The following is a 57,671-nucleotide window of genomic DNA, read 5'->3' as shown; positions in this document are numbered from 1 at the left end:
TCTGGCTTCTGCGATGACCATTCAGATAATCCAGCAAATGCTATTGGCACAGACAAAATAAAAACAACAGTGTCAGTAATAAACCGGGCATAATCGAGTCCGGACACTACATCAATACTGATTAATGATGCTAGTGCCCTTTCCAGAGTAATATTACCTTGCAATATTAGAGGTAGTATAAGCAAGGGCCGAAGCGTTATCCAAAAACTCTTCATTACCAATTTGACTTCGGCCGCATCAAAACGACCAGGGAGGGCTAGAATAGTGCCCTTTCTTGCACGGATAAGCGCCCAGATACTAAAAATTATATAGCTACCTGTAAAACCCCATGCAAGTAATAGATAATTATTATAATAATATGCAGCAACCACTCCCAACAGCATGCCGACATTCTGAATGGAGGCCCGCATAGATATGGGTTTATAATCTCCATGTGCCATCGACAAATAATTTATCAACGCTGAAAAAAGATAGAAAGGACAACAAATTGCCATTATCTTAAGTAACTCAGTCGACATCTCACGCGCATTCCCGCCAATTCCGGGAGCCATGATACCGACCCAATAGTCTGATAAAAAAAACAGCACAATAAATATAAATACAGATATCAGAGCGAAAAAAATAAACATACAGAGCTTGAAAGTCGATGCACGAAATTCATTCTCGGTGAGATATTTTTTATATAATGGGATGAATGCTGAATTAAGGCTGTCACTGGTCATAAAGTTTATTGGTACTAGGGTTCCCGTTTGCGCAATACGGTAAGCCCCGTTGATATCTCCTGTACCAAAAAATTTTGCCATCAAAACTTCCCTGACCAAACCAAGGACCTTCGAAAGCATATTGCCGCCAAGCAGCTGGCTAATGGCTTTTTTCATTGTGATTTGTTACTCATCATTCTATCGAGCAATGTTTGATATTTATTAGCCATTGTACTTAAGCTATAATCGTTAGTAACAAAAGAGCTCCTTTTTTCAAGCCCCTCTTGAATTTTACAATCTATTTCATTTACATTAGTTGAAAAAATCAAGTTATTTAAAGCACCAGGATTATCAATCGTGGTTTTAAAATTATTACCAACGACAATAGGTAAGCCTGAAGTCAACGCCTCAAGCATATTCAAGGTTAGACCGACTTCAATACGATCGCTTAAGAATAAAAGACAATCTGAAGCCGAAAGGTACTCGCTTATTTGCACTCTTGTTTTATTACCTACTAATAAAACCGAATCAGCTATACCCAGAGAGTGTACATACTCTTGTATTTGTTTTCGATGAGGCCCATCACCAACAATTATTAGAAACGAGTGTTTGTTTAAGTTTCTATATTCATTAAATAGTTTAATAGCACTTAGAACGCCCTTTTGCTTATGTAAACGTGAAACTGAAAGGAAAACCTTTATGTTGGTTTCGATATCATGCTCACTTCTTTTCAAAAGACGTCGATTTTCGTCATATCCAAATAGGGCATTATCCACACCATTATTGATGCACACACATTTATTTTTTTCAAAAAAATGTGACAAAATACCTGATGTTAGCTGCTTATATACATGACCTCCAACAGCTACAATTTTGTCGAATCGGTTATAACTCAGGATATCTTTTACAATCCAGGAGAAGTTTCTGACACTACCTATTATTGATTTAATATTTTTCGATCTAAACTTCGATACTATTTCGCCTAACGAAGTTCCGTGAGCCTGGAAAATAAATTTAACATTTGGAAACTCTTTTTTGAGCTTAACAATCTCGTAAGCTCCAGAGCTCACACTAATTACCGAATCAATATTTTTCTCAAGAATTATTTTTCGTGCTTCTAAAGAACTTCGACTCCACCAATAACGACTATATTTACCTGAGGGACTGCCAGCGACATAGCTAACAGCGAAGTTTTCATTCTGTTGTTTTTTTTCTGGTTCAATATCAGTTGTTAGAACAGTAACGTCGTTATTTGAATTTTTGGCCAACTCTGATACTAAATCTAATGTAATAAGCTCCATACCACCAAGTGTATGAATGGGTAACGAGCGGCAAACAATAAGAATATTATGTTTCATGCGCAGCCTATTATAAAAGTTTTTGATATATATCTTCTAGTTTTGTTGTTTGTTGAGATAAGTTAAACTTTTGATTAACAAATTCACGCGCATTAGTCCCCATAATAAATCTTATATTTTCATTATTAGATAAGTATGAGATACGATCTGCAAGCTGCTTGTCATCTCGCTCTTTAACTAAAAATCCAGTTTGCTCATCTATAATCGCCTCTGGTATCCCACCATGCTGAGTACCGATGACAGGAACACCGGTCACTGCCGCTTCAAGAAGAACCATACCCAACCCTTCAGCATCACCGGTTTTCGCTGTAATGCTCGGTAAAACCAACATGCTAGCTTTACGCATCCATGCCATAACATCGACGTGGGGCAACGCGCCTGTAAAAGTAACGGTTTGATCCAGACCAAGGGATGTGACCTGAGCCTTCAGCCCATCCAATAACGGCCCTTCTCCTATAATCACAAGCTTAACATCAGGATTTAATAACTTTACCTGCTTGACTGCATTGATTAAAACGGCTGTCCCTTTTTTCTCTACCAGCCTTGCAACATGAAGGATAATGCCTTGATCGTCCTCTTTTGCACGCGGCTGATATTTATTCACATCAATACCAATATAGTGCTGAATGATTTTGCTTTCCGGGAAACCGTGTTGCAGAGCCTGGCGGGCAATGAAATCTGAAACACAAATAAACTTATCACCCTGACTTTTTACTTTATGTTGATGAAGAAGATAATTAATCCAGGCGGGTGACCGTGACGCCAGTAAATCCTTATTACTGACCGTCACATCAAATCCATGAAGTGTTGTCACCAAAGGAATACCTTTCTTCTGCGCCAGCTTTAAAGCATAAAGTCCATCGATCGCAAAGTGTGCATGAATGAGGTCTAAGGGCTGTGATTTTAAAACAGACTGATAAGGCAGCTGCGACGTGGTGATCGCATTCACCATTTCTGCGAGTTTACCGTAAACATTTCCATGTTCATTCAATACACATGCGACTGAGCCTTCTGGTTTCGTCCCGATAAGGCGTCTGCCGATATAGCATTTATCAAAACACTGTAATGCTTCAGCCTGCTGCTGAATAAAAACTTCCGAACCCTTAAAAAGCTGGTTTCTGAAAATACCGACCGTCTTCATTCCTGTACCCTATTATGCCGATTAATTGGTAAATTTGCTGCCAGGCAAAGCCCAAGCATTACGGCTAACACGATCATCTGGTGTTGCTCACCTATTAAGCCAAAGTTTTCGCCAAATCCGTGAGCAAAAAGCCAGGAAAGCACCATCAGGAAGGAAAAGCCGATGTTTTTTTGTTCATTATTTGTACTTCGTATTGCTCTCAAAGCAACCCCAATGCTGCAAAGGATAAAACCTAGCCCCAGCATTGAAGCAATAATTCCTGACTTAGACCAAAGATAAATAAGCGTGTTGTGTGGCGGAAGGAAATAATCAGTGTGCTTACTGTAATCGGCTTCCCAACCACCGTAGCCCTGCCCCATCAGTGGATTATTTAAAAATGCGTCAAATGCATAGTTCCATATCTCGTAACGTGTTTCAGCCGTATCCGTGGATTCTTTTAAAAAAACGCTTTGTTCGGTAATGCTGAAAACAACGCTTATAGCGATTAATACTATGGCAAACGAGGCGCCTACTGAACTCAAAATGACGCGTGTCGAACGCTGAAGTTTCAGATAGAAAATAAATGCCGGGATAAGTATCGCGAAAAGGACGCCCGCTTTGGAGCCGGTAAAAAATACGGTTGCCCAGAGCAGAATAGCCATCATAAGCGTGATTTTTGATTTCAACGCCTTGTAAATGCCCCAAGCCATAAAGGATGAGATTCCTGCATAACAGGCAGCAGCATTAGCATTAACGAACAAAACCCCACCCGCTTTAACCGGATCGTAGAAGTTATTCCTGGCTCCATCTAATAAGCTCTGAAGCGTATTCATTCCCATCGTATATTTACTTATAGGGGACAACACTACCGCCAATTCGAGTGACTCATTAAATCTAAAGGTGATGACCGTAATCGCCTGCAAGCAAACAAAAAACAACATAACGTTGATAGTTTTATACAATGCAACTCGATCTTTCACCGCTAAAACGTAGACGGCGTTTGAGATGACGATAAATTCACACAAATAGGCAATATCACGAATACCCATCGATTTCTCAACCGACCACGCAAGGCTCAGGGTGCTGATGAGTATCAGGCCAAGAAGCATAATATTCGTTGCTTTTGCTAAGAACCGGTTTGCATTAATAATAAATTCAGGCAGGAGCAATGCCGGAAGCAGAAATGCCATTGGAACATCGGCTCCACCTAATTGCACCAGATAGAGCTGCGGAATGCTACATACCAGCACCATTAACAACCTGATGCGTAGGTGCAGAGCGAGGAAAACAAAAAAGAAAATTAAACCTACGATTGCCGCTAATAAGACTTCTAACATTAATATTTTCCCACGCGATTAGGCAACTTAGAAATTAGCTTTTTATCAGCCCTAACAGCTCATCTCGTTTCGCTTCCATTAAACCCAGATCGGCATCTGCTTCCACATTTAGACGCAGCAGCGGTTCGGTATTGGAGGTGCGAATGTTAAAGCGCCAGCCCGGGAAAGACATGCTCAGTCCATCCGTGTAGTCAATATCCACAGCCAGGGAGGAGTAGCGGTTTTCAATCTCATCAATTAACGCAGAAGCATGGACCACTTTGCGATTAATTTCACCAGATACAGGGAAGCGTGCGATACGTGATTCCACCAGCGAGCCAAGAGAGCGTCCGGATGTTATTACCAGTTCAGCAACCAGCAACCATGGAATCATGCCGCTGTCACAATAAGCAAACTCACGGAAATAATGGTGAGCGCTCATTTCACCGCCGTATACCGCATTCTCTTTGCGCATACGCTCTTTAATAAAAGCATGACCGGTTTTAGACATCACAGGGATCCCGCCCGCGCGCTCGACAATATCAACCGTATTCCAGGTCAGTCGCGGGTCGTGGATGATTTTCGCGCCACGCTCTTTATTCAGGAAGGCTTCTGCTAAGAGTCCAACGATATAGTAACCTTCGATAAAATTGGCTTTCTCGTCAAACAGGAAGCAGCGATCAAAATCTCCGTCAAACGCGATACCCATATCAGCTTCAGCTGTAACAACCGCATTGGCGGTATCCTGGCGTGCTTCTGGCAGAAGTGGATTTGGAATACCGTGCGGGAAAGTACCATCCGGATCGTTATGAACTTTTATAAAATCGACAGGAATGCCGGCCGTTTTGAAACGCTTTTCAATTTCATCAATAACGTGCCCCGCGGTACCATTACCGGAGTTGATGACTAACTTAATCGGTTTAATGCGGAAATTGTCGAGATTGATATAGCCCAGTAAATGATCAACATACTCATTAAGAACGTTAATCTTTTTATAGCTTCCCATACGCTGAGATGGGGCGAAATCATTTATTTCCGCGAGGAGCTGGATCTCTTTCAAACCCGTGTCACCGCTGATCGGCCGGGCACCGCTGCGAACCAGCTTCATCCCGTTATAGTCAATCGGATTATGGCTGGCCGTTACTTCTATACCGCCATCAACGCCCAGATGGAAGGTGGCGAAGTAAATCTCTTCTGTGCCAGAAAGTCCAATATCAAGCACATCACAGCCGCCCGCCATCAAGCCTTCCGCGAGAGCCAGCTTCAGAGACTCACTTGTCAGACGAACGTCGCCGCCGACAACAACCTGTTTTGGTTCCAGACATTGCGCATAAGCGCGACCAATACGCCAGGCAATATCCTCATTAAGCTCTTCACCTAATTTCCCCCGAATATCATAGGCCTTAAAACAACTTAATTTATTATTGTTATTTTCCATTATGAAATCCTTAGTACGTCATCTTCACCCAAATAACTACCAAACTGAATTTCCAGAATTTCCAGATTTATTTTTCCTGGATTCGAGAGCTTATGTTTTTTTCCCACAGGGATTGTCGTTGATTCATTTTCAGTGAGATAAATTTCGTTCCCTTCGACACCAATTAGCGCCGTTCCGGTCAGCACAACCCAGTGCTCAATACGATGATGATGCAGCTGAAGCGAGAGCTCACCACCAGGAATAATGGTTACACGGTTAACCCGGTAACGCGTATCCCGAACAAGCGTTTCGACATGGCCCCAGGGCATATAACGCGTGGTATGTTCGCGACATTCAGCACGTGAATGGGCTTTTAGATGCTCAACAACAACTTTCACATCCTGGACATTATCCTTATGGGAAACCAGCAGCGCATCTTTGGTATTAACAATAATAAGGTCGTCCAACCCTAACGCTGCGGTTAATTTCCCTTCGCTGCGGATATAACAATCGCGGGTCTGATGGGTGAAAACATCGCCAATCAGCGCGTTGCCATTAGCATCATGCGACGAGGTTTCCCATAGCGCTGACCACGAGCCCACGTCGTTCCACCCTGCATCCATCGCCGTCACAATGCCCAGGTCTGTATGTTCCATCACCGCATAGTCGATGGAATCAGACGGACAACAGGTGAATGTCTCTTTATCGAGTTTGATAAAATCGAGATCGCTGACGGGCTGCTGCATGGCATTTTTGCATGCATCAAGGATCGACGGACAAAATTTCGCAACTTCGTTCAGATAGGAAGAGGCCCGGAACATAAACATACCGCTGTTCCAGAGATACTCTTTACTTTCGAGGTAAGAGATAGCGGTCGCCTGATCCGGTTTTTCAACAAAGCGCTTGATTTTCCAGGCGGTAGACTGATCGGCATGTTGTTCTTCACCACGCTGAATGTAGCCGTAGCCAGTTTCTGGCTGCGTAGGCACGATACCGAAGGTAACCAATTTGCCTTGTTCTGCAAAAGGAATGGCGTTGGTAATGACGGAATGGAATGTGGCTGTGTCGGCAATCAAGTGATCGGCAGCCAGAATGAGCATGACAGGATCTTCACCAGTTTCCAGTGCATGGAGGGCAGCCAGAGTAATAGCCGGTGCCGTATTGCGCCCAACAGGTTCAAGAATGATATTCCCGGCGAGCTTATGCATTTGTCTCAACTGCTCGGCCACCAGAAAACGGTGATCTTCATTGCAGATAACAATCGGATCGGTCACATCCAGACCGTCGAGGCGTGAAATCGTATTTTGCAGCATCGATCCGCCCTGATGGAATGAAAGGAATTGCTTAGGCTGCAACTCGCGAGACATCGGCCATAGTCGACTCCCTGTTCCTCCTGCGATCACCACTGGAAGTAACATCCTGCTTCTCCTGCTTTGCTCAATACTAGATTGTGTGTAAAAAAGGCACGCTACCGCCCCTGGCTTAACAGCTACCAGTGCACTGAGCGAATGTTGAATAAAGGATTTTGAGGTCTGATTACAGACAAAAAACTGGCGTTAATTGTCGTCCTAAATGGACTCGGAAACAAGCACAAATCGTTACAAATCAGTCCAGATTTGAAGCAGGTAACTCTCTGTTATCACAGGAATTAATAACAAAAAGCGGCAGCCATCATTTTGTTTATGTAACAACATAACAAAATGATGGCTGCCGCGCATAAAGTCTTTCAGACTGCGGAAGGACTATCAGTCGTTAGCCAGCAACTTCTCAATCCGGCTTCTGAACTTCGCCCCTTCCTTCAGGTTACGCAGGCCATAGTTCACAAACGCCTGCATATACCCCATTTTCTTACCGCAGTCATAGCTGTCACCGGTCATCAGCATGGCATCAACGGATTGCTTTTTCCCCAGCTCGGCAATCGCATCGGTCAGCTGGATACGGTCCCAGGCGCCCGGCTCGGTTTTTTCCAGCTCAGCCCAGATATCGGCATTCAGCACATAACGGCCGACTGCCATCAGGTCGGAGTCCAGGGTCTGCGGCTGATCGGGTTTTTCAATAAACTCAACAATACGGCTCACCTGCCCTTCCGACTCCAGCGGCTCTTTAGTCTGAATAACAGAGTACTCAGAGAGATCACCCTTCATACGTTTCGCCAGCACCTGGCTGCGACCCGTTTCGTTAAAGCGTGCCACCATTGCCGCCAGGTTGTAACGCAGCGGATCGGCAGAAGCGGTATCAATGATGATATCGGGCAGTACCACGATAAACGGGTTATCGCCTACGACCGGACGCGCGCACAGGATCGAGTGGCCCAGACCCAGCGGCTGCGCCTGACGCACGTTCATGATGGTCACGCCAGGAGGGCAGATAGACTGAACTTCCGCCAGAAGCTGACGCTTAACGCGCTGCTCAAGCAACGCTTCGAGTTCATAAGAGGTGTCGAAGTGGTTCTCTACCGCATTCTTCGAAGAGTGCGTCACCAGAACGATTTCTTTGATCCCTGCAGCAACAATCTCGTCGACGATGTACTGAATCATCGGCTTGTCAACGATCGGCAGCATCTCTTTAGGAATTGCCTTCGTGGCTGGCAACATATGCATGCCCAGACCCGCTACCGGTATGACTGCTTTCAAATTAATCATTATATCTTCCACCTTAAAATGGTTGACGAATTATAGCTTTTAAACCTGTTTTCGCCAGCATGTTTTGCCGTAAATATGAAGTAATCCTAGGTCACCCCACCACAAATTACAGTAGTTGTAATCTGAATAGATCGCGATTTCGTTCCAGGAATTGTCGCAAAATAGTCTGGATGATTACCTGTGCGGCAGCGCAAAATTCAACCGTTCCGTATTCACCACGTGTTGATCAACGCGATCAATATCCACCGAGCTCTGCCCCTTTTCATTAACCGCTTTTATGTTCGCAAGCGACAGCAACGTCTCGTTTTTAGCCATAAACTTCCCGCGCACGTCTTTGCGCAAATCGAAGTTCATCTTCAGAGCCGGTCCCGTCGTTGACTCCTGCATCACGTTGATATTACGTAAGAAAAGGTGCTGAGGTTTGTTATGCAGCTCAAGCGTTGCTCGCTGCATGTTGACATTGGTGATGGCAACAAACGACGTGGCATTGCCGGAGGAAATCTGTATCCCGCGCAGCTTATAGGCAAGCTGTTGGTTATCCAGGCGTATATCGTTAAGTTTGAAGTTCTGCGGTATCGACAGATAATCGCCCTTGATCACGCCATAGCCAATTAGCATTCCGGCGCTGTTGACCATATCGACATTATCAATAACGAAATTATCACAGCCATAAATAGCTACTGTCGCGTTATCAATTCCGGCCTTTTTACTGAAGTCAGGGGTAATATTGCTGGCCTTGATATTACGGATCACAAAGTGTTTACCGTTTTCAACATGCACCAGCTGCCGACAGTTGCTGCCGGTGATATTTGCCACCACGAAGTTTTTAACGGTCTGCTGTTCCGGATATTCATTGTCGTACGTACTGCCGGCCAGCCCAATGCCTATGCCCCAGTTGATCTTGCCGTTGGTGCAGTTGATGTTATCGATCACGTGGTCAGAGATCAGGATGTTGCGGTCGTTAATCGCCACGTTCCACTCAATCGCGTCACCCTGCAAGCGGCTGAATTTACTGTTGGTAATGCGCGCACCGTCCACCTGATTGTGGAACCCCTGACGCAGGATCGCGTAGTTGGCCTGCGTCACGGTGATGTTATCGATGAGCAGGTTGCGCATCACTCGCCGCTTTTTACCGCCGATGTAGATCTGGGTGACGGGGCCGAAGCCGCTCATCGCCAGCCCTTTAATGACACAGTCGGAGCCACGCACGTCCAGCGTGATGTTATGCGTGCGCCCTTCTCCTTCCCCAATGACCTTGCAGCCCTCCTGAAGCACAAACCGCCCGCGGCCGTTGCCCTTCAGCGCACCGCGGATCAGCAGGGTTTTGCCATCAGGAATGAAAATGCCGGTATTGATGTTTTCACAGGTTAACCCGGCGGGAACAACAACGGTATCGCCCTCGGCAAATGCCTGCCTGAAGGCGGCGATCCAGTCGTTATTGTTGTAACGATCGACAGAAACCGTCTTCCCGGTTGCCGCCCGCACAGCGCGGGGTGACAGCAGCGGCATAGCAGCCAGGACGGATAAAGAAGAGACAAATCGGCGTCGGGTAATCTTTTTCAGCATACAACCTCAGCGTTACAGCGTTTGCAGCAGGCTCGCTAACTGGCGATTAATCACCTGCTGATTGAATTCTGCTTCAACTTTTTGCCGCGCATTTTGCAGCACAGGGATCAGCGTCTGCTGATCGATATCGCTGAACGCGGCCAGACGGTCCGCCAGCGCCAGCGCATTGTTTTCAGGGACCAGCCAGCCGGAATGCTCCGAGGTGATCAGCTCCGGGATGCCGCTGTGTAACGTCGAGACCACCGGAATGCCGACGGCCATCGCCTCCATCAGCGCCACGGGAATGCCTTCCATATCGCCGTCAGCGCCGGTTACGGAAGGCAGCAGGAACACATCCGCCTCATCGAGCATGGCTTTCACTTCGTGGCTCGGCTTGAAGCCCGGCATCTCGACCACGTCTTCCAGCTGATACTGTTCAATCAGCGTGCGCAGGCGACGCTCCCACGGCCCGATGCCCAGGATGCGGTAGTGGAAGTCCACGCCGCGCGCCTTCAGCTGGCGACAGGCTTCGATGGCTACGTGCAGCCCTTTCTTTTCGGTCAGGCGGGCAACAGAGATAATTTGCAGCGGCTTGCCCGGCACCTTGACCGGTCGCTGGGTGAAGCGTTCCATGTCCACGCCCATGCGTGAAACGGCGATTTTCTCGCTCGGGCACCCCATGGTTTTCAGGCGTCCGGCCCACAGGTTGCTTATCGGCAGCATCATGTCACCACGGCGAAACAGCTGCTGATATTCCGGGGTGTAGTGGTTCAGCACTTCACGACTGGAGATATCGATACCGTGGAAAATGGTGGCGATTTTGCCGTCAATCACCCCCAGCTCACGCAGTTTTGCCGCCGTGACGCCAGCCGGGCCAAAGTGAGCGATAAAGACATCGGCCCGGTACGGCTGGGCCGTTTGCCCGCAAATGGCGGATAAGATCAGGTTGCGGGCCTCCGCCCCATAGCGCGACATATTCAGCGCCCGCCACGTCGAGGCGCGATGAAGGCCGCGCAGCGTCTGGCCAGCGCGATGGCGCAGTTTGTTCATCCGTCCGGCGGGTTCGTCCTGCAACCAGCGGGTTTTCGCCTCCAGCCCATACTGGGTATACGCCGCATGGGTGTTTTGCGTATCGCCCTTTTGCAGGGCGATAATCTCCACGTCATACCCCATATCGATAAACGCGGTGATTTGGTTCAGCACAAAGGTTTCAGACGACAGCGGAAATTTCAGTAAGAAGAAACCAACCTTCATTTCCCCTCCCGGACGCGGTCGAGGACGGATTTCACCATGCCAATACCTTTTTCGCGTTCGGCTTTCACCGCCACCGCCAGACGTTCGTTGATCGCAGGCAGCTGGCCGAGCGTGTCGCCCACCATCGCACCCAGCGAACCGTCCAGCAGATGACGAATATCGACGGCCATTTCCGGCATACCGAGCTGCTGCATAATGCCCGCGGACTTGTGTTCGTAGTTGATGGCGATGGCTGGCGTGCCGAAGTTCATCGAGATAATGGCCGAGTGCAGACGCGTGCCCACGGTCAGGTCGCAGGCGGAGAGCAGCTTGCCCATCTCCAGGTCGTTCAGCTCGTCCATCACCACGTGGTAGCGGGACGGGTCGTTTACCAGGTTGCGCAGGTTGAGCGCCACCATGCGGTCATCTTTGTTGTAGCTGTCGATACCGGTACAGGTGGAGAGCGCCAGCACCTGGTAACCGCTGTCCAGCACGCGGTTCACCACCTCGGCAAAGGCTTTTTCATACGCCGCCTGAGTCGTGCCGAGGCGTTTATCGAACGGCGCAAGTTCACGCAGGGTAATGGCGACGGTTTTCTGTTTTGCCGCCACGTCCAGCCAGTGCTGTACCGCGTAGCTGGCCTGGAAGCTGTCATCCTGATGATCCACCAGCCAGGCGGTGTCTACGCCGTGCTCCACTTTGGTGGTGTCGATTTCGCTACGCTTCATCATGTCGAGGCTGACCGATTCGCGCAGGATCAGCGCGTCACAGTGGCCGAAGACATAGTTCGCCAGCTGGTTGAACTGCGGATCCTGGAACGGCCCGACGCTGTGGCCGATCATAAACAGCGGTTTTTTCGCCATGAAGGTGCAGAGTGCATGCTCAAACTGCGGCACGCCGTACAGGTCGACGAAGAACGAGCCGCCCACCTGAATAATGGCGTCATAGCCGGACAGCAGACGCACGAAATCGGTAAAGCCCTGCGCGATGGCGATGTTGCGCAGCTTGCCGGTGTCGGTTACGCGAGAAAGCAGCACCTGATGCTGGTAGCGGCGACGCAGTACTTTCTTCACGCGCCCCATCACGCCCGCAGCGTTGTTGTGCTGTTTCATCTGGCTGTAGAGCGGGTCGCCCATCACCGGGCGGTTCAGTAACCAGGATGAGCTGACCGGATAACGGCTCATCACATCCACTTCTGTCTCAGGCTTAAGGGTGTTAATTGCATCCAATAAACCGCGCAGGATGGCGCTGTCGCCACGGTTGCCGCAGGTATGGTTGCCAAGAATAAGTAATTTCATAATGGCCTCGTAAAATTAGCCTGCGCGAAGCAGCGTTTTCATTTTTTCGTTACGGCAAAACTGGCGCTTTATCTCAACCACCAGCGCATTGCGTGACAGCACAATCATCACGCCGAATGCCAGCGCGCCTGTCGCGACCTGCACCGCAAGCAGCGCCGCCAGCGGCAGATGCCCGTTGAGCACCACGCCCAGGCCGTAGCTCACCGCCAGAGTCGGTAAGGAGAGATAAAACGGCAGCCACAGGCTGAGAATGTACTGACGGTAGCTGGAGCCCAGCACCGGTTTGATCATCACGAAGTAGCTCAGCACGGTATTGACGATCTGCACCAGCAGGAAGCCGAGCGTCACGCCAATGGCACCCGCCATGTGCCCGCCCACAATAATTGCCGGAATAAACAGGAAGGTTTTAAACACGTTGAACTTGAAGCTGATATCCACGCGCGCCTTCGCCATCAGCAGAGAACCAATCGGGTTCCCCACCGAGCGCAGCAGCCCCACAACGCACAGCAGTTGCAGGATCGGGATGATGCTGTTCCACTTCCCGCCAAACACCAGCGGTACGAAATTGCTGGCGACCACCATCAGCCCCAGCAGTACCGGGAAGTTGATGATCCCCACCACGGAGAGCAGCTTGTAAAAGTTCACGCGCAGCTTCTCGGTATCGTCCTGAATTTTGGCGAACGCCGGGAACAGCACGCGGGTAATGATTGGGTTGAGCTTCATCGGTGGGACAACCGCGACGTTATACGCCAGGTTGTAGCCGCCCGCGACGCTCGCGCCCAGAATGCGCGCCAACACCAGCGTAGAGAGGTTAGTATTCACATAGTTGATAATGCTGTCTGCCGTCAGCCACGCGCCGAAGCGCAGGTTGGATGAAACAGACGCCAGCGAAAAATGCAGTCCCGGGCGATAAATCTTGCGGCCAAAGAAGCCAAACAGCAGCGTGCGCACGGCAGAGTTAACGAGGTAGCCGAGAATGGCGGTCATCGCCAGTGGCCAGAAATGGGCGCTGACAACGGTGAAGGTAAAGCCCGCCAGCACGGCGCTGGTTTCAATCATGCCGATCTTGTTGAACTCCAGCTCTTTCTGCATCAGCGCGCGGAACTGCTGCCCGTGCGGGATCACCACGAAAGCAAACGACAGGGTGCGCATCAGCGGCGCCAGGTCCGGGTTATGCAGCACGCCGGCAATCACATCGCTCAGCAGGAACACCAGCACAAAGACGAAGATACCCAGCCCAACGTTCAGCCAGTAGAGGGTGGTCAGCTCCAGATGGCTGATCTCTTTGCGCTGGATAATGGAGTTGGCGATACCAAAGTCCGACAGCGTATCGGCCAGGGCGATAATCACCAGCGAGACGGTCAGCAGACCAAACTGGTGGTTATCGATAATGCGCGCCAGCACCGTCATCTGCACCAGGCCGAGGCCAATGATGACGATGGTGGCCATGGCTGACCATTTTGCGCCGCTGATGGTTTTTTCTCGTAAGCTCATCTTAGTACGCCGCTTTGTTCACGAAGCCTTTGAAAATGGTCAGAAAAACAATCTTGATATCGAACCAGAGGCTCCACTCACGGATGTACTCCAGATCGAACTCGATGCGTTTTTCCATTTTTTCCAGTGTGTCGGTCTCGCCGCGCCAGCCGTTGATCTGCGCCCAGCCGGTGATGCCTGGCTTCACCTTATGGCGCAGCATGTAGCCTTCAATCAGGGTACGGTACTGCTCGTTATGGGCCACGGCGTGAGGACGAGGCCCGACGATGGACATCCCGCCGGTGAACACGTTGATGAACTGCGGCAGCTCATCGAGCGAGGTACGGCGCAGGAAGTTACCCACGCGGGTGACGCGCGGATCGTTCTGCGTCGCCTGGGTCACCACCTTGTCGTTCTCCATCACCTTCATGGAGCGGAATTTCCACACCATGATCGGCTTACCGTCCATGCCGTAGCGGGTCTGACGGAAGATGATCGGCCCCGGAGAGCTGAGCTTCACCGCCAGCGCAATGCAGCACAGCACCGGGGAGATGAGCAGCAGGATCAGGGACGAAAGTACGATATCTTCCACGCGCTTCAGCACGCGGTTAATCCCCGACAGCGGCGTGTCATACAACGGAACAACCGGTACCCCGTTCACCTCTTCAATACGGGAGTGAAGAATATTGAAGGTAAACACGTCAGGGATGAGGATCACCGAGCAGGTGGTATCGGCCAGCTCGCGCATCAGTGTCTTGATGCGGGATTCATCTTTCATCTGCATGGCGATATAGACGTTATGAATTTTGCCGGCCTTCGCGTCGTCGATAAGCTGTTCGTAGTTGCCCGCCCAGTCAGATGGTACGCCGCCGGGCTTCGCGTCGTGATAAATACCGACCACTTCAAAGCCTAACCACGGCTCTTTGCGGAAGCCGTCGAGCAACACCCGGCCGACCGGCAGATCGCCCGCCACGGCAACGAAGCGGCGGTTATAGCCGCGGTTGCGCAGCCAGCCCGCGCCAAAGCGGATCAGCGAGCGGCAAACCACCATGCCAACGCTGGTTAACAGATACCAGCAGAGATAGGTCACAAGCCGATTATCAAAATCATGGCTGAACGCCACCAGGCCTGCGCTGAAAATCAGGCTTAAGGTCCAGTTCTGGAGCAGCAGCATCAGTTCGGTGGTCATTTTGACGCCGCGCCATGAACGATAGAAATCGGTCATGCCGCCGATCATCTGAAACACCACCAGCGCAATCAACGCCATCAGCAAGTGCATGTATAAGAACGGCTGCCCGCTGACCCAACACACCGCCCACAGTCCGCCGACCATGATGGTGATATCAGAAAAACGCTGCACCATAGAGATTAACGATGCATTCGTTCTCGCTCGCTCGCGCTTTTTTAGATTTGTCATCGTTGTTCCTTTAGTTCTAAACCTTTCCCCTCGCCCCTCACCCCGGCCCTCTCCCCAAAGGGGAGAGGGTGTTCAAGTTCCCTCTCCCCTTTGGGGAGAGGGTTAGGGTGAGGGGTAAGGTTTTCTTTTTACTGATTCAACAGCGCCAGAATGTCCTTCGTTCGGGCTTCCATCAGCGCGGTATCGGCGCGGGACTCAACGTTCAGGCGCACCACCGGCTCAGTGTTGGAGGAGCGCAGGTTGAAGCGCCACTGCGGGAACGCCATGCTGATACCGTCGGTACGGTCAATCTCCAGCGCATGAATGGCAAAGTGCTGTTCGACGCGGGCGATGGCCTCGGCTGGCTGTGCCAGTTTGCTGTTGATCTCCCCGCTCGCCGGGAAGGCCGCCATGCGGTCGCGCACCAGTTCGCCCAGGCTCTGTCCTTTCAGGCACAGCAGCTCAGTCACCAGCAGCCACGGGATCATCCCGCTGTCGCAGTAGGCAAAATCACGGAAATAGTGGTGGGCGCTCATCTCGCCGCCGTAGATGGCGTCTTCCTCGCGCATACGCTCTTTGATAAACGCGTGGCCGGTTTTAGACATCACCGGCTCGCCACCCGCGGCCTTCACCACGTCGACGGTGTTCCAGGAGAGGCGCGGATCATGAATGATCTTCGCCCCCGGGTTTTTCTCAAGGAACGCTTCCGCCAGCAGGCCGACAATGTAGTAGCCTTCGATAAACTGCCCTTTCTCGTCGAACAGGAAGCAGCGGTCGAAATCGCCGTCAAAGGCGATACCCATATCGGCGCCGTGCTCAATCACCGCGTTGCGGGTGTCGTCGCGGCACTCCGGCAGCAGCGGGTTAGGAATACCGTTCGGGAAGTTTCCGTCAGGCGTGTTGTGCACTTTGACGAAGGTCACCGGCACGTTCAGCGCCTTAAAGCGGGCTTCAAGTGCATCGACAACCGGGCCTGCCGCGCCGTTGCCGGAGTTAATCACCAGCTTCAGCGGTTTGAGGTTCGCCACGTTGATGTAGCCCAGCAGGTGGTCGATGTACTCTTTTTGCAGGTTGATCTGCTTATAGCTGCCGCGCTTCGCTTCGTTCACCGGCGGGAAGTCGTTGGCCTCGGCCAGACGCTGCACGTCGCGCAGACCGGTGTCGCCGCTGATAGGACGCGCGCCCTTGCGCACCAGCTTCATGCCGTTGTAGTCCATCGGGTTATGGCTGGCCGTCACTTCGATACCGCCGTCCACGCCCAGGTGGAAGGTGGCAAAATAGATCTCTTCGGTACCGGAAAGTCCAATGTCCAGCACGTCGACGCCCGCGTCCTGTAGCCCTTTCGCCAGCGCCAGCTTCAGGGATTCGCTGGTGAGACGCACGTCGCCGCCCAGCACGATAGTTTGTGGTTTCAGGTATTCGCCGTACGCGCGGCCGATGCGCCACGCAATGTCTTCGTTCAGCTCTTCGCCCAGCTTGCCGCGAATATCGTAGGCTTTAAAACAGGTTAATTTTTCCATGATGACCCCTTTTTCAGGCAACAGTTGGCCCGCCCGTTAACAGGCTTAATTGTTTTTTATTCATTCGTAGGCCGGATAAGCGAAGCGCCATCCGGCGTTAAGACGGCGCTACACCCGCCCGTAGCGGTCCTGGAAGCGCACGATATCGTCCTCTTCCAGATACGAACCGGAACGCACCTCAATTAAGTCGAGTGGAATTTTCCCCGGGTTTTCCAGGCAGTGCGTGGCACCCAGCGGAATATAAATGGATTCGTTTTCACCGAGCAGCTTCACTTCACCGTTGATGGTCACTTTGGCGGTTCCCGCCACCACTACCCAGTGTTCGGCGCGGTGATGGTGCATCTGCACCGACAGCCCTTCTCCAGGCTTCACGGTGATGCGTTTCACCTGGTAACGCTCGCCAGCGTCGATGGAGTCATATTTGCCCCACGGGCGGTAGACTTCACGGTGAATATGGTGTTCGTGGCGGCCATCAGCCTTGATCTTCTCCACCACTTTTTTAACGTCCTGCACGGCATTACGGTCGGCAATCAGCACCGCGTCTTTGGTCTGCACGACCACCAGATCTTTCACCCCTACCGTGGTGACAAGGCCAGATTCGGCGTAGACGTAGCTGTTTTCCGTTTTGTGGCTGATCACATCACCGTGATGGACGTTACCCTCCGGGGTATGCGCGCTAATCTCCCACAGTGACGACCAGGAGCCAACGTCGCTCCAGCCCGCATCCATCGGCACCACTACCGCATCTGCCGTACGTTCCATCACCGCATAGTCAATGGACTCTTCCGGACAGGCGAGGAAGGCTTCTTCGTCCACGCGGATAAAATCGAGATCCGGATCCACCACCGCCATCGCTTTTTCGCAGGCATGTAAGATATCGGGGCGATATTTTTCCAGCTCTTCCAGGTAGCGACCGGCGCGGAACAGGAACATACCGCTGTTCCAGTAGTATTCACCGCTGGCCACGTAGGCCTGGGCGGTTTCCAGATTCGGTTTTTCGACAAACTGCGCCACGTCAAAGGCCACGCTGTCGCCTTCACCAGGCGTAACGCTGCCGCGGCGAATGTAGCCATAGCCGGTTTCCGGGAGATCCGGCACGATGCCGAAGGTCACCAGCTTGCCGTTCTCAGCGTAAGGAATCGCCGCGCGAACCGCGTCGCGGAAGGCGTCTTCCTGCTGAATAACGTGGTCAGCCGCCAGCACCAGCATCAGCGGGTCGCAGTCCGGGCTGCTGCGTTTTGCCGCCAGCGCCGCAAGAGCAATAGCAGGCGCGGTGTTGCGTCCGGCAGGCTCCAGAATGATATTTTCGGTCAGTTTATTCAGCTGGCGCAGCTGCTCGGCAACGATAAAGCGGTGCTGCTCGTTACAGATCACCACCGGGCTTTCACACTCCACGCCGTGCAGACGGTTAACCGTCGTTTGCAGCATGGTGAGGTCGCCCTTCAGGCACAGAAATTGTTTTGGATAAAGCACGCGGGACAGTGGCCACAACCGGCTCCCGGATCCACCCGCCATTACGACCGGATACAAAGTGGTTTGACTCATGATTTATCCCCGTATATCTGCAATAAATTGGCTCAGCACGTTCTCTTTCTCGAGCGTGCGTTCGGCATATTCACGTGCCACCGTGTTCTCTTTTGGCATGGCGAGTGCCTGCTCAATTCCGGTCACCAGCGCAGGAACCGATTCTGGCTCTACGCAAACGGCAATGCCCGGGTAGCTGTTGCACAGCTGGCCTAATTCTGTTGCGGCTTCTGCCGTAATCACCGCATTTCCGCCCACTGCCAGAATGTTGGTCAGCTTGGACGGCAGCACCGCATCCGCCGCGCCGCGTTTTTGTACCACCAGATGGCAATCCGCCATTTTCAGCAGCGCGGGCAGCGCGTCATAAGACTGAAGCGGGAAGAAGCGGATGTTGGTCAGTCCGCGCTCGCTGGCCATTTTTTCCAGCCGCGCTTTACCGCCGCCCTGCCCGACTATCACGAACATCCACGGGTGTTCGCTCAGCTGAAGCGCGGCGTCAATCACGCTCTCCAGCCCCTGTTTTTCACCGATGTTGCCTGAGTAAAGAATGATTTTTTGATCTTCAGGCAAACCGAGCTGCGCGCGTAACGCCTGCGCATCCCGGTCTGTCACATCGCGGAAACGCGCCACTTCGGACCAGTTCGGAAAGAAGATCACCTTCTCCGCCGGGACACCCTTCTCCTGCGCCTTGTTCATCATCGAGCGCGAGATGGTCGAGACGTAATCCACGTTGTGCAGTCCGCTGCGCTCAAAGGCGCTGGCGAGCTTCGCCACCTTGCCGCCCTTGCCTTTCCCGGCCATCCCCAGTCCGAGCATGGCGTCCACTTCATAATCCTGAATGTGCAGCAGGGTGCGCGCGCCGGAGAGTTTGCCCAGCAGGCGCATGCCTGGCGTGCAGAACAGCGTCGGCACCACGCCGATGATGCGATCCGGCTTCCAGCGACGTTGCGCCATCAGCGGGAAAAAACTGCTCAGGGCAAAGCTGCCCAGATGAATTAAACGTTTCAGCGTCGAGGGCTGTTTTGGCACGTAGAGCGGGCAGCGCCAGACGGTCGCAGCCCCCTCTTCGCGGCGGTAGCGCCAGCTGGAATAGCGTTCGCCTACCTTCCACTCCGGGTAATACGGCGGGGCGGTAATCACCCGCACGTCATGTCCCTGGCTCGCCATCCACTCGACCATCTCGCCGGTGTATTTCCCGATACCGGTAAGCTCCGGCGAGTAGTTAATTCCGTAGACGAGGATTTTCATAGGCCTGGCACCTCGGCCTGACGTTCCGCAAGGAAGTACGCCCGACTGTTGTCATGGACGTTGTCGCTTGCCAGCAGCGCCTCTGGCGTTAACCAGCGGTAATCGTCATGCTGAGAATCAGGCAGACGCAGGTCTGCCTCACTCACCTTCAGGCGGAACCCCAGCACGACATAGTGCGTGGTGAACCCGGTGCCCGAAAAGTTATCGTCATAGAAGTGCTGCCAGACCCCGTAAAACTGGCCCGCTGCCATCGGCAGTTGCAGGCCCAGTTCCGCCAGAGTGAGACGCTCAAACGCATCGCTTAGCGTCTCATCCTTCTGCACGCGCCCGCCGGGCACGAACCAGAAGCCCTGTGCAGGACGATTGGTTCGTTTCCCCAGCAAGAACTCGCCGCGTTCGTTCTCCACGATCAAATCAATTGAGATGAGCGGAGTGGAACGCACCACCGTGGCAAAATCTTCCTGACTTAAAAACATCATTACCCCCGGAAGCGGTGCTGGTTTTCCAGGAACCACTGGTAGGTGCTGGCCAGCCCCTGCTCCAGTGAGACCTCGTGATACCAGCCCAGCTGATGCAGACGGGTCACGTCCAGCAGCTTGCGCGGCGTGCCGTCCGGTTTGGTGGCATCAAACACCACGCGTCCTTTGTAGCCCACCACCTGCGCGATGGTCTGCGCCAGCTCGCGAATGGTGCAGTCCACGCCGGTCCCGACGTTAATGTGCGACAGCATCGGCTCGGTGTTTTCCTGCCACACCTCGCGATCCAGCTCCATGACGTGAATGCTGGCCGCAGCCATGTCGTCCACATGAAGGAACTCGCGCATTGGCGTACCGCTGCCCCACACCACCACGTCCGGGGCGTTTTCGGCAGTCGCCTCGTGGAAACGACGCAGCAGCGCCGGGATCACGTGCGAATTGCTCGGGTGGAAGTTGTCGTGCGGTCCGTACAGGTTGGTCGGCATCACCGAGCGATAGTCGCGGTTATACTGACGGTTGTAGGATTCACACAGCTTGATCCCGGCAATTTTGGCAATCGCATACGGCTCGTTGGTGGCTTCAAGCGTGCCCTGCAACAGTTCGCTCTCGGCGATCGGCTGCTTCGCCATTTTCGGGTAGATACAGGATGAGCCGAGGAACAGCAGCTTATTCACGTTGTGCAGATGCGCCGCGTGAATGATGTTGCTCTCAATCATCATGTTCTCGTAGATGAAATCCGCCGGATAGGTGTTGTTAGCGACAATGCCGCCCACCTTTGCCGCCGCCAGGTACACCTGGTCGATACGTTCGCTGGCGAAGAAGTCCTGCACCGCTTTGCTGTCAAGCAGGTTCAACTCGTCGCGGGTGCGAACAATCACCTCAACGTCGCCGCGCTGTTCCAGCTGGCGAACAATCGCGGAACCCACCATTCCGCGATGACCGGCGACAAAAATACGTTGTTTTGTCATTCTCAGGACTCCAGCGCGATGGCAACCTCGTAGCCATGGGACTTGAGCAGGGAGTGTTTTTTCGCTGCTTCAAGATCTTTGGCCACCATCTCGGATACCATTTCTTGCAGGGTGGTTTCTGGTTTCCAGCCCAGCTTCTCGTGCGCTTTGGTTGGGTCGCCCAGCAGGGTTTCCACTTCAGCAGGACGGAAGTAACGCGGATCCACCTGAACAATCACGTCGCCTGGCTTCACGCCCGGTGCGTCGTGGCCGGTCACGGAAACAACGATACCCTTCTCTTCCACGCCGGTGCCTTCGAAGCGCAGCTTGATGCCCAGCTGTGCCGCAGCCATCTCAACGAACTGACGTACGGAGTACTGCACGCCGGTCGCGATCACGAAGTCTTCTGGCTGTTCCTGCTGCAGCATCATCCACTGCATTTTCACGTAGTCTTTCGCATGGCCCCAGTCACGCAGGGAGTCCATGTTGCCGAGGTGCAGGCAGGATTCCAGACCCTGAGCGATGTTGGCGATAGCGCGGGTAATTTTACGGGTCACGAAGGTTTCGCCACGACGTGGGGATTCGTGGTTGAACAGAATGCCGTTACAGGCGTACATGCCGTAGGATTCACGGTAGTTCACAGTGATCCAGTAAGCGTACAGTTTCGCTACCGCGTACGGAGAACGTGGGTAGAACGGCGTGGTCTCTTTCTGTGGAATTTCCTGCACCAGGCCGTACAGCTCAGAGGTAGATGCCTGATAGAAACGGGTTTTCTTCTCAAGACCCAGGAAGCGAATCGCTTCCAGCAGACGCAGGGTACCCATGGCGTCCACGTCAGCGGTGTATTCCGGGGATTCGAAGGAAACCGCAACGTGGCTCATCGCGCCCAGGTTGTAGACTTCATCCGGCTGTACTTCCTGCAGGATGCGGGTCAGGTTGGAGGTATCGGTCAGGTCGCCGTAGTGCAGGTGGAATTTCGGGTTCGCCGCGTGAGGATCCTGATAAATATGATCGACACGTTCGGTGTTAAATGAAGACGCACGACGTTTAATACCGTGTACTTCATACCCTTTTTCCAGCAGTAACTCTGCCAGGTAAGAACCATCCTGCCCGGTAACGCCGGTGATGAGAGCGACTTTAGACATGTTTATATTCCTCTACTTATGAATTTAATCAGTTTCAACGCGTTCGCGTATCACCACTGCGGGGTTGCCACGGCAAATTTTATTTGCCGGTAGCGATTTAAAAACGCTGCTGCGGGCACCGACTACCGTGCCATCGCCAACAGAAACACCGGGTGCAACAAAGACGTCTGTTGCCAGCCAGCATTTTTCACCGATCACAACAGGCGAAGCGGTAATATCAAAATGCGGGCTCATAAAATCGTGGCTGCCGGTGCACAAATAACACTTCTGTGAAACCACCGAATTTGCGCCAATCGTAATCTCGCCAAGGGTATATAACACCGCGTCATCCCCAACCCAGGCGTAATCCCCAAGCGTTAATTTCCAGGGGTAAGTAATTTTCACCGAAGGACGAATGACTACGTTTTTTCCTATTTTTGCGCCAAACAGACGCAGTAAAAATGCGCGCCAGCGGTACAGTATTTGCGGCGACCAGGCAAATAACGTTGCCTGTACAGCCCACCACAGTTGAACTTTAATACCGCTCCCGCCCCGAAAACCTTTCGGCACGGAGAATCCATTTAATTCCTGCATTACGTTTCCTTATATCTCAGGCTTTGTTATATAAGGCTTTCGCTTTACCCGTCGTTTTCAGACGTAAGAAATAAGATAATTCCGCCCAGAACCCCGGTACGCGTAATATTTTACGCTGCACGTTTTTGGCATCCTGGCACAATTCCAGATTATTCGAGGTTGACACGCCGCCCATTGAAAATTCGGATACCAGTCCTTTAATTCGACGGAACGGGTAGCCAGATTTGTACAGGCTGGCGGCCAGGGCATAATCTGATGACACTTTATATTGCAAATCGTAAGGCTGCTTTTTCAGGCCACTCATCGGGAAGAAAATAGCCTGATGGCTTGCCGGCAGGCTGTGGTAGATATACCAGCCTGGTTTCGCGCCGCGCAGCACTTTTTTCCCCTCGCCGAAATCAAGCAGCGCATCACCGATAAACATGGCATCTTCTTTCTGGCGCGCCAGCTGGCGTGCAAACAGCGCCACATCTTCATGGAACACGTCGCCGGAATTGAGGAAGATGGCGTAGCGCCCCTGCGCCATGTTGATGCCTTTATTCATGGCATCGTAAATGCCTTTATCTTTCTCGCTGATGTAACGTAAGTTGAACTCACCGTTAAGTTTTTCCAGGAACTCCGCCGTGCCGTCGTTCGAGCCGCCATCGACCACAATCCACTCAAAGGTGAGGCTCGGATCGCGCGCCAGGTTGCGCAGCGAGCGCCAGGTTTTTACCACCCCTTCGTGGTTACGAAAGGCGACAGTAATGACGCTAAGAAACATAAATCACCTCATTTCGTCATACGCTCGTAATATTCAACGCTTTGCGCAAAATAAACGGACATACAATTAAGAATGCATATTCCGGGCTAAATATTGACCCGGTAAAAAACAACGACACAGGTGTGAACAGATAAAGTTGCACACGAAAGTTCTGGTTATCACCAAACGCGTTAATCATCATTTTGAAAACTTTAAACAGATACCACAGTGTCAACAGTACGGCGAACCAGGAAAAATAGATAATTAACAGATACAGACCATTGTCTATGGTTTTACCGACATCCGCACCGTTAAAGATTCCGAATGATGCAACATATTCGTAAAGTGAGCCGAATCTTACTACGCCATCAATATGGGTTAAGGAATAACCCACCATCACCAGTGGACCAATGATGCGATAATAGGACGACGAACCTTCCGTTCCCAAATCACCCAGACGTTCAGAAATGTACGGGAAGGCGAATATTACGCCCACTAAAAATACCGTCAGAGAAATGATCGCCAGCGGCAGTTTTTTCTTAATCGCCTCTTTGTTCAGGTACTGGAACGCCCACTCCAGCAGGTAAAACAGAATAAACGTCATTACCCCTGAGAACGACCCTGACAGAACGATTCCTGCAAGAATCATAGCATCGGTCTTGGGGGTTTTGATACCGAACTGTTTGATGCTGAGCCAAATTGAGATTAATGCCAGAGCAAAAAACGCCGGTTCAAAATAGAGCGCAGTGGTACGCTTGCCACCAAACTTAATGAAGTTCAGTACATAGCTGTTACTGTATATAAGATATTTCGAAATTATTTCCATCAGGCTACTGCCGCCTGTGAGAATAATTTGCGCCATCTCCAATGCCGCAAGCATAACAATCAGCCCGACGACAATATAAAAGAACCTGAGGATTTTCCTATAATTGTGCGGAGAGATAGTTTTAAAACGAATACTCCACACCATGCCAATAATGATAACGATATAAACAAACAGCATGGTGGAGGTGACATATTTACTGGCGTCCAGCGACTGACCAAAGATGTAGTTAAACGCCGTCAGACCAAACCCGATCCCCAGCGCAATCATCAGCTTTTTGAGGTTAAGCTTATCAACGTATAGCAACAGCAGAACCGGCAGGAAGGTGACGATGGTGATTGGGAAGCTTTCACCGAGCTGGGCAATCTTGACGTTGACCAGCAGGTAGATCAGCGGCAGCAGCAGATAACTACAGATTCTGATAGAACGAGACATACTCCTCCAGCATCTGTTGTCCACTGTACGCTTTGCGGCTGCGGTTGCGGAACGATTCCAGGTCCGTGCCAAAAACAGCCTGCGCGATATCGGCCTTCGACAGCTGCACCAGCGGCAGCACCTCGTTCTCACTGAAGGTTTTACCGCCCGATTTCTCCAGCACTTCGCGCGCCGCGTCGCTGTGGGTGGCAATGACCGGCACGCCAATGGAGAGCGCTTCGCACAGGATCAGCGGGTAGTTGTCCACGCGGGAGCTGAACACCAGCGCGTCCATACCGTTGAGCGCGCTCATCAGTTTGCGCTTGTCGGTTTCAAACCCGTGATTCACCACGTTAGCGCCTTCGAACGGCGAGAATTTGCCGAAGGTATGCAGTTCAATTTTGTCGCCGAGCGCCATCATGTCGCGCACCAGCTGTTGGTTGGTTTTGCCGTCGTAGCGCAGGTCATGGGCGACGACAGCGATTTTCGGCTTGCCCGTGGTAATGGCTACGGGCGTCAGTTCGGCCAGGATCTCTTCCGTCGCCACATCAATACCGTTGTTGATAATCTGGCAGCGCCCTGCTCCGTACAGGCTATTAAAAGCATCTGCCACGTGCTGGCTTGGAGAGATAAAGGTGCAGCCGAGCGAGAGCATGTCGCGGAACAGCTGACGCTTGCCCTCAACCAGCTGATGCGCGCGATCGACCTTCACCGGCGGATAGTTGCTGAGCGTAGGGCATTTCTGGCAGTTATCTTTCCAGCCTTCGCAGCCGTCGGTAAAGGCGCAGCGTCCGGTCACGCTCCAGTGGTCGTGTAGCGTCCAGACGAAACGGGTGTCCGGCTTGTGCGCCTTCACTTTGCCACAAAACGCTACCACCTCTTCCAGATTCAGCCAGTAGCTGTGCAGCACGTGGAAGTGCAGTACAACCGGCCCGCGGGTGCGGGTGACGGTGCGGTAGAGGTTATTCAGGTTGCCGAACAGGTCGCGGTTAAACAGACGGAACAGCGCAATATTGGCGATGGAGGTCAGACGTGGCGTCTGCTTCAGCACCTGCGGATAGTTATCATGGCTGACGCTTTTCTTGCCGCCCTTGCCGTAACCGTAAACAAAGCGCGACTGTAATCCTTTTTGCAGCGCGCGCTGATGCAGATCCAGCGCTACGCCTGCCGCCCCGCCCTCTGCGAGGCGTACGTTAAATTGCAGAATGTTCATTTAATCACCTTCACGCGGGCTTTCTCGCCCACCACCAGCGCATTGTCCGGAATGCTGTCCAGCACCACGCTGCCTGCGCCAACCGTCACGTTATTGCCCACGGTAATCTCCCCGATCATCACCACGTTGGCGCCCAACTCGACGTTATTGCCAATCACCGGGCAGGCCAGGCTGTCTGGCCCACGGTTGCCGATTGTCACCCCGTGGCGAATGGTGAAATCATCACCCGCGACGACGAACTTGTTGATGACGACCGCATAGCCGTGATGAATGGTAAAGCGGCGGCCAATGGTGGCAGCGGCCTGAATTTCATAGCCAAAAAAGCATTCGGTGATGATGCGGTACAGCACCAGCACCGGCGCGGCCCAGATATTGTTCAGCACATTTTTTTTGCGCCACACCGAGCAAAAGTGCGCAATACGGTAGGCCAGAACCATGCAGCACGGGCGCAGGCTCCAGCTGTTAGCGCGGCAATCTTCCAGAAACATTATTTCCCCCGAAGCCCGTCAGCCAGACGCTTGCCGTTACGCACCGACAGCAGCGTCAGCAGCGTGCGCCAGTTCATGCGCTTATTGCGGATCTGATAGAGGGTAAAGAGCTGATACTTCCGACTGGCACGGTCAAACTTGTCCTTGTGCTTGCGGTAAAAATGGAAGTAGCCCGAGAATTTTTTCGGTGACGAGGTGATCTGCATCTCCCCGTGGTTGATGTGCAGGATCTGCGTGGCCTCTTCCACCTTCCACGGCTCGCCGTACTCCACCACCATCCGCAGGAAAATGTCGTAGTCCTGTGCGGCCTTCAGCTCGGTATCGAACAGACACTCCTTAAAGCGCCAGGCCCAGGTAAACACCTGGTTGCCGATAATGTTGCGCTTGTAGAACAGGCGGCGGGAATACGGTGATTTCGGATACAGCGGCAGGCTGGCCGGCTGCGAATAGACCTCGCCCTGACAGACATAGTCGTTGGCATACAGAAACGCGTGGGTCACCAGCTGCGCTTTGTGCGACAGGAAGATCGACAGACGGTTTGGCGTCCATTCGTCATCATCGTCGATACCGGTCAGATACTGCCCTTTCGCCTGCATAATCGCCTGATTGCGCACCGCGCACGCCCCGGAGTTGATGGCGTTATGCGTGTACACCACGCGCGGGTCGTTCAGGTCTTCGACAAACTTTTGTAGCTGTTCGTAAGAGGAGGAACAGTCATCCACGATAATCAGTTCCCAGTTATCGTAATCCTGACGCAGGATCGATTTAATCGCGCGGATCGCCAGCTGCTGACGATTCCATGTCGGCATATAGATAGAAATCAAAGGGCGTTGTGTGCTCATGTATTCCTCCTGCCCCTCACCCCGGCCCTCTCCCCGAAAGGGAGAGGGTGAAAGACCGCACCAGGCAGTCCCCTCTCCCCTCAGGGGAGAGGGTTAGGGTGAGGGGTGTGGGGTGTGTTTTGTTATTTAGAGTCAGACTTGTATTCGTACTCGTAGTAGCCGTAATCCTGATAACCCGTCGCACGGCGGAAGATGGAGTTCAGAATGACCCCTTTCACCTCAATACCGTTCTGCTCAAAGCGGCTCAGGCTGGTTTCCACTTCCTTCAGGGTGTTCACCGCATAGCGTGCAACCATCAGCGTGGTGCCCGCATGACGCCCTACCACGGCGGCGTCGGTGACCGCCAGAATTGGTGGGGTATCGATCAGCACCAGGTCATAGTTTTTGCTTGCCCACTCGATCAGCTGCGTGAAGCGCTCGCTCATCAGCAGTTCAGACGGGTTCGGCGGTACCTGGCCACGCGGGATCAGGTCAAATTTCGGAATCGAGGTCGGCTTGGCGCTCTCGCTGATCTCCCCTTTACCCAGCAGGATTTCCGACAGGCCGTTAACGTTGTTGGTACCCAGCAGCTCATGGGTGTAGCCCTTACGCATGTCGCAGTCGATCAGCAGCACGCGCTTGTTGGTCTGGCTCACCACCGCCGCCAGGTTGGCACAGACGAAGGTCTTACCAATTGACGGGCTGACACCGGTCATCATCAGGACGTTGTTTTTGGCCTGCATCATGGCGAAGTGGAGGCTGGTACGCAGGCTACGCACCGCTTCAATCGCCAGGTCGGTCGGGTTACCCACGGCCAGCAGCTGGCTCTGTTTGTAACGCTTGACGCCCTTAACAGTTTTGACGCTGTCACGGGACTTCTGCCACTCCGAAAGCGGGATGCTGGCGTACACGCTGATCCCGTTCTCTTCCAGCACCTGCGGGCTTTCGATACCGCGGTTGAACAGCGAGCGCAGCAGCACGCCGACGATAGAGAGCATCAGGCCGAGAATAATGCTGCCGAGGATAATCAGCGCTTTCTTCGGCTTCAGCACGCCCGGCTGGGTAATCGCCGGGTCAACGATACGCACGTCGCCCACGGTGCTGGCTTCGGTGATTTTCAGCTCCTGCTGCTTGTTCAGCAGTTGCATGTAAACCTGCTGGCCGGATTCCACATCACGCGTCAGGCGTACGATTTCCTGCTGCGTCTTCGGCATCGCGGTCACGCGGTCATTCAGCTTCGCCTTCTCTTCTTCCAGGGTACGACGTTTCTCGAGCAGCGTGCGGTACGCCGGGTGACGTTTGGTATAGAGCTTGGAAATTTCCGCCTCTTTAAAGGTCAGCTCGTTCAGCTGCGCATCAATATTGACCATGGAGTCGAGAACCGATTTCGCCTCCAGCGGCAGGTCGACGGAGTCTTTATCCTGACGGTATGCGTTCAGCTTGTTCTCGGCGTCATCCAGACGGGCGCGCACCTCCGGCAGCTGTTTACTGAGGAACGCGAGGCTTTTAGCGGCTTCCGCTGACTTGCGCTCAACGTTCTGCTCAAGGTAGTTACGGGTGATGCTGTTCAGGATGTCGCGGATTTGATCCTTGTCTTCACCGGTGAAGGTCATGCTCAGGACGCCGGTATCCTTACCGTTTTCGGTGACGGTCAGGTTGTTTTGCAGATTGTTGATCATTCCGAGCGTCGAGAATTTGGTGACCGTAAACTCACCGCCCTCGTGCGCCTGGATGGCACCAACCCTGATGCTCACGCCATCTTTGGTCAGCATCTGCCCCACTTCGCCGCGCGCGCTGAAGCCTGCGTCGCTGGTCAGCTGATACTGTTTTGGTCCCAGCACGGTCAGGGTAAAGGTTTGGTCCCCAGCCCCTTTTGGAATCACGAAGTCGGTCACTTTTACCGTATCGTTACTGCGCCCCATCAGGCGATCCCAGCCTGCGCCAAACACCGGGAAGGTGTTTTTGGTGACCGCGATATCCAGCCCCAGATCGTGAACCGTTTTGCCCAATACCAGGCGCGACTGGATCAGCTGAATTTCAGCCTCCGATGCCGGCGGCTTGTTGGCCAGCGCAGAGCCGATATCCTGAACCAGCGAGTTTCCGGTATTTTGTTCGATCTGCACCAGCGCGTCGGCGCTGTAAATAGGCGTCGCGAACAGCGTATAAACGATCGCCGCCACGGCAAAGATGGCGGTTATACCCAGCACCCACCATTTCGCTTCAATAACGGTCCCGACCAGGCGACCGATATCGATTTCATCACTGCCCGACGTCGGGGCGGCAGAAGGTCTTGTTTTTTCTGTCATTGTTATCCCTGCTGAGCTTTCAGTGCCTGCGCCCACTGGCGGGCAGACTGGTCTAGTAAGGTGTATACCGCCTCAAAGGCCTCGCGGCTCTTGCGATACGGATCGGGAATTTCGCGCTCACCATCCCAGTGACCAAACAGCATCACCTTGCCGCGCATCTCCGGTGCGATATCGCACAGCGCGTGAATGTGGCGTTTTTCCATCGCGAGGATCAGGTCATATTCCCGGCACATTCGGCCAGAGACCTGACGGGCAACGTGCCCGTCGAGTGAGAGGTTATGCTCAAGGGCGACGCTTGCGGCACGTTCGTCGGCACCTTTTCCGACCAGCGCGCCCAGCCCTGCGGAGTCGACCGTTAACGCAGGCTGGTAATTTTTCAACAGCCTTTCAGCCGTGGGGGAACGGCAAATGTTCCCCACACACACCACCAGAATTTTGTTAAACATCGCGGCTTACCAGGTATGAATGTCGCTCGCCGTATCCGTCATGTAGCGAACGCCACTGATGGTAGGCAGCAACTGGTTGATCAGACGGTTCCAGCGGGCAACCGGCGCGGTGGTGACATAGACCACATCGTATGGCTGGAGACGGAACGACGTTGCCATGACCAGCGACGTCGCGTCGGACATGTCCAGCTGGTAGATGTTGGCAATCTTGCCTTTCGCGTTTTCGCCTTTGATCGGACGGATCACAAAGATACCGCTGGCGTTGGAGGCGGTCAGATCGATACCTTCCGCGTTGCCCAGGGCTTCGGTCAGGGTCATACCGCTGAAGTCCATCTTGAGGGTGCTCTGTTTCTTCACTTCACCCATCACGAACACTTTCAGATCGTCGTTGCGCGGCACGTAAAGAATATCGCCCGGATAGAGGAGACGGTTCTGGGTCAGGTCACCGTTTTGCATCAGCGCCTGAAGCGAAATGCGCTGCTCTTTGCCGTTGTGGGTCAGCACCACGTTGCGCCAGTCAGCACCGTCGGTTAAGCCGCCTGCGGCATTGATCGCATCAAGCACGGTGAGCGGGACGTTGGTGATAGCCTGCTGGCCGGATTTGTTGACCTGGCCTGAGATATAGGCTTTCTGGGATCGGAACGCGGCGATATTAACGTCCACCTGCGGGTCAGCAATGTACTGCGCCAGGCGGCCGGTAATATCACTACGGATCTCAGCAAGCGTTTTTCCCGCGACGTGCACTTTGCCAATGTAGGGATAGAACATGGTGCCATCGGACTGTACCCAGTTACCGGTGTCGCTTGAGCTACGGTACTGGCCCGCAGGTGTGGTCAGTTCCGGGTGATCCCAGACGGTCACGTTAATGACGTCACCCGGACCAACGCGATACTGGTAAGAGGCAATTTCCTGGTCCAGAGACATATTTGGCTGAGCAACATTCGGACGTGGGCGTAATTGTTCTACCAGACGTGGGGTTAATGGGTAAACATTCACCATTTTGTCGAGATCAAAATCAGCATCCTGCTGTTTAATCACATCCTTGCCCATTGTTGACATATTGCTGCCGGGAAAGACCGTGCAACCACTCATCAAGGTCACAGACACCAATAATGGCATCAATTTCATTTTGGATTTCATCATTGATTATTTATCACTTTGGCAGAGTAATTATCCTGTGCAATTAAAATAAGCGCGGGTCGTGGTGACAATCAGAATGCAGTTAATCATTTAGCAATATAACTGGCATCAGTCCTAAAAAAAGCTTATTCATCCATTGGCTATTGACAGAATAATTGAGGCTGATTCACACGCTTTCAGGCACGCTACCGCCCTTGGCTTTCAGTTACCAATCCACTGACTAAACAATGCGTTATGGTTAGACACCCTCTTGGATCAGGCCTTTTGAGAAATATATCCGCCACCTTAAACGGGTGATTGATAATGTATAACCTTCACCAAAGACTGAAACAAAAATAGCAACAAGGAGATTTAACATTTGATGCTGGAAGAATTGTTGCAGCTAACCTAATAGCAGGCAAGGAGACAACCGTCCTAATATTCGTTTTTAAGATTAATATTAAGAGCAAAGTTTTGAGGTTTTCGGATTTTCTTTATATTGACAAAATAGAGCACCAGACCATTTATTGCGATATATCCTAAATATCGTCTTTTGTAATTAAATCTTCGCAATTACCTTATTTACACCGCCCCGCAAATGGGTTTTACCTGAGTGTAGCATTAAGAGAAATCTCACCCCGGCATTGCAATTTACGTCTGCTTTATCCATGATCGAAGTGTGACATTAGTCATATAACAGAAGGTATTGCATTTACTATGGAATGGATTGCCGATCCATCAATCTGGGCCGGGCTGGTGACGCTGGTCGTCATCGAATTAGTGCTCGGCATTGATAACCTGGTGTTTATCGCCATCCTTGCCGATAAATTACCCCCTTCACAACGCGACCGCGCCCGCGTGACGGGTCTTCTGCTCGCCATGGTGATGCGTCTGCTGTTACTGGCCTCAATATCATGGCTGGTCACGCTCACCAAACCCTTATTCAGCGTGCAGGGTCTGAGCTTTAGCGCCCGCGACCTGATCATGCTTTTCGGCGGATTGTTCCTGCTGTTCAAAGCCACGGTTGAGCTTAATGAGCGGCTGGAAGGAAAAGACAGTGAAAACCCCACCCAGCGGCGCGGCGCTAAATTCTGGCCGGTGGTCGCGCAGATAGTGGTGCTGGATGCCGTCTTTTCTCTCGACTCCGTAATTACTGCCGTCGGGATGGTTGACCATCTGGCGGTGATGATGGCCGCCGTGATCATTGCCATCACCCTGATGGTGCTCGCCAGTAAAGCCCTGACGCGCTTCGTGAACAGTCACCCGACTATCGTCATTCTCTGTCTGAGCTTCCTGCTGATGATTGGCTTTAGCCTGGTGGCGGATGGTTTTGGCTTCCATATCCCGAAAGGATATCTGTACGCAGCCATTGGTTTCTCGGTGCTTATTGAGTTTCTTAACCAACTGGCCATTTTCAACCGCCGCCGTTTTCTTTCCGCGAACCAGACATTACGACAGCGCACCGCAGATACGGTGATGCGTCTGCTGAGCGGCAAAAAAGAGGATGCCGAGCTGGATGCTGAATCCGCTGCGATGCTAGCCGACCACAGCGACGGGCAGATCTTCAACCCGCAGGAACGCCGGATGATAGAGCGCGTGCTTAACCTCAACCAGCGCTCGGTCAGCAGTATCATGACCTCCCGCCACGACATTGAGCATATTGACCTGACGGCACCGGAAGAGCAGATCCGTGCCCTGCTGGATAAAAACCAGCACACCCGCGTGGTGGTGACTGGCGGAGAAGAGGAAGAAGAGCTGCTGGGCGTGGTACACGTGATTGACCTGCTGCAACAGCAGCTTCACGGTGAGCCGCTCAACCTGCGCGCGCTGGTGCGCCAGCCGCTGGTCTTCCCGGAAGCGCTGCCGCTGCTCTCCGCGCTGGAGCAGTTCCGCAACGCGCGTACCCACTTCGCGTTTGTCGTTGATGAGTTTGGTTCTGTGGAAGGGCTGGTGACGCTCAGCGACGTGATGGAAACCATCGCCGGTAATCTGCCTAATGAGGTGGATGAGATCGATGCACGCCACGATATTCAGAAAAACGCAGACGGCAGCTGGACCGCCAACGGCCATATGCCGCTCGAAGATCTGGTGCAGTTCGTTCCGCTTCCGCTGGACGAGAAGCGCGAATACCACACCATCGCCGGTTTGCTGATGGAATATCTGCAACGTATTCCGCAGCCGGGCGAAGAGGTTCAGGTGGGGGATTACATGATCAAAACCTTGCAGGTAGAGAGCCATCGCGTGCAGAAGGTGCAGCTGATACCGCTGCGCGGTGAAGATGAGATGGATTTTGAGGTGTAAAAAAGCCGGGTGGCGCTTCGCTTACCCGGCCTACGGTGTCTGGCTTTTGTAGGCCGGGTAAGGCGAAGCCGCCACCCGGCACAACAGGCATCAGAGCTTATCGAGCAACTTTTTCACGTCCTTACCAGACTGAGACTCTTTATTGCGGTCCGCCCAGTCATTCAGCCGACGTTTCGCTTCATCCTGAAGATGCTTACGCAGGATCTGATCGACCTGCAAACTGTAATTGAGTTCCTGCCATTTTCCGTACACGCGCAGCGGTATCGGCGTCTCTTTCAGGAACTCGACAAGCTGACCTTCCCCTTCCCAGCCAGCCTTCACGCGGACGTTGAAGCGGGTGTCAACCGTCTCTTTCACCAGATCCAGCGCGCCGTTTCCGGTCAGCGCCAGCAGGGACGAGATTCCCTGCATCTCGTCGAGCGAGAGCTGACCGTTGTCGAGGGCAAGCTCGCTGGTAAAGCTGTCGAGACGGGTTGCGCTGTCGTAGTTTTCATTCGCCTTCACGCTGCTGCTGCGCTCTACCGCCTGCTGCACCAGTTGCTGGAAGTTCAGCCCTTCCATGCGCGAATCTTTTAGCTCAACGTGCGCCTGCCCCTTCCAGCTACGACGGAAGGCGTCCGCATCAATCTTCGTGCCGGAGAAATCCCCGGCCAGCGACAGCTGCCCCGTGAGGGAAATCGGGTAATTAAAGGCTTTCAGGATGGTGCCAATCTCAACGTTTTCCAGACGCGGCTGGAACGCGGCGCTGGCAACGTCTTTACGTACGTCCAGCGTGCCCGGCAGGGAGAGATTTCCTGCCCCCATTTTTCCGCTGAGCTCAGAGATGACCAGCAGGCCGTTGTGGTTGAACATCTGGCTGTTGACGTCAGTAAAATCAATTCCACGCCAGCGCACGCTGTTCGCTTTCAGCAGAATGTCGGCGGTAAATCCGCGCAGACCATTGTAGTCAGGCAGATCGAGACTGGAGGAGATCACCGGACGCGACTGCGTGACCTGGCTTTGCCCTACCTGCGCGACACCCTCATCGGTCGCATTCACCGTTTGGGCCGCGAGCAGGTTCTCAAGGTTCAGCTTGTCGAATTGCAGATCCAACACCCACTTGGGTTTCTCATCAAGCGTGACGCTCGCCTGCCCCTTCAGGGAACTGTCGTTGGCCTGGAGGTTGAGCGCGTTCAGTTCGAGCTGTTTGCGCTCTTCGTGCCACACCGCCTGCATCGTGCCCTGGCCGGCGATCCCCTTCGCGGGTAAATCCGCGCCGGTCAGCTGCCAGTTGACCTGCTGAACGTCCGCCGTCAGCTGGTGCGGGTAGTCAGAGGCGTTCACGTTCGCATTCATCGACAGGTTGAGATCGCGCTGATTACGGTTGATCCGCCCGGAGAACTCCATGGTCGCGTGATGGTTGGCGTCCTGCTCCATCCTGAGGTTGATATTGCGGACGGTGATCTGTTCGTCATCCTCATGCTGGAAAACCAGCACGCTGTCAGCAACTTTCAGATTACCAATATCGAAAGACCAGCCAGTGTCAGACGGAACGTCAGGCAAAGTATTTTCACGCGGTGCGACCGGAGCATTCGCCTGACGAACGGCTTCGGTTTGTGGCGTAAGCTGAATCACCGCCCCTTTCAGCATCACCTGTTCAACCTGGAGCTGATGGGATAAGAGCGGGATGAGCGCGACATCAAGACGCATGTTATCCGCCGTAACAAGCGGCTGCGCGGCGCCCGGCGCGGTGAGCGACATACGTCCGGAGAGAATGCTGAGCTGCGGCCAGACGTGCCAGCGCAGCGGCCCGTCCAGCTTGAGTTCATACCCGCTGCGCGCTTCAACCTGCCGCACCATGTAGGCCCGGAAGTCATTCGGGTTAACCAGCAGCACCAACGCTGAAAGGCCAGCCACCAGCACCACCAGCAAAATCATCAGCGTTGTCAGAACTCTTCTCATGGCTTCCTCAGTGAACTCACAGATCAGTCTTTATCGATACGGCTGGCAACCGCACCCTGCTGGTCGCGATATTTTGCGTCCTGACGGCGGTTATAAGGACGGTCTGCCGGGCCGGTCAGCGGTTCGAAGCTCAACGCACCGATCATCATTCCCGGGCGAAGCGCCAGCGGCAGTTTACCGGCGTTAAAGAACTCCAGCACGATACGGCCAGACCAGCCCGGATCGATACGGTGCGCGGTGACGTGCACCATCAGGCCCAGACGCGCCAGAGAAGAGCGTCCGTCAAGCCAGCCGACCAGATCCGCAGGCAGCGTGACCGATTCAAAGGTCACCGCCAGCGCCAGTTCGCCAGGATGGAGATAAAACGCCTCTCCTTCTTCGATGACGATTTCGTCACTCATGACGCGATCCAGCGCCGCACTGACTTCGTCTTTCGGCCCGCTGAGGTCGATAAACGGTGCCGTGTGGCCGCTGAAGGTGCGGAACTTATTCCCCAGACGTACATCGACGGTCACGCCGTTAATACGCTCAACCGGCGGACGCGGGGTGATAGACAGGCGGCCTTCATCCAGCCAGGCTTCTATATCGCGGTCACAAAGACGCATGGCACTTTCTCCTTTCGTGCATCGCGCCCTGAATCCTTAAGGCGTCAGGGCAAAACCAGGTTATCTCTGAACGGTACACAATTCACACGGCTTATTCAAAAAACTGACTGATTTTCGCTTTTAAGATATCAATGGCAATACGGTTTTTACCGCCGCGAGGCACAATAATATCGGCGTATTGTTTAGAAGGCTCAATAAATTGCAGGAACATCGGACGAACGGTTTTCTGATACTGCGCCATCACGGAGTCCATGGAGCGACCGCGTTCGTTAACGTCGCGTTTAATACGCCGCATCAGGCAGATATCCAGCGGGGTATCGACGAAAATCGAGAAGTTCATTGATTCGCGCAGACGGGCGTCGGTGAGCAGCAAAATCCCTTCAAGGATAATCACCTTCTTGGGCTCAATGCGGATCGTTTCCTGGGTGCGGGTATGTTCCACGTAACTGTAGACGGGCAGCTCAATCGCCTCGCCGCGCTTCAGCGCTTCCAGATGCTGGAACAGCAGACTGTGATCCATCGCACTGGGGTGGTCGTAGTTGGTTTTTACGCGCTCTTCCATCGAAAGATGGGATTGATCTTTGTAATAGCTATCTTCGGGAATAACACCGATATGCTCATCACCCACTTGTTCACGCAGTTCGCGATAAAGCGTACTGGCAATAAGACTTTTACCTGAAGCCGATGCGCCGGCGATGCCTATGATGACGCACTGATGAGACTTATCAGTCATATATTTAGCGACCTGATTAACCTGGATGTAAGGAAGGACGACGCCGGAGCGTCAAACGCGGCAATTATAGGGATTTCGGGGGCGTGATACCAGTCGAATGCGCAGGTTATGCGAGGCGGGCTGAAAAGCGCCGTTTCACGCCTTTAGCGAAATTTTTACGCACGGATTTTCACCATTTCATCCCCCTTCTTCGCAGAGTAACTATTTTATAAGTCTATGAAGTCAAAATCTGAGCACTCAGCATATGAATTGTAAAATGTTTGTACTAGCATAAACCAAATTAATGATTTCACGCGTCCGGAGCTGGCTCCTGACAACACGGCGTCCCTGGATAGAGCGGTAATGAATAAACAATACCAGCGGGTTTTGGTTACTACCCCACATCCTTTACTGCGGCTTGTCTGTCTGGGTCTGGTCACGTTCATCTTCACCTTATTTTCCCTTGAGCTGACTCGCTTCGGTACGCTGCTGGCGCCATTGTGGTTCCCGACCTCCATTATGATGGTGGCGTTTTACCGCCATGCGGGAAAAATGTGGCCCGGCATCGCCCTCGCCTGCTCCTTTGGCAATATTTTTGCCTCGTGGATGCTCTTTTCATGGGAATCAATCAACTTAACCTACACGGCAATCAATATTATTGAGGCCTGTGTTGGTGCGGTGTTGCTGCGTAAGCTGCTCCCCTGGTATAACCCGCTGCAAAACCTCAACGACTGGATACGCCTTGCCCTCGGCAGCGCCCTGGTGCCGCCGCTGGTGGGCGGCATTCTGGTTCATTTTCTGGTGCCAGGCGCGGAGCCGCTGCGTAATTTTCTGTTTTGGGTACTTTCAGAAGCCATTGGCGCGCTGGCGCTTGTACCGTTAGGTCTGCTGTTTAAACCGCATTACCTGCTGCGCCACCGCAACCCGAGACTGCTGCTGGAAACGCTGGTGACCCTGGTCGTTACGCTGGTTCTTAGCTGGACGGCTATCACCTGGCTGCCGTGGCCGTTCACCTGCATCATCGTTTTGCTGATGTGGAGCGCGGTACGCCTGCCGCGAATGGAAGCATTCCTGATTTTTTTATTCACAATCATGATGGTGTCCTTGATGATGGCGCGAAACCCGCCCTCCATGACACCTTCAAACATGATGGTGACCTTCAACGCGCCATGGCTTCCCTTCCTGATGATGCTGCTCCCCGCCAACATTATGACGATGGTGATGTATGCCTTCCGGGCCGAGCGTAAACATATTACGGAAAGCGAAGAACGTTTTCGTAATGCGATGGAATATTCCGCGATTGGTATGGCGCTGGTGGGCATTGAGGGCCAGTGGCTTCAGGCCAACAAGGCGCTGTGTAATTTCCTCGGTTACAGTCAGTCTGAGCTTCAGTCGCTCACGTTCCAGCAGTTAACCTGGCCGGAAGATTTAAATACCGACCTGGAGCAGTTGCAACAGCTGATTAACGGGGAGATCAACAGCTACAGCCTCGAAAAACGCTACTACACCCGCAGCGGCGAGGTGGTGTGGGCGCTGCTGGCCGTTTCCGTTGTGCGCCATGCCGACGGTACGCCGCTCTACTTTATTGCCCAGATTGAAGACATCAACGACCTGAAACAGACCGAGTGGGTGAATAAGCGTCTGATGGAGCGTATCACCCTCGCGAACGAAGCCGGCGGCATCGGGATCTGGGAGTGGGATCTCGAGCCGGACGTGATCAGCTGGGATAAACGGATGTTTGAGCTGTACGAGATCCCCCCGCACATTAAACCCACCTGGCAGCTCTGGCATGCGGCCATGGTGCCTGAAGATCGTCCGCACGCCGAACAGGTACTGCGTGAGTCACTCCAGGCCAGGGTGCCTTTCAAGCTGGAATTTCGCATTCGCGTCAAGGATGGCATTCGCCACATTCGTTCGCTGGCGAACCGGGTGCTGAACAAACAGGGCGAAGTGGAGCGGCTGTTAGGGATCAATATGGATATGACCGAGGTGAAGCAGTTGAACGAGGCGCTGTTCCAGGAAAAAGAGCGCCTGCATATCACCCTCGACTCCATCGGCGAAGCGGTGCTGTGCACCGATATCGACATGAACATCACCTTTATGAACCCGGTCGCCGAGAAGATGAGCGGCTGGTCGCAAAGCGAAGCGCTGGGTCAGCCCGTTCTGAAGGTGCTGCACATTACCTTCGGCGAGAACGGCCCGTTAATGGAAAACATCCACAGCGGCGATATGTCCCGTACCGATATCGAACAGGATGTGGTGCTTAACTGCCGGAATGGCGGCAGTTTCGACATTCATTACAGCATTACCCCGCTCAGCACCCTGGAGGGGCACGCTATCGGCTCGGTGCTGGTGATTCAGGATGTCACCGAGTCGCGCAAAATGCTGCGCCAGTTGAGCTACAGCGCTTCCCATGACGCCCTTACCCACCTGGCGAACCGCGTCAGTTTTGAAAACCATCTTAAGCGCCTGTTGCAGACGGTACAGGAGACCCATCAGCGTCACGCGCTGGTCTTTATCGATCTTGACCGTTTTAAAGCGGTGAACGATACCGCAGGCCACGCGGCGGGCGACGCGCTCCTGCGCGAACTCTCTTCGCTGATGCTGACCATGCTGCGCTCCAGCGACGTGCTGGCGCGTCTGGGCGGCGACGAGTTTGGCCTGCTGCTGCCGGACTGCAACGTCGAAAGCGCACGCTATATTGCGGGCCGGTTGATCGACGCCATCAACAACTATCATTTTTCCTGGGAAGGACGCCTGCACCGCATCGGCGCCAGCGCGGGGATCACGTTGATTGACGACGCTAATTATCAGACAGCGGAAGTGATGTCTCAGGCCGATATCGCCTGTTACGCCTCGAAAAACAGCGGGCGCGGTGTGGTCACCGTCTATGAACCCCAGCAGGAGCGGATCCACAGCACGCGCAGCATGATGTCGCTGGATGAGCAGTGGCACATGATCAAAGATAATCATCTGCTGATGATCGCCCGCAGCGTCGCCTCACCGCGCATTCCCGAGAGCAGTAGCTTCTGGCTGATTTCCCTGCGGTTGTGGACCAGCCAGGGGGAAGTGCTGGAAGAGCATGCCTTCCGCGCCGGGCTGGCGGAGCCGGAGCTGCTGCACGCCCTTGACCGACGTATATTCAGCGAATTTTTCCGTACCTATGCCGCACAGGTGGCGGCCAAAGGGATGGGCGTCGCGCTGCCGCTCTCAGAAGCGGGTTTAGCCAGCGTCACGCTGGTGGATGAGCTGCTTGACCTGATCACCAGAGGTCCGCTGCCGGCGCGGCTGCTGCATCTGGCGATCGCCGTTGATGTGCTGAGCAATACGGATGAAAACGTGCAGCAGGGTCTGCAAAAGCTTCGTCAGGCTGGCTGTCGCGTGGTGCTGACCCGGGTTGGACGCGATATGAACGTCTTCAGCCAGCTCAGCGCCAACACCGCTGATTATCTGCTGCTGGATGCAGACGTGGTGACCAACGTCCACGGCAATCTGATGGATGAGATGATGGTGACCATCATTCAGGGCCACGCCCAGCGTCTGGGCATAAAAACCATTGCCGGGCCATGCCATCAGTCGATCATGATGAATACGCTGTCGGGCATCGGCATTGACTTTATTTACGGCGACACCATCGGGGAAGCGCAGCCGCTCGATCTACTGCTGAATACCAGCTATTTCGCCATCAACTGACGGCGACCAGCCGTCGGTGTACCAGATATGTAACAGCGCATACGAGCGCCACGGCTGCCAGCGCTCGGCATAGCGACGGATCTGCGCGGGCGTCATACCGGCAAAGCGCTGTTTAATGAGATAATCATCCGGCAGGAAAACATCCTTCGCCTGCCAGCCGCGCAAGGCCAGATAATTAGCGGTCCAGCGCCCGATGCCGGGGCGCTGCTGTAGCGCCTTCATCCCGGCCTCGACGTTCGCAGGCGGGAACAGCGGGAATTCACCGTCCACCACCGACTGCGCCAGATGAATCAACGACTCCGCACGCTTGAGCGGCATCCCAAGGGCTTTCAACGCCAGCGGATCCACCGCGGCCAGTACCTCTGGCGGAGGAAAACAGAGGTAGCCCGGCGCGTCCTGGATGGGTTCACCGCACAGCGCCACCACTCTTGACGCCAGTTTTGCCGCCATCGCAACGCTCACCAGTTGCCCGAGAATGGCGCGCACGCCCTGCTCGTAGGCATCCATCGCGCCCGGCAAACGTAACCCCGGCCGCGCCGCGCCGAGATCGCCCAGGGTCTGCGCAATTCTTAGCGGGTCGCAATCAAGATCGAACAGGCGGGCAATGCGGTCCAGGCAAATATCCGCCACCGGGATCAGGCCAGGGCTGAGCGACACCGCCAGCGTATGGGTTGCGCTGTCTGGCGCAACCCGAAATATGCCCTGATGCTCCGCATAGCCAAAACTGCGTTCGTAGTAATCCTCCGTAACGGTCTCAACCCCTGTGACCGCACGCGCGGCAAGAAAGCCAAACATCCACTGCCAGTCGTAGGGCGGTTGCCAGTTCAGGGTGAACATCGTCTCTCCTTTTGTATTTACCTCAGCATAAACCGAAAGATCGCGTTGCGCCTTGCTTTCATATTCCTGTTGTCGCCTGGCAGACATTTCGCTAAAGTCTCGCCCCTTCTCACCGGCATGGGGATTTATTGTGTTTATTGGATTCGACTACGGCACCGCAAACTGCTCGGTTGCGATAATGCAAAACGGACAACCACAGCTCCTGAAAATGGAAAACGGCAGTACGCTGTTGCCGTCAATGCTCTGTGCGCCCACGCGTGAAGCGGTGAGCGAGTGGCTGTTCCGCCATCATCAGGTTCCGGCCACGGCGGCGGAAACCCAGGCGCTGCTGCGCCGTGCGGTCAGCTTTAACCGCGAGGAAGATATCGACGTTACCCCTTCCAGCGTGCAGTTCGGCCTCTCTTCCCTCGGGCAGTACATTGAAGACCCGGAAGAGGTCTACTTCGTTAAATCGCCGAAATCCTTCCTTGGCGCCAGCGGCCTGAAGCCACAGCAGGTGGCGATGTTTGAAGATCTGGTCTGCGCGATGATGCTGCACATCCGCAATCAGGCGCAATCCCAGGTGCCGGATGCCATCACCCAGGCGGTGATTGGCCGTCCGATCAACTTCCAGGGGCTGGGCGGCGACGAAGCCAACCAGCAGGCGCAGGGGATCCTTGAGCGTGCAGCGCACCGGGCTGGCTTCCGTGACGTGGTGTTCCAGTATGAGCCGGTTGCGGCGGGACTGGATTTTGAAGCCACGCTGACGGAAGAGAAACGGGTGCTGGTGGTGGACATCGGCGGTGGTACGACGGACTGTTCATTACTGCTGATGGGTCCGCAGTGGCATCACCGTCGCGATCGTGAAAACAGCCTGCTGGGACACAGCGGCTGCCGCGTGGGCGGTAACGATCTGGATATCGCCCTGGCATTCAAGAGCCTGATGCCGCTGCTCGGCATGGGCGGTCAAACCGAGAAAGGCATCGCCCTGCCGATCCTGCCATGGTGGAATGCGATTGCCATCAACGACGTCCCTGCCCAGAGTGATTTTTACAGCACCGCGAATGGGCGTTTCCTTAACGATCTGGTGCGTGATGCGCAGGATGCAGAGAAGGTCGCGCTGCTGTATAAGGTGTGGCGTCAGCGCCTGAGCTACCGCGTGGTGCGCACCGCCGAAGAGAGCAAAATCGCCCTTTCCGATCGTCCTGAGCATGCGGTTACGCTGCCGTTTATCAGTGACGATCTGGCTACGGCTATCACCCAAGAAGGGCTGGAAATGGCGCTGGCTCAGCCGCTACAGCGTATTCTGGAGCAGGTGCAGCTGGCGCTTGAGAATGGCAAAGAGAAACCGGACGTGATTTACCTGACCGGCGGTAGCGCCCGTTCCCCGCTGATCAAGAAAGCGCTGGCGGAACAGCTGCCGGGGATCCCGATTGCCGGCGGCGATGACTTTGGCTCCGTTACGGCAGGACTGGCCCGCTGGGCGCAGGTGGTGTTTAGCTAATGGGGTTGTGCCGGGTGGCGCTGCGCTTACCCGGCCTACGGTTCGAGGATCTTGTAGGCCGGGTAAGGCGAAGCCGCCGCCCGGCGAAACAACGCGCCACACTCAGACCATTCCTGACAGTCTTCCATATTTCCTCCATTTTTCCGCTGTGTTACCTGACTAAACTAGTATCATTCCCCGAAAGTGTTTCAGGACGAGAACGTATAACGATGAAAGGCAGTAACAAATCCCGCTGGGCAATCGCCGTTGGTCTGATTGTGGTGGTCCTGGCCGCCGCCTGGTACTGGCACAGCCAGTCCGCGAACTCCACGGCACCTGCTGGCGCCAATAGCCCCTCACAACGTCCAACGGGCGGCGGGCGCCACGGTATTCGCGGCGCGGCGCTGGCACCGGTGCAGGCGGCAACGGCGGTGAATAAAGCGGTGCCTCGTTATCTCTCCGGGCTGGGAACCATTACCGCCGCCAACACCGTGACGGTACGTAGCCGCGTGGACGGTCAGCTGATGGCCATCCACTTCCAGGAAGGCCAGCAGGTGAAAGCCGGCGATCTGCTGGCGGAAATCGACCCAAGCCAGTTTAAGGTGGCCCTGGCGCAGGCGCAGGGGCAGCTCGCGAAAGACAAAGCCACCCTCGCCAATGCCCGCCGCGATTTAGCCCGCTATCAGCAGCTGGTAAAAACCAACCTCGTGTCGCGTCAGGAGCTGGACACCCAGCAGTCTCTGGTCAGTGAATCTCAGGGCACCATCAAGGCCGACGAAGCCGCGGTCGCCAGCGCCCAGCTCCAGCTCGACTGGAGCCGGATCACCGCGCCGATTGACGGCCGCGTGGGCCTGAAACAGGTTGATATCGGCAACCAAATCTCCAGCGGCGATACCACGGGCATCGTGGTGATCACCCAGACGCACCCTATCGATCTCGTCTTTACCCTGCCGGAAAGCGACATTGCGACGGTGATACAGGCGCAGAAGGCCGGAAAAGCGCTGGTGGTTGAAGCCTGGGATCGCACCAACAAGCAGAAGCTGAGCGAAGGTTCGCTGTTGAGCCTGGATAACCAGATCGATACCACCACCGGCACCATCAAACTTAAAGCACGCTTCAACAATCAGGACGATGCCCTGTTCCCGAATCAGTTCGTCAATGCGCGAATGCTGGTCGCGACAGAAGAAAACGCCGTGGTGATCCCGACGGCGGCCCTGCAAATGGGCAGTGAAGGCAACTTTGTCTGGGTGCTGAATAGCGAAAACAAGGTCAGCAAACACCTGGTGAAAACCGGGATCCAGGACAGTCAGACGGTGGTGATCAGCGCCGGGCTGTCCGCTGGCGACCGCGTCGTAACCGACGGTATTGACCGGCTGACCGAAGGGGCGCAGGTCGAGGTGGTGGAAGCGCAGAATACAGGAGCAAAAGCCTGATGCAGGTGATGCCGCCGAGCTCTACAGGTGGGCCATCACGCCTGTTTATCTTACGTCCGGTTGCGACGACCCTGTTGATGGTGGCGATCCTGCTGGCCGGGATCATTGGCTACCGTTTTCTGCCCGTGTCGGCGCTGCCGGAAGTGGACTACCCGACCATTCAGGTTGTCACCCTCTATCCGGGCGCCAGTCCGGATGTGGTGACGTCCGCCATCACCGCCCCGCTGGAGCGCCAGTTCGGCCAGATGTCTGGCCTGAAGCAGATGTCCTCCCAGAGCTCAGGCGGCGCCTCGGTCGTCACGCTTCAGTTCCAGCTCACGCTGTCGCTGGACGTCGCCGAGCAGGAGGTGCAGGCCGCGATTAACGCCGCCACTAACCTGCTGCCGTCTGACCTGCCGAATCCACCGGTTTACAGCAAGGTCAACCCGGCAGACCCGCCGATCATGACCCTTGCCGTCACCTCCTCCGCCATGCCGATGACGCAGGTGGAAGACATGGTCGAAACCCGCGTGGCGCAAAAGATTTCGCAGGTGACCGGCGTCGGGCTGGTGACGCTGGCGGGCGGTCAACGCCCCGCTGTGCGCGTTAAGCTCAATGCTCAGGCTATTGCCGCGCTGGGGTTAACCAGCGAAACCATTCGCACCGCCATCAGCAGCGCCAACGTCAACTCAGCGAAGGGCTCGCTGGACGGCCCAACCCGTGCGGTCACGCTCTCTGCCAACGACCAGATGCAGTCCGCCGATGAGTACCGCCAGCTGATTGTGGCCTATCAAAACGGCGCGCCGATCCGCCTGGGCGACGTGGCAACCGTCGAACAAGGCGCGGAAAACAGCTGGCTCGGGGCGTGGGCTAATAAGCAGCAGGCGATTGTCATGAACGTTCAGCGCCAGCCGGGCGCGAACATTATTGATACCGCCGACAGCATTCGCACCATGCTGCCGCAGCTGGTGGAAAGCCTGCCAAAATCGGTGAGCGTGAAAGTGCTTTCTGACCGCACCACGAATATTCGCGCCTCGGTGTCAGACACCCAGTTCGAGCTGATGCTGGCGATTGCGCTGGTGGTGATGATCATCTACCTGTTCCTGCGCAACGTTCCGGCAACCATCATTCCCGCCGTCGCCGTGCCGCTCTCGCTGGTCGGGACGTTTGCGGTGATGGTGTTCCTCGACTTTTCGATTAATAACCTGACGCTGATGGCGCTCACCATCGCCACCGGGTTCGTGGTGGACGATGCCATCGTGGTCATCGAGAACATCTCGCGCTATATCGAAAAAGGTGAAAAGCCCTTAGCCGCCGCGCTGAAGGGCGCAGGAGAAATTGGCTTTACCATTATCTCGCTCACCTTCTCGCTGATTGCGGTGCTGATCCCGCTGCTGTTTATGGGGGATATCGTCGGGCGGCTGTTCCGCGAGTTTGCCGTGACGCTGGCGGTCGCCATTCTGATCTCTGCCGTGGTGTCGCTGACGCTAACGCCGATGATGTGCGCCCGCATGCTGAGCCACGAGTCCTTGCGCAAGCAAAACCGCTTCTCGCGCGCCTCCGAGCGGATGTTCGAGCGCATTATCGCCGCCTACGGCCGCGTGCTGGCGAAAGTCCTGAACCATCCGTGGGCAACGCTCGGCGTGGCGCTCGGCACCCTGGCGCTCAGCGTCATGCTGTGGATTTTCATTCCGAAAGGCTTCTTCCCGATTCAGGACAACGGCATTATTCAGGGCACGCTTCAGGCGCCGCAGACGGTCTCCTTCGCCAACATGGCGCAGCGCCAGCAGCAGGTGTCTGAGATCATCATGAAAGATCCGGCGGTGGAAAGCCTGACTGCCTACGTGGGCGTGGACGGCACCAACCCGTCGCTCAACAGCGCGCGCCTGCAAATTAACCTTAAACCGCTCGATGACCGCGACGATCGCGTCAACGCGGTAATTGAGCGACTGCAAAGCGCGGTGGCGCGCGTGCCGGGCATTGAGCTGTATCTGCAACCGATCCAGGATTTAACCATTGATACGCAGGTGAGCCGCACGCAGTACCAGTTTACGCTGCAGGCCACCTCGCTTGATGCACTCAGCACCTGGGTGCCGCAGCTGGTGGATAAGCTGAAAGCACTGCCGCAGGTTTCTGACGTCAGCAGCGACTGGCAGGATAAAGGGCTGGCGGCGTACGTGAACGTCAACCGCGACACCGCCAGCCGTCTGGGCATTACCATGTCCGACGTGGATAACGCCCTGTATAACGCCTTTGGTCAGCGGCTGATCTCCACCATTTACACCCAGGCCAACCAGTATCGCGTGGTGCTGGAACATAACACCGAGAACACGCCCGGGCTTGCCGCGCTGGACTCAATACGCCTGACCAGCAAAGACGGCGGGATTGTGCCGCTCAGCGCCATTGCCAGCGTGGAAGAGCGCCACACCCCGCTGTCGATTAACCATCTCGATCAGTTCCCGTCCACCACCATTTCGTTCAACGTGCCGGACGGGTATTCGCTGGGCGAAGCGGTGGAGGCCATTCTGGGCGCGGAGAAAGAACTCAGCTTCCCGTCCGATATTCAGACCCAGTTCCAGGGCAGTACGCTGGCGTTCCAGGCCGCGCTGGGCAGCACCGTCTGGCTGATTGTCGCGGCGGTGGTGGCGATGTATATCGTGCTTGGCGTGCTGTATGAGAGTTTCATCCACCCGATCACCATCCTCTCCACCCTGCCGACAGCGGGCGTGGGGGCGCTGCTGGCGCTGATGCTGGCGGGGAGCGAACTGGACGTGATTGCGATCATCGGCATCATCCTGCTTATCGGCATCGTGAAGAAAAACGCCATCATGATGATCGACTTTGCGCTGGCCGCCGAGCGCGAGCAGGGTATGGCGCCGCGCGAGGCCATTTACCAGGCCTGCCTGCTGCGTTTTCGCCCGATCCTGATGACCACTCTCGCCGCCCTGCTGGGCGCACTGCCGCTGATGCTGAGCACCGGCGTGGGGGCCGAACTGCGCCGTCCGCTGGGCATCGGCATGGTCGGCGGTCTGCTCGTGAGCCAGGTGCTGACGCTGTTTACCACGCCGGTTATCTACCTGCTGTTTGACCGTCTGGCCCTGTGGACAAAAAGCCGCTTCCCGAAACGTGAAGAGGAGGCGTAAGTGAAGTTTTTCGCCCTCTTCATTTACCGTCCTGTAGCGACGATTTTACTCTCCGTCGCTATCACTCTGTGCGGCGTGCTCGGCTTCCGGCTGCTGCCGGTGGCCCCGCTACCGCAGGTCGATTTCCCGGTGATCATGGTCAGCGCCTCGCTGCCGGGTGCCTCGCCGGAAACCATGGCCTCATCGGTGGCGACGCCGCTTGAGCGATCGCTTGGGCGAATTGCCGGGGTTAACGAGATGACCTCCAGCAGTTCGCTGGGCAGCACGCGCATCATTCTGGAATTTAACTTCGACCGGGATATCAACGGTGCGGCGCGCGACGTGCAGGCTGCGATTAACGCCGCCCAAAGCCTGCTGCCGAGCGGCATGCCGAGCCGTCCAACCTACCGCAAGGCCAACCCGTCCGATGCGCCGATCATGATCCTGACGCTTACGTCAGAGACCTACTCCCAGGGCGAGCTGTACGATTTTGCCTCCACCCAGCTGGCGCAAACCATCGCCCAGATTGACGGCGTGGGCGACGTGGACGTCGGCGGCAGCTCCTTGCCCGCCGTGCGCGTGGGGCTGAATCCGCAGGCGCTGTTTAATCAGGGCGTGTCGCTGGACGACGTGCGATCCGCCATCAGCAACGCCAACGTGCGTAAGCCGCAGGGTGCGATCGAGGACAGCAGCCACCGCTGGCAGATCCAGACCAACGACGAGCTGAAAACCGCCGCCGAGTATCAGCCGTTGATTATTCACTACAACAACGGCGCGGCGGTGCGCCTGAGCGACGTCGCCAGCGTCACCGATTCGGTGCAGGACGTGCGTAACGCCGGGATGACCAATGCCAAACCGGCGATTTTGCTGATGATCCGCAAGCTGCCGGAAGCCAACATCATTCAGACGGTGAACAGCATCCGCGCGCGGCTGCCGGAGCTTCAGGAAACCATTCCGGCGGCCATCGATCTCCAGATTGCGCAGGACCGCTCCCCCACCATCCGCGCCTCGCTTGAAGAGGTAGAGCAAACGCTGATCATCTCCGTCGCGCTGGTAATTCTGGTGGTGTTCCTGTTCCTGCGCTCGGGGCGCGCCACGCTGATCCCGGCGGTAGCGGTCCCGGTATCGCTGATAGGCACCTTTGCCGCCATGTACCTGTGCGGGTTTAGCCTTAACAACCTGTCGCTGATGGCGCTGACGATTGCTACCGGGTTTGTGGTGGATGACGCCATCGTGGTGCTGGAGAATATCTCGCGTCATCTGGAAGCGGGCATGAAGCCGCTCCAGGCGGCGCTTCAGGGGACGCGCGAAGTGGGCTTCACGGTCCTGTCCATGAGCCTGTCGCTGGTGGCGGTGTTCCTGCCGCTGCTGCTGATGGGCGGCCTGCCGGGGCGACTGCTGCGCGAATTTGCCGTCACGCTCTCCGTCGCCATTGGTATCTCACTGGTGATTTCGCTGACGCTAACGCCGATGATGTGCGGCTGGATGCTAAAGCGCAGCCAACCACACTCACAGCCGCGCAGGAAAGGCTTTGGCCACGTCCTGATGGCGATGCAGTCCGGCTACGGCAAATCGCTGAAATGGGTGCTGAACCACACGCGTATTGTCGGGCTGGTGCTTATCGCCACCATCGGGCTCAACGTCTGGATGTATATCACCATCCCGAAAACCTTCTTCCCGGAGCAGGATACCGGCGTGCTGATGGGCGGTATTCAGGCAGACCAGAGCATTTCGTTCCAGGCGATGCGCGGCAAGCTTCAGGACTTTATGAAAATCATCCGGGAAGATCCGGCCGTAGACAACGTTACCGGCTTTACCGGCGGCTCGCGCGTTAACAGCGGGATGATGTTTATTACCCTTAAGCCGCGCGGTGAACGTCACGAAACGGCGCAGCAGATCATTGACCGCTTGCGGGTGAAGCTCGCCAAAGAGCCGGGGGCAAACCTGTTTTTGATGGCCGTTCAGGATATCCGCGTCGGCGGACGACAGGCTAACGCCAGCTATCAGTACACCCTGCTCTCGGATGACTTAGCCGCCCTGCGCGAGTGGGAGCCGAAGATCCGTAAAGCGCTGGCCGCGCTGCCGCAGCTGGCGGACGTGAACTCCGACAGCCAGAACAACGGCGCGGAGATGGCGCTCACCTACGATCGTGAAACTATGGCCCGCCTGGGCATTAACGTGGAGGCGGCCAACAGCCTGCTTAACAACGCCTTCGGGCAGCGTGAAGTCTCCACCATCTATCAGCCGATGAACCAGTACAAGGTGGTAATGGAAGTTGATCCGCGCTACACCCAGGACATCAGCGCGCTGGACAAGATGTTTGTGATCAATGATGACGGCAAGGCGATCCCGCTGTCGTACTTCGCCAGCTGGCAGCCGTCGAACGCGCCGCTGTCGGTGAACCACCAGGGGCTTTCCGCCGCCTCGACCGTGTCGTTTAACCTGCCAACCGGCTCGTCGCTGTCTGAGGCCAGCGATGCCATTAACCGCGCCATGACCCAGCTCGGGGTGCCCTCCTCCGTGCGCGGCAGCTTTGCCGGTACGGCGCAGGTGTTCCAGGACACCATGAACTCGCAGGTCATTTTGATCCTGGCGGCCATTGCCACGGTGTACATCGTGCTGGGCGTGCTGTATGAAAGCTACGTGCACCCGTTGACCATTCTCTCCACGCTTCCCTCTGCGGGCGTGGGGGCGCTGCTGGCGCTGGAGCTGTTCGGTGCTCCATTCAGCCTCATCGCGCTCATTGGGATCATGCTATTAATAGGTATTGTGAAGAAAAACGCGATAATGATGGTCGACTTTGCCCTGGATGCCCAGCGTAACGGCAACCTGACGCCGGACGAGGCGATATTCCAGGCCTGTCTGCTGCGTTTTCGCCCGATCATGATGACTACGCTGGCCGCGCTGTTCGGCGCACTGCCGCTGGTCATATCCGGCGGTGACGGCTCTGAACTGCGCCAGCCGCTGGGGATCACGATCGTTGGCGGCCTGGTAATGAGCCAGTTGCTGACGCTCTACACCACGCCGGTAGTCTATCTGTTCTTTGACCGCCTGCGGCTGCGTTTTTCGCGTAAAAAGAGAACCACGGTGACCGAGTAAATGACCGACCTACCCAGTAACGTTCGCTGGCAATTGTGGATCGTCGCGTTCGGCTTCTTTATGCAGTCGCTGGACACGACCATCGTGAACACAGCCCTCCCCTCAATGGCGAAAAGCCTGGGGGAGAGCCCGCTGCACATGCATATGGTGATTGTCGCCTACGTGCTGACGGTCGCCGTGATGCTGCCCGCCAGCGGCTGGCTGGCGGATAAAGTGGGCGTACGGAACATCTTCTTCACCGCCATTGTGCTGTTTACCACCGGGTCGCTGTTTTGCGCCCAGGCCAATACCCTCGACCAGCTGGTGATGGCGCGCGTGCTACAGGGCGTCGGCGGCGCGATGATGGTGCCCGTCGGGCGGTTAACGGTGATGAAAATTGTTCCGCGCGCGCAGTATATGGCGGCGATGACCTTCGTCACCCTGCCCGGTCAAGTCGGCCCGCTGCTGGGCCCGGCGCTGGGCGGTATTCTGGTGGAGTATGCCTCCTGGCACTGGATCTTCCTGATCAACCTGCCGGTCGGTATTATCGGCGCGATTGCCACCCTGACGCTGATGCCGAACTATAAAATGCAGACCCGGCGCTTTGATTTCTTTGGCTTCATCCTGCTGGCAGCTGGCATGGCGACGCTCACCCTGGCGCTCGACGGGCAAAAAGGGCTGGGGATCTCCTCCCTGTCGCTCGCCCTGCTGGTAGCGCTGGGTGTCACCGCCATTCTCTGGTATCTGTGGCATGCCAGAGGCAACGCTAACGCGCTGTTTAGCCTGAACCTGTTCAAGAATCCCACCTACCGTCTTGGTCTGTTCGGCAGCTTTGCCGGACGCATCGGCAGCGGCATGTTGCCGTTTATGACGCCGGTATTTTTACAGATTGGGATGGGCTTCTCGCCGTTCCATGCCGGGCTGATGATGATCCCGATGGTGCTCGGCAGCATGGGGATGAAGCGTATTGTGGTGCAGGTGGTAAACCGCTTTGGCTATCGCCGGGTGCTGGTGGCCGCCACGCTCGGGCTGGCGCTGGTTAGTCTGCTGTTTATGGCCGTGGCGCTGCTGGGCTGGTACTACATCCTGCCGCTGGTGCTGTTCTGCCAGGGGATCATCAACTCCATGCGCTTCTCGTCGATGAACACCCTGACGCTGAAAGATCTGCCGGACGAACTGGCGAGCAGTGGTAACAGCCTGCTGTCGATGATTATGCAGCTCTCCATGAGCGTGGGGGTCACGGTCGCCGGATTGCTGCTCGGCATGTACGGTCAGCACCATCTCAGCGCCGACACCCCCGTCGCGCATCAGGTCTTTTTATACACTTACCTCAGCATGGCGGTAATTATCGCCCTGCCCGCTTTTATCTTTGCCAGAGTACCGAATGACACGACCAAAAACGTTGTGATCCGACGCGGCAAAAGGAGTGCACCATGAAATTCTGGCGTCCGGGGATCACCGGTAAGCTTTTTGTAGCGATTTTCGCCACCTGTATCGTCCTGCTGATTACCATGCACTGGGCGGTGCGGGTCAGCTTTGAGCGCGGCTTTATTGACTACATCAAGCACGGTAACGAACAGCGTTTACAGGGCTTAAGCGACGCGCTGGGGGAACAGTATAGCCTGCACGGTAACTGGCGTTTTCTGCGCAATAACGATCGTTTTATATTTCAAATTCTGCGCTCGCTGGAGCACGATAATGACGACGACCGCCCGGGGCCGGGCATGCCGCCGCACGGCTGGCGCACCCAGTTCTGGGTGATCGATCAGGAGATGCACGTGCTCGTTGGCCCGCGCTCGCCGGTACCGCCGGACGGTACAAAGCGCGCCATTACCTCGAACGGCGCCACGGTGGGCTGGGTTATTGCCTCGCCGGTCGAGCGGCTGACGCGCAACACCGACATCAACTTTGACCGCCAGCAGCGCCAGACCAGTTGGCTGATTGTCGCGCTTTCTACCCTGCTTGCGGCGCTCGCCACCTTCCCGCTGGCGCGCGGCCTGCTGGCGCCGGTTAAACGCCTGGTGGAAGGCACGCATAAGCTGGCGGCGGGTGATTTCTCGACCCGCGTGGACACCCGCAGTCAGGATGAACTGGGCAAGCTGGCGCAGGACTTCAACCAGCTCGCCAGCACGCTGGAGAAAAACCAGCAGATGCGCCGCGACTTTATGGCCGACATTTCGCACGAGCTGCGCACCCCACTGGCGGTGCTGCGCGGCGAGCTGGAGGCCATTCAGGACGGCGTGCGCCAGTTTACGCCCGAATCGGTGGCCTCTCTGCAGGCGGAGGTGGGTACACTCACCAAGCTGGTGGATGACCTCCACCAGCTCTCCATGTCTGACGAAGGCGCGCTGGCCTACCAGAAAGCGCCGGTGGACGTGATTAACATTCTGGAAGTGATCAGCGGCGCGTTCCGTGAGCGCTTTGCCAGCCGCGACCTGAAAATCGACCTCTCCCTGCCGGACAGCGCGGTGGTGTTTGGCGACAAAGACCGGCTGATGCAGCTGTTTAACAACCTGCTGGAAAACAGCCTGCGCTACACCGACAGCGGCGGCGGGTTGCATATCTCCGGCAAGCAGGAGAACGGGCGCTTTGCCCTGACCTTTGCGGACTCCGCCCCTGGCGTGAAGGATGCGCAGCTGGAAAAACTGTTCGAGCGCTTCTATCGCACCGAAGGTTCACGCAACCGCGCCAGCGGGGGCTCCGGCCTTGGGCTGGCGATTTGCGTAAACATTGTGGAGGCGCATGGTGGCACCATCCGCGCCGCCCATTCGCCTTTTGGCGGGGTTAGCATTACAGTAGAGTTACCTCTGGAACGGGATTTATCGAGGGAAGCATGACCGAGTTACCGATTGACGACAACACACCGCGTATTTTGATCGTGGAAGACGAGCCTAAACTTGGGCAACTGCTGATCGACTATTTACGTGCCGCGAGCTATGCGCCAACGCTTATCAGCCACGGCGACCAGGTGCTGCCCTACGTGCGCCAGACGCCGCCGGATCTGATCCTGCTGGATCTGATGCTGCCGGGTACTGACGGCCTGACCCTGTGCCGGGAAATTCGTCGTTTCTCCGATGTGCCCATCGTGATGGTGACGGCCAAAATCGAAGAGATCGACCGCCTGCTGGGGCTCGAAATCGGCGCCGACGATTACATCTGCAAGCCTTACAGCCCGCGGGAGGTGGTCGCTCGCGTGAAAACCATCCTCCGCCGCTGCAAGCCGCAGCGTGAATTGCAGGTGCTGGATGCACAAAGCCCGCTGATCGTCGACGAAAGCCGCTTCCAGGCGAGCTGGCGCAGCAAACTATTGGATCTCACCCCAGCGGAGTTCCGCCTGCTGAAAACCCTCTCCCACGAGCCGGGAAAAGTGTTTTCCCGCGAGCAGCTGCTCAACCATCTGTATGACGATTACCGCGTGGTGACCGACCGCACCATCGACAGCCACATCAAAAACCTGCGCCGTAAGCTGGAGGCGCTGGACGCCGACCAGTCGTTTATTCGCGCGGTGTACGGCGTGGGGTATCGCTGGGAAGCGGATGCGTGCAGGATTGCCTAGTCAGTTGCGGGACAATCCAGGCCGGGTAAGGCGAAGCCGTCACCCGGCACAAGAACTTTACCTCCCCGCCCCGCAGCGCTACAATGCCCGCCCTTAAAGTGGGGGATCTCCCCTTACCGCTGCACCTGGTGCACGCGGATCTGACCTGTCATCAGAACGAGAACAAACATGTTTAAACCGGAACTCCTTTCCCCGGCGGGAACGCTGCAAAATATGCGTTACGCTTTCGCCTATGGCGCCGACGCCGTCTACGCGGGCCAGCCGCGCTATTCGCTGCGCGTGCGTAACAACGAATTCAACCACGAGAATCTTCAGCTCGGCATCAATGAAGCGCATGCCCTGGGCAAAAAATTCTACGTGGTGGTGAACATCGCGCCGCACAACGCCAAGCTGAAAACGTTCATTCGTGACCTTAAGCCGGTCGTGGAGATGGGGCCGGACGCGCTGATCATGTCGGACCCGGGTTTAATCATGCTGGTTCGGGAGAACTTCCCTGATATGGACATTCACCTCTCGGTGCAGGCTAACGCCGTCAACTGGGCAACGGTGAAATTCTGGAAGCAGATGGGGCTGACCCGCGTCATTCTGTCTCGCGAGCTGTCTCTCGAAGAGATCGAAGAGATCCGCACCCAGGTGCCGGATATGGAGATCGAAATCTTCGTTCACGGCGCGCTGTGCATGGCCTACTCCGGCCGCTGCCTGCTCTCTGGCTATATCAACAAGCGTGACCCGAACCAGGGCACCTGCACCAACGCCTGCCGCTGGGAATATAACGTTCAGGAAGGCAAAGAGGATGACATCGGTAACATCGTGCATAAACACGAGCCGATCCCGGTCACCAACGTTGAGCCAACGCTGGGTATCGGCGCGCCTACCGACAGCGTGTTTATGATCGAAGAAGCCAAACGTCCGGGTGAGTACATGACCGCCTTCGAAGACGAGCACGGCACCTATATCATGAACTCGAAGGATCTGCGCGCCATCGCGCACGTGGAGCGTTTAACCCAGATGGGCGTGCACTCCCTAAAAATCGAAGGCCGCACCAAGTCCTATTACTACTGCGCTCGTACCGCGCAGGTGTATCGCAAAGCCATCGACGATGCCGCCGCCGGTAAACCGTTCGACACCAGCCTGCTGGAAACGCTGGAAGGTCTGGCGCATCGCGGTTATACCGAAGGTTTCCTGCGTCGACATACCCACGACGACTACCAGAACTACGAGCATGGCTATTCGATTTCCGAACGCCAGCAGTTTGTAGGCGACTTCACCGGCGAGCGTAAAGGCCCGCTGGCCGCTGTCGCCGTAAAAAACAAATTCACTAAAGGCGACAGCCTGGAGCTGATGACGCCGCAGGGCAACATGAACTTCCGCCTGGAGCATCTGGAAAACAAAAAAGGTGAGGCGATTGAGGTCGCACCTGGCGACGGCCATGTGGTCTGGCTGCCGGTTCCTGAAGAAGTAGAGCTGGAGTTTGCGCTGCTGATGCGCAATTTTGAAGGTGAAAATACCCGAAATCCGCACGGCAAATAGTCAATCAACGGGATTTTTTCACGCTGGGATAATTCTTAGAATCGGATCACATACCGCTTCGTTCAATACGGGTATTATCCCCCCGCTGAAAAACATAACCCATAAATGCTAGCTGTACCAGGAACCACCTCCTTAGCCTGCGTAATCTCCCTTACGCGGGCTTATTTTTTTGTTAACTCCTGAGATTTTTCCCCCTGATAAATATGGCGTTGCATTGACCCGGGAAAGGTTTGTGTCAGCATTAGGCGTATCATCTAAGCAAATCGAACGAACAAAGGATCCTAATCACATTTTTAATGGATTTGAGAGGGATGAACACTATTCGGAACATTCCTAATTTTAAGTGTTAACAGGACCTTTACTCTTGATTTATTAACAATCAACGTTTCACACGGACGGAGAGATGAAGTGACATTCACAGGACAACTTTCAAAGGATCTTCCAGATTACGAACTCGCACGCAGTCCTGGTCTTGCCTCTGGCGGCGATATAAATTTCACAGCACTTGCAGGTCAACTGGACTGCAGCAGAAATTTTAGCCAGGCCGGGATTATCTACTCAGACGGTACACGTCAGTGGCTAGTACGGCCATCAAGAAGGATTGCGACACCAAACGCAAGCTCGGTTAGTCATGTAGTCATAACCAAAGTAAATGCCTCACAAGTTAACCCCGTTCACGCAACAACGGCTACGATTCAGTCCCCTTCCCTGGCGACTGAAATTGGTTCAACGGCAATTTCCTGCGGAGCCGCAATTCTTACTGTTGTACTTGCGGCAGGGGCCGGTATGGCTATACCTCTCACTGCAGGGTCTTCCGGTGCTATAGCCGCTGTGATTTTAGCCGGTGGTGTAGCAACTGGAATTCAATGTGCAAATGGGCTTAGCCGACTATCGTTGATTGCGATGAATCATGATGACTACGTTGCGTGGATGGACTCCCAGGAGTGGTATACAGCAACCAACACAGCCCTGGATGCGATTTCTCTTGCCGGGGCTGCTGCGGGTTTAAAAAGCGCTGCATTAACATATCGCCTTCTTAACCGTTCATCGTCTGAGAGTTTGCTCTCCTTATTACAAAAAATGAGCCGGGCCGACCGTACGCGATTAACAGAGGAGATTATTCGTATCCGCAATCCCGGCATCTCGAATTCAGGTGTAAAAGCAGCAATGAAGGCAGGAGTGTATCCCAAACGTTATCCGTCATAAGCGTTGCAGTTGCTCTTACAGCGTGAGTTGCTGAATACCATTTCAAATTCTTCTGCCTTCGTTGGAAGTGCCATCTCAGGAAATATCAGAAATCCACAGAATGTTGCACAAACGGGTAAATACATTTTTGGTTTAATTCAGTCTTTTTCATTTACAGGAAGTTATTGACCCGTCCATGATGAAATACATTAAAGATAGCCTTGCTTTAAGTGCTTTGGTTAAAAGTAAAATGGCGACCGATGATCTCAACCAGCTTGAAACATTAAAAGAACAGTTAAAAGATCGGTTCGGCGTTCCTGTGGGCGTCCATATGACAGGAATTCCTTTGGCAGTGAGCACGTTACTGGCTATTTTTTGCTACGCCATGCTGCAAGTGTCCCTCTGGTTGTTGCTGTTTCGCTGGCTCGGCTTACCCGAATTTAAGGTTATGATGGGAGTATTCATTGCAGCGATTGTGTATTGTCTGGTAGTGATGAGCACGATGTTTCTGACTACACGAGGTTCTTTACCTGGATATAAACTGCATATTTTCGTCATTACGCTGACAGGCATAATGAGCATCATTTATTTCATCTGGACGGGGATTTCGCTTTTATTCGGCCCTGTTGAGAACTACACACCGCAAATAACCTCTTTGCTGGGGCTGGGATGTTTCTTTTTGAACATTATGTGGATGAATTCATCGATTTTTTACCGCTCCATTGCGCTAACGCTACATAATCGGGTCTGGCGTAAGCAGCTCAAAATCGAGGCAAGGCCAATGTCACACCTCAAACGTTGACCACAATAGTCAATTGAGCGGCAGTAGTATGCACTGTAAGCGCTACGGGGTTCTTTAGTCGATTTCAAAGCCCTTACGCGGGCTTATTTTTTGCCTTTCATCCTGTTCTTACCCGCTTTTTCCCTCTCTGG

Annotated in this window: 42 protein-coding genes and 1 pseudogene (1 of these 43 running past the window's edge); 12 read left to right on the top strand and 31 right to left on the bottom strand. The window is 54.8% G+C overall.

Going from position 1 to position 57,671, the window contains the following annotated elements; genetic code table 11:
• The 27 genes from murJ to ACOT0L_RS00580 form a co-directional block, all read right to left on the bottom strand.
• On the bottom strand, positions 1-878 hold the 5' portion of the coding sequence (gene murJ / locus ACOT0L_RS00710) for a murein biosynthesis integral membrane protein MurJ (RefSeq protein WP_126503273.1). Its footprint begins 616 nt before the window's first position; only the first 878 of its 1,494 coding nucleotides appear in the window; its start codon is at positions 876-878; its stop codon lies beyond the left edge, outside the window.
• Positions 875-2,059, bottom strand: coding sequence for a glycosyltransferase family 4 protein (locus tag ACOT0L_RS00705; protein WP_038416365.1), 1,185 nt, complete (start codon positions 2,057-2,059; stop codon positions 875-877). The genes murJ and ACOT0L_RS00705 overlap by 4 nt, the downstream gene beginning before the upstream one ends.
• Positions 2,060-2,069: 10 nt before the next feature.
• The gene (locus ACOT0L_RS00700; protein WP_126503275.1) at positions 2,070-3,200 is read right to left on the bottom strand and encodes a glycosyltransferase; all 1,131 of its coding nucleotides are present in this window, start codon (positions 3,198-3,200) and stop codon (positions 2,070-2,072) included.
• Complete coding sequence (locus ACOT0L_RS00695; protein WP_032609654.1) at positions 3,197-4,516, bottom strand: O-antigen ligase family protein; 1,320 nt, start codon at positions 4,514-4,516, stop codon at positions 3,197-3,199. Before ACOT0L_RS00695 ends, ACOT0L_RS00700 begins: the two co-directional genes overlap by 4 nt.
• A 34-nt stretch (positions 4,517-4,550) precedes the next feature.
• Positions 4,551-5,933 (bottom strand): phosphomannomutase CpsG, encoded by a 1,383-nt coding sequence (locus ACOT0L_RS00690; RefSeq protein WP_126503277.1) that lies wholly within the window; start codon positions 5,931-5,933, stop codon positions 4,551-4,553.
• Complete coding sequence (locus tag ACOT0L_RS00685; RefSeq protein ID WP_032103498.1) at positions 5,933-7,330, bottom strand: mannose-1-phosphate guanylyltransferase/mannose-6-phosphate isomerase; 1,398 nt, start codon at positions 7,328-7,330, stop codon at positions 5,933-5,935. The genes ACOT0L_RS00690 and ACOT0L_RS00685 overlap by 1 nt, the downstream gene beginning before the upstream one ends.
• A 327-nt stretch (positions 7,331-7,657) precedes the next feature.
• Positions 7,658-8,554, bottom strand: a complete 897-nt coding sequence (galF, locus tag ACOT0L_RS00680) for a GalU regulator GalF (protein ID WP_038416367.1) — start codon at positions 8,552-8,554, stop codon at positions 7,658-7,660.
• A 174-nt stretch (positions 8,555-8,728) separates the two neighbouring features.
• Positions 8,729-10,120: a colanic acid biosynthesis protein WcaM gene (wcaM, locus tag ACOT0L_RS00675; protein WP_126503279.1), complete on the bottom strand. Its 1,392-nt coding sequence runs from the start codon at positions 10,118-10,120 to the stop codon at positions 8,729-8,731.
• Positions 10,121-10,132: 12 nt separating this feature from the next.
• Positions 10,133-11,353 carry a colanic acid biosynthesis glycosyltransferase WcaL gene (gene wcaL, locus ACOT0L_RS00670; protein WP_126503281.1) on the bottom strand — a complete coding sequence of 407 codons (1,221 nt, stop codon included), beginning with the start codon at positions 11,351-11,353 and terminating at the stop codon, positions 10,133-10,135.
• Positions 11,350-12,630, bottom strand: coding sequence for a colanic acid biosynthesis pyruvyl transferase WcaK (gene wcaK / locus ACOT0L_RS00665; protein WP_022648628.1), 1,281 nt, complete (start codon positions 12,628-12,630; stop codon positions 11,350-11,352). The genes wcaL and wcaK overlap by 4 nt, the downstream gene beginning before the upstream one ends.
• Positions 12,631-12,645: 15 nt before the next feature.
• Entirely contained in the window at positions 12,646-14,124 is a 1,479-nt protein-coding gene (wzxC, locus tag ACOT0L_RS00660) for a colanic acid undecaprenyl disphosphate flippase WzxC (protein WP_032623953.1), read from the bottom strand.
• Between the two features lies 1 nt (position 14,125).
• Positions 14,126-15,520 (bottom strand): undecaprenyl-phosphate glucose phosphotransferase, encoded by a 1,395-nt coding sequence (wcaJ, locus tag ACOT0L_RS00655; protein ID WP_126503283.1) that lies wholly within the window; start codon positions 15,518-15,520, stop codon positions 14,126-14,128.
• Positions 15,521-15,648: 128 nt separating this feature from the next.
• Complete coding sequence (cpsG, locus tag ACOT0L_RS00650; protein ID WP_022648631.1) at positions 15,649-17,019, bottom strand: colanic acid biosynthesis phosphomannomutase CpsG; 1,371 nt, start codon at positions 17,017-17,019, stop codon at positions 15,649-15,651.
• 108 nt (positions 17,020-17,127) lie between these two features.
• Positions 17,128-18,564, bottom strand: a complete 1,437-nt coding sequence (gene cpsB, locus ACOT0L_RS00645) for a mannose-1-phosphate guanyltransferase (RefSeq protein ID WP_063137677.1) — start codon at positions 18,562-18,564, stop codon at positions 17,128-17,130.
• A gap of 3 nt (positions 18,565-18,567) precedes the next feature.
• Positions 18,568-19,791: a colanic acid biosynthesis fucosyltransferase WcaI gene (wcaI, locus tag ACOT0L_RS00640; protein WP_126503285.1), complete on the bottom strand. Its 1,224-nt coding sequence runs from the start codon at positions 19,789-19,791 to the stop codon at positions 18,568-18,570.
• Positions 19,788-20,267 carry a GDP-mannose mannosyl hydrolase gene (locus tag ACOT0L_RS00635; RefSeq protein WP_072201098.1) on the bottom strand — a complete coding sequence of 160 codons (480 nt, stop codon included), beginning with the start codon at positions 20,265-20,267 and terminating at the stop codon, positions 19,788-19,790. Before ACOT0L_RS00635 ends, wcaI begins: the two co-directional genes overlap by 4 nt.
• Before the next feature lie 2 nt (positions 20,268-20,269).
• On the bottom strand, positions 20,270-21,235 hold the full coding sequence (gene fcl / locus ACOT0L_RS00630; RefSeq protein ID WP_015572377.1) for a GDP-L-fucose synthase: 966 nt from the start codon (positions 21,233-21,235) through the stop codon (positions 20,270-20,272).
• A 2-nt stretch (positions 21,236-21,237) separates the two neighbouring features.
• Positions 21,238-22,359, bottom strand: a complete 1,122-nt coding sequence (gene gmd, locus ACOT0L_RS00625; RefSeq protein WP_003863514.1) for a GDP-mannose 4,6-dehydratase — start codon at positions 22,357-22,359, stop codon at positions 21,238-21,240.
• Between the two features lie 24 nt (positions 22,360-22,383).
• Positions 22,384-22,932 (bottom strand): colanic acid biosynthesis acetyltransferase WcaF, encoded by a 549-nt coding sequence (wcaF, locus tag ACOT0L_RS00620; RefSeq protein ID WP_003863512.1) that lies wholly within the window; start codon positions 22,930-22,932, stop codon positions 22,384-22,386.
• Between the two features lie 16 nt (positions 22,933-22,948).
• On the bottom strand, positions 22,949-23,695 hold the full coding sequence (wcaE, locus tag ACOT0L_RS00615) for a colanic acid biosynthesis glycosyltransferase WcaE (RefSeq protein ID WP_023300546.1): 747 nt from the start codon (positions 23,693-23,695) through the stop codon (positions 22,949-22,951).
• A gap of 16 nt (positions 23,696-23,711) precedes the next feature.
• Positions 23,712-24,932 (bottom strand): colanic acid polymerase WcaD, encoded by a 1,221-nt coding sequence (wcaD, locus tag ACOT0L_RS00610; RefSeq protein ID WP_022648637.1) that lies wholly within the window; start codon positions 24,930-24,932, stop codon positions 23,712-23,714.
• The gene (gene wcaC, locus ACOT0L_RS00605; RefSeq protein ID WP_023300547.1) at positions 24,907-26,124 is read right to left on the bottom strand and encodes a colanic acid biosynthesis glycosyltransferase WcaC; all 1,218 of its coding nucleotides are present in this window, start codon (positions 26,122-26,124) and stop codon (positions 24,907-24,909) included. Before wcaC ends, wcaD begins: the two co-directional genes overlap by 26 nt.
• Complete coding sequence (wcaB, locus tag ACOT0L_RS00600) at positions 26,121-26,612, bottom strand: colanic acid biosynthesis acetyltransferase WcaB (RefSeq protein WP_023300548.1); 492 nt, start codon at positions 26,610-26,612, stop codon at positions 26,121-26,123. The genes wcaC and wcaB overlap by 4 nt, the downstream gene beginning before the upstream one ends.
• Positions 26,612-27,454 (bottom strand): colanic acid biosynthesis glycosyltransferase WcaA, encoded by an 843-nt coding sequence (gene wcaA, locus ACOT0L_RS00595; protein ID WP_126503287.1) that lies wholly within the window; start codon positions 27,452-27,454, stop codon positions 26,612-26,614. The genes wcaB and wcaA overlap by 1 nt, the downstream gene beginning before the upstream one ends.
• Positions 27,455-27,576: 122 nt before the next feature.
• Complete coding sequence (gene wzc, locus ACOT0L_RS00590; protein ID WP_022648640.1) at positions 27,577-29,739, bottom strand: tyrosine-protein kinase Wzc; 2,163 nt, start codon at positions 29,737-29,739, stop codon at positions 27,577-27,579.
• Between the two features lie 2 nt (positions 29,740-29,741).
• Entirely contained in the window at positions 29,742-30,185 is a 444-nt protein-coding gene (gene wzb, locus ACOT0L_RS00585) for a low molecular weight protein-tyrosine-phosphatase Wzb (RefSeq protein WP_003862078.1), read from the bottom strand.
• A gap of 6 nt (positions 30,186-30,191) precedes the next feature.
• Positions 30,192-31,328, bottom strand: a complete 1,137-nt coding sequence (locus tag ACOT0L_RS00580) for a polysaccharide export protein (protein WP_022648641.1) — start codon at positions 31,326-31,328, stop codon at positions 30,192-30,194.
• A 693-nt stretch (positions 31,329-32,021) separates the two neighbouring features.
• Between ACOT0L_RS00580 and ACOT0L_RS00575 the strand changes: the two genes are divergently transcribed.
• Positions 32,022-33,605 (top strand): TerC family protein, encoded by a 1,584-nt coding sequence (locus ACOT0L_RS00575; RefSeq protein WP_015572372.1) that lies wholly within the window; start codon positions 32,022-32,024, stop codon positions 33,603-33,605.
• Between the two features lie 90 nt (positions 33,606-33,695).
• On the opposite strand, the gene asmA is transcribed toward ACOT0L_RS00575, so the two are convergent.
• The 3 genes from asmA to udk form a co-directional block, all read right to left on the bottom strand.
• Positions 33,696-35,546 carry an outer membrane assembly protein AsmA gene (gene asmA, locus ACOT0L_RS00570; protein ID WP_063137678.1) on the bottom strand — a complete coding sequence of 617 codons (1,851 nt, stop codon included), beginning with the start codon at positions 35,544-35,546 and terminating at the stop codon, positions 33,696-33,698.
• Positions 35,547-35,569: 23 nt separating this feature from the next.
• The gene (gene dcd / locus ACOT0L_RS00565; protein ID WP_006811250.1) at positions 35,570-36,151 is read right to left on the bottom strand and encodes a dCTP deaminase; all 582 of its coding nucleotides are present in this window, start codon (positions 36,149-36,151) and stop codon (positions 35,570-35,572) included.
• 91 nt (positions 36,152-36,242) lie between these two features.
• Positions 36,243-36,884 carry a uridine kinase gene (udk, locus tag ACOT0L_RS00560; RefSeq protein ID WP_000130320.1) on the bottom strand — a complete coding sequence of 214 codons (642 nt, stop codon included), beginning with the start codon at positions 36,882-36,884 and terminating at the stop codon, positions 36,243-36,245.
• Between the two features lie 342 nt (positions 36,885-37,226).
• Here udk and ACOT0L_RS00555 point away from each other — a divergent pair, with 342 nt between their 5' ends.
• Positions 37,227-40,556, top strand: coding sequence for a diguanylate cyclase (locus ACOT0L_RS00555; RefSeq protein WP_032623944.1), 3,330 nt, complete (start codon positions 37,227-37,229; stop codon positions 40,554-40,556).
• On the opposite strand, the gene alkA is transcribed toward ACOT0L_RS00555, so the two are convergent.
• Complete coding sequence (gene alkA, locus ACOT0L_RS00550; protein ID WP_126503289.1) at positions 40,521-41,393, bottom strand: DNA-3-methyladenine glycosylase 2; 873 nt, start codon at positions 41,391-41,393, stop codon at positions 40,521-40,523. The genes ACOT0L_RS00555 and alkA overlap by 36 nt on opposite strands.
• A 130-nt stretch (positions 41,394-41,523) precedes the next feature.
• Here alkA and yegD point away from each other — a divergent pair, with 130 nt between their 5' ends.
• From yegD to ACOT0L_RS00500, 10 genes and pseudogenes are all read left to right on the top strand, one after another.
• Positions 41,524-42,876 (top strand): molecular chaperone, encoded by a 1,353-nt coding sequence (gene yegD, locus ACOT0L_RS00545; RefSeq protein WP_063857602.1) that lies wholly within the window; start codon positions 41,524-41,526, stop codon positions 42,874-42,876.
• A 209-nt stretch (positions 42,877-43,085) separates the two neighbouring features.
• A complete protein-coding gene (locus ACOT0L_RS00540; RefSeq protein ID WP_063147723.1) occupies positions 43,086-44,288 on the top strand; it encodes an MdtA/MuxA family multidrug efflux RND transporter periplasmic adaptor subunit in 1,203 nt (400 codons plus the stop codon).
• On the top strand, positions 44,288-47,410 hold the full coding sequence (locus tag ACOT0L_RS00535) for an MdtB/MuxB family multidrug efflux RND transporter permease subunit (protein WP_023300557.1): 3,123 nt from the start codon (positions 44,288-44,290) through the stop codon (positions 47,408-47,410). Before ACOT0L_RS00540 ends, ACOT0L_RS00535 begins: the two co-directional genes overlap by 1 nt.
• Complete coding sequence (mdtC, locus tag ACOT0L_RS00530) at positions 47,411-50,488, top strand: multidrug efflux RND transporter permease subunit MdtC (protein WP_022648648.1); 3,078 nt, start codon at positions 47,411-47,413, stop codon at positions 50,486-50,488.
• The gene (locus tag ACOT0L_RS00525; protein WP_045621313.1) at positions 50,489-51,904 is read left to right on the top strand and encodes an MFS transporter; all 1,416 of its coding nucleotides are present in this window, start codon (positions 50,489-50,491) and stop codon (positions 51,902-51,904) included.
• Positions 51,901-53,304 (top strand): two-component system sensor histidine kinase BaeS, encoded by a 1,404-nt coding sequence (gene baeS / locus ACOT0L_RS00520; protein WP_045308642.1) that lies wholly within the window; start codon positions 51,901-51,903, stop codon positions 53,302-53,304. The genes ACOT0L_RS00525 and baeS overlap by 4 nt, the downstream gene beginning before the upstream one ends.
• Positions 53,301-54,023, top strand: coding sequence for a two-component system response regulator BaeR (gene baeR, locus ACOT0L_RS00515; protein ID WP_015572364.1), 723 nt, complete (start codon positions 53,301-53,303; stop codon positions 54,021-54,023). The genes baeS and baeR overlap by 4 nt, the downstream gene beginning before the upstream one ends.
• Before the next feature lie 168 nt (positions 54,024-54,191).
• Complete coding sequence (yegQ, locus tag ACOT0L_RS00510) at positions 54,192-55,553, top strand: tRNA 5-hydroxyuridine modification protein YegQ (protein WP_038416385.1); 1,362 nt, start codon at positions 54,192-54,194, stop codon at positions 55,551-55,553.
• A gap of 408 nt (positions 55,554-55,961) precedes the next feature.
• Positions 55,962-56,927: pseudogene (locus ACOT0L_RS00505) on the top strand (hypothetical protein).
• Positions 56,928-56,934: 7 nt separating this feature from the next.
• Positions 56,935-57,540, top strand: a complete 606-nt coding sequence (locus tag ACOT0L_RS00500) for a hypothetical protein (RefSeq protein WP_022651497.1) — start codon at positions 56,935-56,937, stop codon at positions 57,538-57,540.
• Positions 57,541-57,671 lie beyond the last annotated feature (131 nt).

Origin of the sequence: Enterobacter cloacae complex sp. XAL002 (genome assembly GCF_049236805.1) — a bacterium.
GTDB classification, from domain to species: domain Bacteria; phylum Pseudomonadota; class Gammaproteobacteria; order Enterobacterales; family Enterobacteriaceae; genus Enterobacter; species Enterobacter intestinihominis.
This window is presented reverse-complemented; position numbering and strand designations above follow the sequence as displayed.

Coding starts and splice junctions, on each gene's coding strand:
- wzxC (WP_032623953.1), bottom strand. CDS start 14,124: ATGAGCTTACGAGAAAAAACCATCAGCGGCGCAAAATGGTCAGCCATG.
- udk (WP_000130320.1), bottom strand. CDS start 36,884: ATGACTGATAAGTCTCATCAGTGCGTCATCATAGGCATCGCCGGCGCA.
- ACOT0L_RS00690 (WP_126503277.1), bottom strand. CDS start 5,933: ATGGAAAATAACAATAATAAATTAAGTTGTTTTAAGGCCTATGATATT.
- wcaC (WP_023300547.1), bottom strand. CDS start 26,124: ATGAACATTCTGCAATTTAACGTACGCCTCGCAGAGGGCGGGGCGGCA.
- wcaM (WP_126503279.1), bottom strand. CDS start 10,120: ATGCTGAAAAAGATTACCCGACGCCGATTTGTCTCTTCTTTATCCGTC.
- wcaJ (WP_126503283.1), bottom strand. CDS start 15,520: ATGACAAATCTAAAAAAGCGCGAGCGAGCGAGAACGAATGCATCGTTA.
- wzc (WP_022648640.1), bottom strand. CDS start 29,739: ATGACAGAAAAAACAAGACCTTCTGCCGCCCCGACGTCGGGCAGTGAT.
- cpsB (WP_063137677.1), bottom strand. CDS start 18,564: ATGAGTCAAACCACTTTGTATCCGGTCGTAATGGCGGGTGGATCCGGG.
- wzb (WP_003862078.1), bottom strand. CDS start 30,185: ATGTTTAACAAAATTCTGGTGGTGTGTGTGGGGAACATTTGCCGTTCC.
- ACOT0L_RS00555 (WP_032623944.1), top strand. CDS start 37,227: ATGAATAAACAATACCAGCGGGTTTTGGTTACTACCCCACATCCTTTA.
- ACOT0L_RS00700 (WP_126503275.1), bottom strand. CDS start 3,200: ATGAAGACGGTCGGTATTTTCAGAAACCAGCTTTTTAAGGGTTCGGAA.
- cpsG (WP_022648631.1), bottom strand. CDS start 17,019: ATGGAAAAATTAACCTGTTTTAAAGCCTACGATATTCGCGGCAAGCTG.
- gmd (WP_003863514.1), bottom strand. CDS start 22,359: ATGTCTAAAGTCGCTCTCATCACCGGCGTTACCGGGCAGGATGGTTCT.
- wcaD (WP_022648637.1), bottom strand. CDS start 24,932: ATGTCTCGTTCTATCAGAATCTGTAGTTATCTGCTGCTGCCGCTGATC.
- alkA (WP_126503289.1), bottom strand. CDS start 41,393: ATGTTCACCCTGAACTGGCAACCGCCCTACGACTGGCAGTGGATGTTT.
- ACOT0L_RS00685 (WP_032103498.1), bottom strand. CDS start 7,330: ATGTTACTTCCAGTGGTGATCGCAGGAGGAACAGGGAGTCGACTATGG.
- asmA (WP_063137678.1), bottom strand. CDS start 35,546: ATGAGAAGAGTTCTGACAACGCTGATGATTTTGCTGGTGGTGCTGGTG.
- yegQ (WP_038416385.1), top strand. CDS start 54,192: ATGTTTAAACCGGAACTCCTTTCCCCGGCGGGAACGCTGCAAAATATG.
- ACOT0L_RS00535 (WP_023300557.1), top strand. CDS start 44,288: ATGCAGGTGATGCCGCCGAGCTCTACAGGTGGGCCATCACGCCTGTTT.
- wcaI (WP_126503285.1), bottom strand. CDS start 19,791: ATGAAAATCCTCGTCTACGGAATTAACTACTCGCCGGAGCTTACCGGT.
- ACOT0L_RS00580 (WP_022648641.1), bottom strand. CDS start 31,328: ATGATGAAATCCAAAATGAAATTGATGCCATTATTGGTGTCTGTGACC.
- ACOT0L_RS00575 (WP_015572372.1), top strand. CDS start 32,022: ATGGAATGGATTGCCGATCCATCAATCTGGGCCGGGCTGGTGACGCTG.
- ACOT0L_RS00500 (WP_022651497.1), top strand. CDS start 56,935: ATGATGAAATACATTAAAGATAGCCTTGCTTTAAGTGCTTTGGTTAAA.
- baeR (WP_015572364.1), top strand. CDS start 53,301: ATGACCGAGTTACCGATTGACGACAACACACCGCGTATTTTGATCGTG.
- dcd (WP_006811250.1), bottom strand. CDS start 36,151: ATGCGTCTTTGTGACCGCGATATAGAAGCCTGGCTGGATGAAGGCCGC.
- wcaB (WP_023300548.1), bottom strand. CDS start 26,612: ATGTTTCTGGAAGATTGCCGCGCTAACAGCTGGAGCCTGCGCCCGTGC.
- wcaL (WP_126503281.1), bottom strand. CDS start 11,353: ATGAAGGTTGGTTTCTTCTTACTGAAATTTCCGCTGTCGTCTGAAACC.
- ACOT0L_RS00525 (WP_045621313.1), top strand. CDS start 50,489: ATGACCGACCTACCCAGTAACGTTCGCTGGCAATTGTGGATCGTCGCG.
- ACOT0L_RS00695 (WP_032609654.1), bottom strand. CDS start 4,516: ATGTTAGAAGTCTTATTAGCGGCAATCGTAGGTTTAATTTTCTTTTTT.
- wcaE (WP_023300546.1), bottom strand. CDS start 23,695: ATGTTTCTTAGCGTCATTACTGTCGCCTTTCGTAACCACGAAGGGGTG.
- ACOT0L_RS00540 (WP_063147723.1), top strand. CDS start 43,086: ATGAAAGGCAGTAACAAATCCCGCTGGGCAATCGCCGTTGGTCTGATT.
- wcaF (WP_003863512.1), bottom strand. CDS start 22,932: ATGCAGGAATTAAATGGATTCTCCGTGCCGAAAGGTTTTCGGGGCGGG.
- wcaA (WP_126503287.1), bottom strand. CDS start 27,454: ATGAGCACACAACGCCCTTTGATTTCTATCTATATGCCGACATGGAAT.
- wcaK (WP_022648628.1), bottom strand. CDS start 12,630: ATGAAATTACTTATTCTTGGCAACCATACCTGCGGCAACCGTGGCGAC.
- baeS (WP_045308642.1), top strand. CDS start 51,901: ATGAAATTCTGGCGTCCGGGGATCACCGGTAAGCTTTTTGTAGCGATT.
- ACOT0L_RS00705 (WP_038416365.1), bottom strand. CDS start 2,059: ATGAAACATAATATTCTTATTGTTTGCCGCTCGTTACCCATTCATACA.
- ACOT0L_RS00635 (WP_072201098.1), bottom strand. CDS start 20,267: ATGTTTTTAAGTCAGGAAGATTTTGCCACGGTGGTGCGTTCCACTCCG.
- fcl (WP_015572377.1), bottom strand. CDS start 21,235: ATGACAAAACAACGTATTTTTGTCGCCGGTCATCGCGGAATGGTGGGT.
- galF (WP_038416367.1), bottom strand. CDS start 8,554: ATGATTAATTTGAAAGCAGTCATACCGGTAGCGGGTCTGGGCATGCAT.